At 66.1% G+C, this 56,929-nt stretch carries 49 protein-coding genes, 1 tRNA gene and 2 pseudogenes (2 of these 52 running past the window's edge); 21 read left to right on the top strand and 31 right to left on the bottom strand.

Features of this window, described 5'->3' with window-relative positions; translation table 11 throughout:
- The 5 genes and pseudogenes from DB459_RS11870 to DB459_RS11890 form a co-directional block, all read right to left on the bottom strand.
- Positions 1 to 113 carry the start of a glycerophosphodiester phosphodiesterase family protein gene (locus tag DB459_RS11870; protein ID WP_253713064.1) on the bottom strand. It extends 1,411 nt beyond the left edge of the window, so only the first 113 of its 1,524 coding nucleotides appear in the window; it begins with the start codon at positions 111 to 113; its stop codon lies off the left edge, out of view.
- Between the two features lie 20 nt (positions 114 to 133).
- A complete protein-coding gene (locus DB459_RS11875) occupies positions 134 to 1,702 on the bottom strand; it encodes a glycerophosphodiester phosphodiesterase family protein (protein WP_253713065.1) in 1,569 nt (522 codons plus the stop codon).
- A 9-nt stretch (positions 1,703 to 1,711) separates the two neighbouring features.
- The gene (locus tag DB459_RS11880) at positions 1,712 to 3,469 is read right to left on the bottom strand and encodes a hypothetical protein (RefSeq protein ID WP_256519353.1); all 1,758 of its coding nucleotides are present in this window, start codon (positions 3,467 to 3,469) and stop codon (positions 1,712 to 1,714) included.
- Between the two features lie 1,176 nt (positions 3,470 to 4,645).
- The gene (locus DB459_RS11885; RefSeq protein ID WP_253713067.1) at positions 4,646 to 5,845 is read right to left on the bottom strand and encodes an IS256 family transposase; all 1,200 of its coding nucleotides are present in this window, start codon (positions 5,843 to 5,845) and stop codon (positions 4,646 to 4,648) included.
- A gap of 228 nt (positions 5,846 to 6,073) precedes the next feature.
- Positions 6,074 to 6,341 (bottom strand): annotated as a pseudogene (locus DB459_RS11890) (recombinase family protein); the annotation flags it as partial.
- Here DB459_RS11890 and DB459_RS11895 point away from each other — a divergent pair.
- The 7 genes and pseudogenes from DB459_RS11895 to DB459_RS11925 all read left to right on the top strand — a co-directional run bounded on the left by DB459_RS11895 (position 6,264) and on the right by DB459_RS11925 (position 11,997).
- On the top strand, positions 6,264 to 6,554 hold the full coding sequence (locus DB459_RS11895; RefSeq protein ID WP_253713763.1) for a hypothetical protein: 291 nt from the start codon (positions 6,264 to 6,266) through the stop codon (positions 6,552 to 6,554). The pseudogene DB459_RS11890 and the gene DB459_RS11895 overlap by 78 nt on opposite strands.
- 485 nt (positions 6,555 to 7,039) lie before the next feature.
- Positions 7,040 to 7,285, top strand: coding sequence for a hypothetical protein (locus DB459_RS11900; protein ID WP_253713068.1), 246 nt, complete (start codon positions 7,040 to 7,042; stop codon positions 7,283 to 7,285).
- Between the two features lies 1 nt (position 7,286).
- Positions 7,287 to 7,871, top strand: a complete 585-nt coding sequence (locus DB459_RS11905; RefSeq protein WP_253713069.1) for a hypothetical protein — start codon at positions 7,287 to 7,289, stop codon at positions 7,869 to 7,871.
- Positions 7,872 to 7,873: 2 nt separating this feature from the next.
- Positions 7,874 to 8,257, top strand: coding sequence for a hypothetical protein (locus tag DB459_RS11910; protein ID WP_253713070.1), 384 nt, complete (start codon positions 7,874 to 7,876; stop codon positions 8,255 to 8,257).
- Between the two features lie 311 nt (positions 8,258 to 8,568).
- Positions 8,569 to 9,051, top strand: a complete 483-nt coding sequence (locus DB459_RS11915) for an HNH endonuclease (RefSeq protein WP_253713071.1) — start codon at positions 8,569 to 8,571, stop codon at positions 9,049 to 9,051.
- 63 nt (positions 9,052 to 9,114) lie between these two features.
- Positions 9,115 to 10,265 (top strand): IS630 family transposase gene (locus tag DB459_RS11920; protein ID WP_253713072.1). Its coding sequence is split into 2 segments (ribosomal slippage): positions 9,115 to 9,565 and positions 9,565 to 10,265, totalling 1,152 coding nucleotides; the frame shifts between segments, so codons are not numbered across the junction.
- Between the two features lie 543 nt (positions 10,266 to 10,808).
- Positions 10,809 to 11,997: pseudogene (locus DB459_RS11925) on the top strand (IS3 family transposase).
- 392 nt (positions 11,998 to 12,389) lie between these two features.
- Here DB459_RS11925 and DB459_RS11930 read toward each other — a convergent pair.
- Positions 12,390 to 12,474 (bottom strand) — tRNA-Leu (locus DB459_RS11930).
- 229 nt (positions 12,475 to 12,703) lie between these two features.
- On the opposite strand from DB459_RS11930, the gene DB459_RS11935 reads away from it, so the two are divergent.
- Complete coding sequence (locus DB459_RS11935; RefSeq protein WP_371926929.1) at positions 12,704 to 13,267, top strand: disulfide bond formation protein B; 564 nt, start codon at positions 12,704 to 12,706, stop codon at positions 13,265 to 13,267.
- A 44-nt stretch (positions 13,268 to 13,311) separates the two neighbouring features.
- Here DB459_RS11935 and DB459_RS11940 read toward each other — a convergent pair whose 3' ends face one another.
- Complete coding sequence (locus tag DB459_RS11940; RefSeq protein ID WP_253713073.1) at positions 13,312 to 14,376, bottom strand: AbrB family transcriptional regulator; 1,065 nt, start codon at positions 14,374 to 14,376, stop codon at positions 13,312 to 13,314.
- Between the two features lie 220 nt (positions 14,377 to 14,596).
- The gene (locus DB459_RS11945; RefSeq protein WP_253713074.1) at positions 14,597 to 14,917 is read right to left on the bottom strand and encodes a PsiF family protein; all 321 of its coding nucleotides are present in this window, start codon (positions 14,915 to 14,917) and stop codon (positions 14,597 to 14,599) included.
- A gap of 210 nt (positions 14,918 to 15,127) precedes the next feature.
- Between DB459_RS11945 and DB459_RS11950 the strand changes: the two genes are divergently transcribed.
- The 3 genes from DB459_RS11950 (at position 15,128) to DB459_RS11960 (ending at position 16,969) form a co-directional block, all read left to right on the top strand.
- The gene (locus tag DB459_RS11950; protein ID WP_371926930.1) at positions 15,128 to 15,619 is read left to right on the top strand and encodes a hypothetical protein; all 492 of its coding nucleotides are present in this window, start codon (positions 15,128 to 15,130) and stop codon (positions 15,617 to 15,619) included.
- 237 nt (positions 15,620 to 15,856) lie between these two features.
- Positions 15,857 to 16,234: a CidA/LrgA family protein gene (locus DB459_RS11955; protein ID WP_253713075.1), complete on the top strand. Its 378-nt coding sequence runs from the start codon at positions 15,857 to 15,859 to the stop codon at positions 16,232 to 16,234.
- A 12-nt stretch (positions 16,235 to 16,246) separates the two neighbouring features.
- Complete coding sequence (locus DB459_RS11960; RefSeq protein WP_253713076.1) at positions 16,247 to 16,969, top strand: LrgB family protein; 723 nt, start codon at positions 16,247 to 16,249, stop codon at positions 16,967 to 16,969.
- Positions 16,970 to 16,978: 9 nt separating this feature from the next.
- On the opposite strand, the gene DB459_RS11965 is transcribed toward DB459_RS11960, so the two are convergent.
- From DB459_RS11965 to DB459_RS11980, 4 genes are all read right to left on the bottom strand, one after another.
- A complete protein-coding gene (locus DB459_RS11965; RefSeq protein WP_253713077.1) occupies positions 16,979 to 17,359 on the bottom strand; it encodes a nitrile hydratase accessory protein in 381 nt (126 codons plus the stop codon).
- Entirely contained in the window at positions 17,356 to 18,057 is a 702-nt protein-coding gene (gene nthB, locus DB459_RS11970; RefSeq protein WP_253713078.1) for a nitrile hydratase subunit beta, read from the bottom strand. Before nthB ends, DB459_RS11965 begins: the two co-directional genes overlap by 4 nt.
- On the bottom strand, positions 18,057 to 18,677 hold the full coding sequence (nthA, locus tag DB459_RS11975) for a nitrile hydratase subunit alpha (RefSeq protein WP_253713079.1): 621 nt from the start codon (positions 18,675 to 18,677) through the stop codon (positions 18,057 to 18,059). The genes nthB and nthA overlap by 1 nt, the downstream gene beginning before the upstream one ends.
- A gap of 136 nt (positions 18,678 to 18,813) precedes the next feature.
- Complete coding sequence (locus DB459_RS11980) at positions 18,814 to 20,328, bottom strand: AMP-binding protein (protein WP_253713080.1); 1,515 nt, start codon at positions 20,326 to 20,328, stop codon at positions 18,814 to 18,816.
- A 260-nt stretch (positions 20,329 to 20,588) separates the two neighbouring features.
- Between DB459_RS11980 and htpG the strand changes: the two genes are divergently transcribed.
- Complete coding sequence (htpG, locus tag DB459_RS11985) at positions 20,589 to 22,484, top strand: molecular chaperone HtpG (RefSeq protein WP_253713081.1); 1,896 nt, start codon at positions 20,589 to 20,591, stop codon at positions 22,482 to 22,484.
- A 213-nt stretch (positions 22,485 to 22,697) separates the two neighbouring features.
- Here the strand turns inward: htpG and DB459_RS11990 are convergent, their stop codons facing one another.
- Genes DB459_RS11990 through DB459_RS12000 form a run of 3 tightly spaced genes read right to left on the bottom strand, consistent with a single transcriptional unit; the run spans position 22,698 to position 24,696 of the window.
- The gene (locus DB459_RS11990) at positions 22,698 to 22,916 is read right to left on the bottom strand and encodes a DUF2892 domain-containing protein (protein WP_253713082.1); all 219 of its coding nucleotides are present in this window, start codon (positions 22,914 to 22,916) and stop codon (positions 22,698 to 22,700) included.
- 56 nt (positions 22,917 to 22,972) lie between these two features.
- Complete coding sequence (locus tag DB459_RS11995; RefSeq protein WP_253713083.1) at positions 22,973 to 23,419, bottom strand: co-chaperone YbbN; 447 nt, start codon at positions 23,417 to 23,419, stop codon at positions 22,973 to 22,975.
- Entirely contained in the window at positions 23,419 to 24,696 is a 1,278-nt protein-coding gene (locus DB459_RS12000) for an NAD(P)/FAD-dependent oxidoreductase (RefSeq protein WP_253713084.1), read from the bottom strand. Before DB459_RS12000 ends, DB459_RS11995 begins: the two co-directional genes overlap by 1 nt.
- Before the next feature lie 131 nt (positions 24,697 to 24,827).
- Here DB459_RS12000 and DB459_RS12005 point away from each other — a divergent pair, with 131 nt between their 5' ends.
- From DB459_RS12005 to DB459_RS12015, 3 genes are all read left to right on the top strand, one after another.
- Positions 24,828 to 25,160 (top strand): metalloregulator ArsR/SmtB family transcription factor, encoded by a 333-nt coding sequence (locus DB459_RS12005; RefSeq protein ID WP_253713085.1) that lies wholly within the window; start codon positions 24,828 to 24,830, stop codon positions 25,158 to 25,160.
- Between the two features lie 74 nt (positions 25,161 to 25,234).
- Positions 25,235 to 26,242, top strand: coding sequence for an efflux RND transporter periplasmic adaptor subunit (locus DB459_RS12010; protein ID WP_371926932.1), 1,008 nt, complete (start codon positions 25,235 to 25,237; stop codon positions 26,240 to 26,242).
- On the top strand, positions 26,239 to 29,466 hold the full coding sequence (locus tag DB459_RS12015) for an efflux RND transporter permease subunit (protein ID WP_253713086.1): 3,228 nt from the start codon (positions 26,239 to 26,241) through the stop codon (positions 29,464 to 29,466). The genes DB459_RS12010 and DB459_RS12015 overlap by 4 nt, the downstream gene beginning before the upstream one ends.
- 20 nt (positions 29,467 to 29,486) lie before the next feature.
- Here DB459_RS12015 and adhP read toward each other — a convergent pair whose 3' ends face one another.
- Positions 29,487 to 30,521 carry an alcohol dehydrogenase AdhP gene (adhP, locus tag DB459_RS12020; protein ID WP_253713087.1) on the bottom strand — a complete coding sequence of 345 codons (1,035 nt, stop codon included), beginning with the start codon at positions 30,519 to 30,521 and terminating at the stop codon, positions 29,487 to 29,489.
- A 236-nt stretch (positions 30,522 to 30,757) separates the two neighbouring features.
- Here adhP and DB459_RS12025 point away from each other — a divergent pair, with 236 nt between their 5' ends.
- Together DB459_RS12025 and DB459_RS12030 are read left to right on the top strand one after the other, a co-directional pair.
- Positions 30,758 to 31,285: a DUF1993 family protein gene (locus DB459_RS12025; RefSeq protein WP_253713088.1), complete on the top strand. Its 528-nt coding sequence runs from the start codon at positions 30,758 to 30,760 to the stop codon at positions 31,283 to 31,285.
- Positions 31,286 to 31,390: 105 nt separating this feature from the next.
- Positions 31,391 to 32,257, top strand: coding sequence for a universal stress protein (locus DB459_RS12030; RefSeq protein WP_253713089.1), 867 nt, complete (start codon positions 31,391 to 31,393; stop codon positions 32,255 to 32,257).
- 16 nt (positions 32,258 to 32,273) lie between these two features.
- Here DB459_RS12030 and DB459_RS12035 read toward each other — a convergent pair whose 3' ends face one another.
- Both DB459_RS12035 and DB459_RS12040 read right to left on the bottom strand, forming a co-directional pair.
- On the bottom strand, positions 32,274 to 33,527 hold the full coding sequence (locus tag DB459_RS12035) for an MgtC/SapB family protein (RefSeq protein WP_253713090.1): 1,254 nt from the start codon (positions 33,525 to 33,527) through the stop codon (positions 32,274 to 32,276).
- A gap of 73 nt (positions 33,528 to 33,600) precedes the next feature.
- Positions 33,601 to 34,176 carry a cytochrome b gene (locus tag DB459_RS12040; protein ID WP_253713091.1) on the bottom strand — a complete coding sequence of 192 codons (576 nt, stop codon included), beginning with the start codon at positions 34,174 to 34,176 and terminating at the stop codon, positions 33,601 to 33,603.
- 187 nt (positions 34,177 to 34,363) lie between these two features.
- Here DB459_RS12040 and DB459_RS12045 point away from each other — a divergent pair, with 187 nt between their 5' ends.
- The 3 genes from DB459_RS12045 to DB459_RS12055 all read left to right on the top strand — a co-directional run bounded on the left by DB459_RS12045 (position 34,364) and on the right by DB459_RS12055 (position 38,803).
- Entirely contained in the window at positions 34,364 to 35,023 is a 660-nt protein-coding gene (locus DB459_RS12045) for an ABC transporter ATP-binding protein (RefSeq protein ID WP_253713538.1), read from the top strand.
- Positions 35,020 to 37,383, top strand: a complete 2,364-nt coding sequence (locus DB459_RS12050) for an ABC transporter permease (protein WP_253713092.1) — start codon at positions 35,020 to 35,022, stop codon at positions 37,381 to 37,383. The genes DB459_RS12045 and DB459_RS12050 overlap by 4 nt, the downstream gene beginning before the upstream one ends.
- Positions 37,384 to 37,609: 226 nt before the next feature.
- Positions 37,610 to 38,803: an efflux RND transporter periplasmic adaptor subunit gene (locus DB459_RS12055; protein WP_371926933.1), complete on the top strand. Its 1,194-nt coding sequence runs from the start codon at positions 37,610 to 37,612 to the stop codon at positions 38,801 to 38,803.
- Positions 38,804 to 38,812: 9 nt separating this feature from the next.
- On the opposite strand, the gene DB459_RS12060 is transcribed toward DB459_RS12055, so the two are convergent.
- Together DB459_RS12060 and DB459_RS12065 are read right to left on the bottom strand one after the other, a co-directional pair.
- Positions 38,813 to 39,871 (bottom strand): AI-2E family transporter, encoded by a 1,059-nt coding sequence (locus DB459_RS12060; RefSeq protein ID WP_253713094.1) that lies wholly within the window; start codon positions 39,869 to 39,871, stop codon positions 38,813 to 38,815.
- 56 nt (positions 39,872 to 39,927) lie between these two features.
- Complete coding sequence (locus tag DB459_RS12065) at positions 39,928 to 40,398, bottom strand: Spy/CpxP family protein refolding chaperone (RefSeq protein ID WP_253713095.1); 471 nt, start codon at positions 40,396 to 40,398, stop codon at positions 39,928 to 39,930.
- Between the two features lie 265 nt (positions 40,399 to 40,663).
- On the opposite strand from DB459_RS12065, the gene DB459_RS12070 reads away from it, so the two are divergent.
- Positions 40,664 to 43,216 (top strand): cation-translocating P-type ATPase, encoded by a 2,553-nt coding sequence (locus DB459_RS12070; protein ID WP_253713096.1) that lies wholly within the window; start codon positions 40,664 to 40,666, stop codon positions 43,214 to 43,216.
- A 388-nt stretch (positions 43,217 to 43,604) separates the two neighbouring features.
- On the opposite strand, the gene DB459_RS12075 is transcribed toward DB459_RS12070, so the two are convergent.
- The 11 genes from DB459_RS12075 to bluB all read right to left on the bottom strand — a co-directional run.
- Positions 43,605 to 44,774, bottom strand: a complete 1,170-nt coding sequence (locus DB459_RS12075; protein ID WP_253713097.1) for an acyl-CoA dehydrogenase family protein — start codon at positions 44,772 to 44,774, stop codon at positions 43,605 to 43,607.
- Between the two features lie 119 nt (positions 44,775 to 44,893).
- Complete coding sequence (locus DB459_RS12080) at positions 44,894 to 46,006, bottom strand: ABC transporter permease (protein ID WP_371926934.1); 1,113 nt, start codon at positions 46,004 to 46,006, stop codon at positions 44,894 to 44,896.
- A gap of 2 nt (positions 46,007 to 46,008) precedes the next feature.
- Positions 46,009 to 48,810 (bottom strand): ribosome-associated ATPase/putative transporter RbbA, encoded by a 2,802-nt coding sequence (rbbA, locus tag DB459_RS12085; RefSeq protein ID WP_253713099.1) that lies wholly within the window; start codon positions 48,808 to 48,810, stop codon positions 46,009 to 46,011.
- The gene (locus tag DB459_RS12090) at positions 48,807 to 49,874 is read right to left on the bottom strand and encodes an HlyD family secretion protein (protein WP_253713100.1); all 1,068 of its coding nucleotides are present in this window, start codon (positions 49,872 to 49,874) and stop codon (positions 48,807 to 48,809) included. Before DB459_RS12090 ends, rbbA begins: the two co-directional genes overlap by 4 nt.
- A gap of 488 nt (positions 49,875 to 50,362) precedes the next feature.
- Positions 50,363 to 52,066: an FAD-dependent oxidoreductase gene (locus tag DB459_RS12095; protein WP_253713101.1), complete on the bottom strand. Its 1,704-nt coding sequence runs from the start codon at positions 52,064 to 52,066 to the stop codon at positions 50,363 to 50,365.
- A gap of 130 nt (positions 52,067 to 52,196) precedes the next feature.
- Entirely contained in the window at positions 52,197 to 52,580 is a 384-nt protein-coding gene (locus DB459_RS12100; RefSeq protein WP_253713102.1) for a DUF302 domain-containing protein, read from the bottom strand.
- A gap of 196 nt (positions 52,581 to 52,776) precedes the next feature.
- On the bottom strand, positions 52,777 to 54,243 hold the full coding sequence (locus DB459_RS12105) for a cobyric acid synthase (protein WP_253713103.1): 1,467 nt from the start codon (positions 54,241 to 54,243) through the stop codon (positions 52,777 to 52,779).
- A complete protein-coding gene (gene cbiB, locus DB459_RS12110; RefSeq protein WP_253713104.1) occupies positions 54,231 to 55,193 on the bottom strand; it encodes an adenosylcobinamide-phosphate synthase CbiB in 963 nt (320 codons plus the stop codon). Before cbiB ends, DB459_RS12105 begins: the two co-directional genes overlap by 13 nt.
- A 7-nt stretch (positions 55,194 to 55,200) precedes the next feature.
- Entirely contained in the window at positions 55,201 to 55,803 is a 603-nt protein-coding gene (cobO, locus tag DB459_RS12115; protein WP_253713105.1) for a cob(I)yrinic acid a,c-diamide adenosyltransferase, read from the bottom strand.
- Complete coding sequence (cobD, locus tag DB459_RS12120; protein ID WP_253713106.1) at positions 55,800 to 56,858, bottom strand: threonine-phosphate decarboxylase CobD; 1,059 nt, start codon at positions 56,856 to 56,858, stop codon at positions 55,800 to 55,802. The genes cobO and cobD overlap by 4 nt, the downstream gene beginning before the upstream one ends.
- A 3-nt stretch (positions 56,859 to 56,861) precedes the next feature.
- On the bottom strand, positions 56,862 to 56,929 hold the end of the coding sequence (gene bluB / locus DB459_RS12125; RefSeq protein ID WP_253713107.1) for a 5,6-dimethylbenzimidazole synthase. Its footprint extends 574 nt past the window's final position; the window shows 68 of its 642 coding nt (coding positions 575-642); the start codon falls outside the window, past its right edge; the stop codon is at positions 56,862 to 56,864.

Below are 56,929 nucleotides of genomic sequence, written 5' to 3' on the forward strand. Positions count from 1 at the left end.
AGGAGATCGGCCCCCAGCGTGTAAGCCGCAAGAAACCCATCAAGGATGCCTTCGGGCACGCGGTCTGGCAGGCCGTTGCATGCCACGCGCTTGGGTAGTCTGATCGGCTGCATAGGTTTTGCCCTGCTGTTTGTCAGTCGCACCGGCGCCAAGTGGTGGCGCGGAAGTGTTGGTATGTGCTGCGGTTAGCGAACAGAGGATCGCGCTGTTCCGCCTTGGGGTAATGCTTGGATGCCAGTCTCACATATACCCGCTCATTCATTGAGGCGCATTCGACGAAGCCCACGCTTACCCATTGGGGATTCTGTTCATCCTGGTAATAGCCCGAGAAGAGATGGCCGCGCCGCTCCAGCATGAACCGGCCCCGCAAGCTGTCACCGTGGCCAACGTCGGGACAGTAAACGTTTCCGTACCACTCGATCAGCCCGTCGGGGCCGTCGTTATGCATGATTCGGAAGCCATCCCTTTCCTCGCGCTCCATGGACACATAGGGCGCCATCCCGTGTGTGTCGAAAATGGGGTTCTCCATGTGAGCCCGGGGATTGGGCACGTTACCTTCCTGATGGAAGCGGTCGAAGACAGTGATGTTGGTGACCGCAAGGACCATCATGTTAGCGGTCTGGGGGTTCTCAAAGGTGAAGTCCACCTGGAGCTGGAACGGATCGGGCACGGAGATCACGGAAACAACGCCCGCGCTGGCGTAGTGGCTTCCCCGCACGACGTCTACGAATAGTCCGTTGTTCTGGCGCACTGTCGCTTCGCTCGAGGTCCGGTTGTCGTACACGTTCTGGATGAGGTTCTGCAGGCCGGCCCCGAAGATGTTGTAACCGGCGCGCCGGGCGATTAGCGAACTCTGGAGCTCGTGGCCCGACGAAATGCCGGCAATCCACTTCTCGCGATCAATATGGTTTCCGACGAACTCGTCAGAAAAGACCTCGCAGCGGCCGCGAAGAGCGTCCGCCAGCGACAGGACGGAGCGCGCCGCCACAGCGCACGGGATCGCGGCGACGTCTTCGGGCGGGTTATCGCCGCACGCAATTATGACTTCGACTCCGCTACCGGTCGCCTTGACGGCGAGTTCCCGGGCAGCAGGTCCGTCACTCGCAAAGAGGTATCGGATAGCGTTGCCGCGGCACCACTCCAACAAATCCGGCGAGAGATTGTCGCCAGTCGCAACGAGTCCCGCCGGTGAACCCTGCTTGGCGAGAAGTCGAGTGGACTCCCGGTCACCGCTCACCAGTACGAATCTCGTCTCTCCGAAACGTTCCGCAATGGCTTGTACCTTTGCCACGGCCGTTTTCCAGGATGCGGCATCCGGCGCCGTCACTTCCACGAACCAGCCGGTCAGCCGACCGAGCCGCCTCCACAGCTCCTCTAGGGTTGCCATCCTAGCTTTGGGAATTACCCCGCCCTTGCGGTTGGTGGTTCCTGACCATGGGAGATCCCCGCCGGGCTTGAAGTGCGCTCCTACGGAAAGCCCCCGTAGTGTCGCCAGCGGATTCGCGTGCACTGGTCCGGATCCAGTCGTCGTGGCGGAGAGGTCTGGGTGACCGAACAGCACCGGCACCCCGTCCTGGCTCATCTGGACCTGGATCCATTGCCAGTCCGCGCCGGCCGTATAGGCGGCGACGCAAGCCTCCAGCGTGTGCTCAGGGACATGCGCGGAGTTGCCGCCCATGGCAACGATCGGAATTCTGTTCATGTTCGCCTTTCAATATAGAGTAGTGCACGCCGTCATCGCGGCATTGAATGCTGCGGTCCAATTGAAATGGTCGTGCAGATACCTTCCCCAGGACGCACGGACCGATTCGTCTTCGGAGCAGAGAACGGGCATCGAGACGCCGCGAATGAAGGCACAGTCCAGGTTTCGTGCTTGGCAGTGGCGGGCGACCGCGGCGTCGCTGGTCTCGATCAGCGAGCCGAGCTGGTCGAGTCCGCTCGCTGGTGTGGCCGTCATCACCAAAGACATGCCAAAGAGTCCCATGCTGATCCGACGTGGCGCGGTGATCACCGAAGGTGCAACGACGACCGTGGGGATCGGATCGGGGGGGCGGTACCCGTCGGCGGGAACACTTGGGAAACTCCCCGACGGCGCCAAGAGGGCTGGCCACGGCTTACGGATCATGCGGCCGGCGGCCTTCGCGAGCGCAGACTTCGGCGGCGTCCACGCGGAGCCGAACGAAAGCCCATTGTCCTCCTCTCCATCCAGTTCGCCCGTGAGCAGGAAGATCGCTTGGTTCGCGATCACCACCGATCCGGGGGAAAGGTCCTCCCGAGTCGCATGACCCGTCCCCACAGACAGCACAAGGCTGGGTTTGACCTCCTCGGAAATGCGCCCCAACAGCTTGGCCATTGGCGCAGCCGAGCCGTCCTGGAGCAACGACGCTCGCGCGTCATAGAGGAGGACAGTCCGGGTGCCGATACGCACACGCCGGAAGCGCCCGCAGCCGTCTCCATTTCTCTCCGTTAGCGGCAGTACGGGGTCCCGCTCTTCCTTCTGGAGCAAACGGCGGAGCGAGCGTTGCTGCGTCAGCATCGGCATGCCGCGGATATCCACGCTCCACTGGTGTGGCCATTCCGCCTCGTCTTGGATTCCTCCACCGAACACGTTTTGAATGGCGCGCCATGTGGTGGCGTCCCAGCTCAAGACCGCCACGTCCGCTGCCGGCAGCGGATCAAACGTGTCACGGGATTTGGTCCGGCTATTTGGATTACCGTACTTCCTCGCTAACGCCAGCGCCTTGCTCGGGGCCGGCGCAGGCAGTGACTCTGGGGCGGCATCCTCACCCCACTGGATGCTTACCGGAGGAGGAGGGGGTTGATTGTCTACCGGCTCGCGCGATGGTAGCGGCAGGGTGTCCACCTTGGCGTGGCTCCCGGCAAGCGCCGAGAGGCCCGCGCGCGTTTCGGCCGCCAAGAGCGCCCAGATTGCCACCGCACCGTTCATGCTGGTGTTTACGCCTACCTCATAATAGGTGCTGGTGGCGAATAAGGACTGAATGGGGCGAGCCATCTGGCCGTTGATTACCGGATCGGAGACGTTGCGCACGAAGCCGAACGGCACTCCGGCTTGGTCGCAGGCCAAGGCCACGGCCGCGTCTCCCATTTCCACCGCCGCCCCGTACTTATCGAGCTGATTAACGGTCGTTCCGAACTCGAAGAAGTCCGTGGTGAGGATCGGGAGCGACGAAATCCGCATCACGCAGTGGTCTCTGCTCGAGGGCGGCGCGGGCCGTGCGCCCCCAGCGGGCATCACGCCAACATACTGAGGCGTCGGCGCGGTGAGCGGGGCCTCGTAGAGCAGCGGCATATTCCCTGCTGTCTCCGCATTGACTTGATACCGGTCCGACGGTTTCCATGCCGACGTGTACAGGGTGTGGTTGAACGCAGCATCCTCGAACTCGTCCCCGAGGTGGAACGCTGCTGCATTTGACACCACCACGTCCCCAACTCGGTCGTCCGGCGACACCCCCCTGCCGTGCCCACCGACAAGATCAGTTGAGCATGCGATTCCGTGATGATCTGACGAACAAGGTTCAGCAGCGGCAACTGACGCCCGTCGGTGTTAAGGTGGAGCTGAGAGTGGAAAAGGAGAACTGTCAGTTCGCCAATCCGGGTGCGAATAAAATTGCCCAGCACACCCTCACCCCCATGCCCCTGGCCCGGGCGTTGAAGGTTCAACGAAGGGGCCCCGAGACTCGAGATATCCTCCTTCTGGATAAGCTGGTGAAGCCGCAATGTCGGCCAATAGCGGTACATGTCGCGGCAGTAATTGAACGACGCCTTTTGCGCGACCGTGCTCGCTGCTGCCTCCCTGTTGCGCGGGGCGAGGACTCGGGAAAGTCCATCCCATTCGTTCGCCGTCCAGGTAATGACCACGACGTCCGCTTCGGGCAGCGGCGCCGACAGGGGCCAGGTGATCACGGACTCCGGCATCGTTTGCGGACGAAGGGCGTTGGGAAAATCGAACTTGCGCGCGCCCGGCTTGGGATTCCCCTGCTGAATTACATCCGAAGCAGCGCGAAGAACTGAAGCGTCACCCTCCGGCGGGGAGGCTCGCTGCATGCCGGCTAGAGCTCTTCCCCATCCATAGGCATCTCGCCCGGGTACTCTGCCAATGTTTTTTGTCATTTGCTCGGCTGCTTTCTGTGAAGGGTCCACCGCATCTCATATGATGAGCGCGGTGCCGCCCAACCGCGCTTTGCGCCCCTGTACCGATCCCCGGCGCGGAATGAATTCTTTGTAGCTCGCCATTAAGTTGCATTTGTGCGCGCCAAGACCTTGATTCAAATCAAACCGGTTCTTGCAGGCCTTTGAGGTGCAACCCATCCGGTGTTCGCACACCAATAGGTTTGGGGAGTGTTCGAGGCGGAGCGGCCGAAGCCTGTTCCTGCTGCTAGCCGGCTCGACGGCTCCATCTGGTGTTGGCTTCCAGACACCTACAATGGGCGACGAGCCTTGGCGAAGGCGATTGGTGTATGGCCAGAATCGAACGGGGCGCAGCGATCGATCGTTCGAAACTGGCGGTCAGCCTCAGCCTACCCCAGCTTCCGGACAGAGTTGAAATCAATCGCGAAAACAACCCACCTTATAGGATCAATAACTTCCGGCAGGTCACCGCCGCTTTCCGGCGGGTCGGAAGGCATCAGCCTGCCACGGCGGGCAAGCCGACGACGGGATTATCGCTCAAGGGCGCGATGGTTTCCAGTGTCATGTAGCGGGCGCGCTGGACCGTCCATTCATCGTTCCGCTCGAGCAGGATCGCGCCGACTAGGCGAACGATGGCGTCTTCGTTGGGGAAGATGCCGACGACCTCGGTCCGCCGCTTGATCTCGCCGTTGAGGCGTTCGATCGGGTTGGTCGAGTGCAGCTTGGCGTGGTGAGGAGCCGGGAAGCTCATGTAGGCCAGCACATTGGTCTCGGCCTCGTCGAGGAAGCCTGCAAGCTTGGGCAACTTGGGGCGGAGCTGGTCGGCTACCTTCCGCCACTGCGCTCGTGCAGCCTCGGCATCGTCCTGGGCAAACGCGGTGGCGATGAAGGCGGAGACGACGCGGCGGCCGCTCTTGCCGGCGTGCGCCAGGACGTTGCGCATGAAGTGCACCCGGCAGCGCTGCCAGGAGGCGTTGAGCACTTTGGCGACGGTCGCCTTGATGCCCTCGTGGGCATCCGAGATTACCAGCTTGACGCCGCGAAGCCCGCGGCGAGCGAGCTTGCGCAGGAACGCGGTCCAGAACGTCTCGGCCTCCGAGGGACCGATGTCCATGCCGAGCACTTCACGCCGGCCGTCGCTGTTGACGCCGACCGCGATGATCACCGCGACCGAGACGATCCGGCCATTCTGGCGCACCTTCACGTAGGTGGCGTCGATCCACAGATACGGCCAGTCGCCCTCGATCGGGCGGCCGAGGAACGCCTTCACCTTGTCGTCGATCTCGCCACACAGCCGGCTCACCTGGCTCTTGGAGATGCCGGTCATGCCCATCGCCTGCACCAGATCGTCCACCGAACGGGTCGAGACGCCCTGCACGTAGGCCTCCTGCACCACGGCGGTGAGCGCCTTCTCGGCCATGCGGCGCGGCTCGAGGAAGCCAGGGAAGTAGGAGCCCTTGCGTAGCTTGGGGATGCGCAATTCGACCGCGCCGGCGCGGGTCTCCCAGGTGCGGTCACGGTAGCCGTTGCGCTGGGCAAGGCGCTCGGCGTTCTTCTCGCCGTAGGCCGCTCCGGTCAGCCCGGCGACCTCCAGCTCCATCAATCGCTGGGCGGCAAAGCCGATCATCTCGCGCAGCAGGTCGGCATCGGGGGCCTTCTCCACGAGCGCGCGAAGGTTCATCATCTCGTCGGTCATCGGTGGTTCCTCGAATCAGGTTGGTGTCAGCAACCCGACCCTACCGGCGAATCGCCGGTGACCACCGCAAGGCCGTCCGCCCGCTACGGCGCTATTTGAGGGCGCGCAGGCGGACGGCTTTGCTCTACCGAGCTACACCACCACCGGGGACACGACCGTTCGGATCCGATTCGAGTTCAGCTGCAATGCCAGAAACTATCCCGGTCAATTCCGCGTGATTCGCCGCATGGCGATTGCCCGCGGGCTGATGCCGGACGCGAAGTCGCGAAATATGCGCCGGATACCGTCGGTCTGAGCGGGGTCGATCTCCCGGTCGCCTCGGAAACGATCGCCTCGTTCATCCAGCTTCTTGATGACGCAGTAGCCGTAAGACAGCCGCCGCCGGACTTGCCGCCTCCACCCTGCCGCGCAGACCTCGATGCGTCTTCGCAGCCAGATCCTTCAGGAAGAGAGTATTCATCGTCCCCTTCAGGCCGACGTGCAACTCGGTGATCTCGTCGAAATCTCTGGCTTTGAAATCTCCGCTGGTTACATCTCGTGCGAACGGGGCTTCGTGGCGAAGTTCAAGGATCGGCCGCAATGCTCGCCGAGCTTCGTCTCGTTCCTGATCGCAAATTTCACGGTCGAAGACTTCTTCGGTCGCATCGATGCCGGCGAGACGGTCGACGCGATCGCGGAATCGAAGGGATATCTGCGCGCGCGCGTCTGAAGGCAGTCGGCCGGCGCCGACCTACCGAACACGCCGGCGCGGCCCGACGAGGATCGTCGTTCGCGGGCGTCGTCGCGACGGTCGCATTGTGACGTCATGTGGCCGCCTTCGCAAAATCGAGCTTTCGGTGCGCGAGCCGGTCAGACCCCGACATACGAGTTCGTTCGATCGGCGTTCACGGTCGGACATCATAGCGCCGCGCTTTACAGCCGCCAGCCCGTCGGACTAACTTGGAGTTGCATTGCGCTTGACCTCTGCTGGTATGATACGCTCCCGCAACTCAATTGGTCTGTCGCTATGCTCCAGTCGTTGGGTTAAGCAAGTTCTAGTTCTCAATCGGACGTCGGAGAACCAATTGTTCTTGTTCCGCCACCTCGCTGCAAGCAAGACGCCATGATCGAGGATATTGTCCAAGACGACGGGCTTGGGACTTTCGCCGGGTATAGACGCCTGGTCGGAGACTTGCTGGAGGCGACGGCCATCTCATGAAGGGACGAAGCGGAATCAAAAAGGCTGATGCGGAAAAAGCTATCCGCGCTCTGGTCACGCAATGGGTGAACGAAACCGGTTTCGATCATCGTACGGGTGAAATGCCGAGCTTCTCGGCGTTCAAATCGTGGCTCCGCGCGAACAGATATGACGGCTATCTGAACTTCCGGTCTGCGATGGGTCCGGACGCAGACGCCGAATTTTGGTTTGACCAAGAACTCAAGCAGACATGGAGAAATTGAGATGACGGGTCTTTTTGCGGAAGATCCCTGTACTGTCGTGGCGCCAGACGGCAGTCTGAGAGTTACGCGAAAGGCCCTTTTTGCCGGCCGTGATCTGATCGTTGTCGCCGCCACCCCGGATGCCATGATCTTGCCCGGTGACGAAATCCGTCGCGAATTGCCGAACGGTACCGAAGAAGTTTTCGAGGTGATCGATCCTGTCTTTTACAAGACCGGTTTGACCGGGAAGGGTCCGCACTATCAGGTCAAGGTGAGACGGAAGGGCGCGTACGCGGCCCACACCGGCGGGAACTACACGATTCATGTCAGCGGCTCGAACCCTAGGGTAAACATTCATTCTCAGGATCATTCGGTAAACGTTGCGGCGGACTCGGTGTTCGGCGATGTCGCCTCCGCGCTGAAGGACGGGGTCGGTGATCCTCGAAAGCTGGAAGAGATCCTGGCGTCGGTCGAGTCCATGAAGCGGGAGCGTGGCGGAGCCGGATACATCAAAGCGTACCAGCATTTCGTTTCGGTCTGCGCCGATCATATAGGCCTAGTGACTCCGTTCCTGCCCGCTCTCACTAGCATGTTAGGCGGAGGCTAACCGTGGACCTCAAGACGTTCGTATCGCAAAGCCTCACTCAGATTCTCGATGGAATTCGGGACGCGCAGAAGCGGCCTGGCGGAGAGAACGTGGCAGCCGAGGGATATATCGGCAGCGAAGGAAATCTCATGTCGGGCGGCACGAGTGGATTTTTCACCCGTGTCGACTTCGACGTCCTGGTTCTCGCCGAGACGAAGGATGGCAAGCCCAGCGTAACGGTCGGTGATACCCACATCGTCGAGAATGCCTCGAGCACCGATCAAAAGGCCAGCCGGGTCAGGTTTGCCGTCCACGTGCGTCTCCCCCAAGGAGGTGATGCGATAAATCGGTCAACTGGCATATACAGAGCCGAAGCCGAGTACGACCCCTACAACGACGAGGTCTGAACCGGCGGAGGCCTATCGTCCTGAGACGTGCGGCCAAGTCTCAAGACGACAGGACGACCGCACGTGCTTCTCGATGCATGTCGACAGAATGGCCGCATGGCGAAACGTCGAATAACGGGCGGACGTCGTTTGACGGGCGCGGATTCTGTCATTAGGCCAAGGTGAAAAATCGAGTTGAGAAAATGGGCATTCGTGGAGCGAACTCTCCCGCAGTCGGGGCGTCAAGATACGTCAAATTCAGCTGGGCTGGGGCATCCCACGTTCCCGCTGTAGGCCAGCTGGATTATGTGCCAAAGAGCGGAGCGTTCCGAATGTATCGGGAAGGCACCTTCAGCAAGGAGCACACGATTGCTTTCCCCGCGCAGAAGAAAAAAGTGCGCCTGAAACCTCTCGGATGCTGCGCCTATTGCGGTCGCAGCCAAGATGAACATGGGAAGCCGCTCGTACTTACTAGCGAGCACATCATTGCCGAAGCGCTCGGCTGCGGCATCGAAGTTCCAGAAGCCAGCTGCTCGGATTGTCAACGCGTGACGTCCGAGTTCGAGAGCTCGGTCACGGAGGAGATGTTCGCCCCTGTGCGGCGGAGTTTCTCTCTTAAGGGTAAGAGCGGCATTCTGCAGAAGCAGAATTTTCCTTTGGATGTCGGGACGACGGTTACGAACTTGGTGATGCTCGCCGAACAGCATCACCCGACGCTCTTGACCTTACCCCAACTCTATCCGGCGGCCCGATATAGCGTCCGGCCAATGTACACAAATGGACTTTTCAACATTCTAGTCGCTCGCTTCAAATAATTTGAAAGGATGGAGAATTTGTGATTCGATTCGATCGTCTCGACGCGAGCGCCGGAGAGGATCATGGCTGCGACGGAAATTTCGGTAAAGAAGTATGTTGTGCGGCTGAGCGGCGAGGAACGCGAACAGCTTGAAACGCTGATACGGAAGGGCAAGAGCGCAGCTCAAAAGCTGCTGAAGGCGCGAATATTGTTGAAGGCCGATGTCTCGGAAGCCGGCGAAGGTTGGAGTGACAGCCGGATCATTAAGGCGTTCGATACAAGCGTTTCCATGGTTTACCGAGTGCGGAAGCAACTGGTGGAAGAAGGCTTCGAGGCGGTATTGAGCCGTAAGCAGCGCGCAACACCGGGGGTTGCGCGGATTTTTGACGGTGAGAAGGAAGCCAAACTGATTGCCCTGGCTTGTTCCGAACCTCCCAAGGGACGCGCACGCTGGACCCTGCGGCTACTGGAGCAAAAAGTCGTAGAACTCCATATTGTTGATCGTGCCAGCGACTCGACGATCGGGCGGGCACTAAAAAAAACACTCTCCAGCCCCATCGCCGACAGTGCTGGGTCATCCCGCCGAAAGCCAATAGTGCGTTCGTAGCCGCCATGGAGGACGTGCTGGCCGTCTACACCCGGCCACGCGATCCCGACTACCCGCTGGTTTGCCTGGACGAGAGCTCAAAGCAACTCCTCGCCGAGACGCGCATGCCGATTCCGATGAAGCGTGGGCGCCCGGCTCGTTGCGATTACGAGTACAAACGCAACGGCACCGCCAATCTCTTCATGATGTTTGCTCCGCTCGAAGGCTGGCGCCATGTCAAAGTCACCGATCGCCATACCGCCGTGGATTATGCTCACGTCCTGAAGGACTTGGCCGATGTCCACTTCGCCGGCGCCAAGACCATCGTTCTGATCCAGGACAATCTCAACATCCACAGCAAGGCGTCACTCTATGAAGCCTTTCCGGCCCCTGAGGCCAGGCGGCTGGTCGAGCGCTTTGAATGGCATTACACACCAAAGCACGGCAGTTGGCTTGATCTCGCCGAGTCCGAACTCGGCGTCCTATCGTCCCAATGCCTCGATCGACGGATTCCCGACAAACAGACCCTCGCCGAGGAAATCGCCGCCTGGGAGAAAGACCGCAATGCCAACCACACCAAGGCAAACTGGCACTTCACAACTCCCGATGCTCGCATCAAACTCAAGCACCTTTACCCTTCAATCTGAATGAATCGGGCGACTAGCTTACAACGTCAATTGCCGAAAGAACGATCTCGACAAATATGGCATCGACGTATTCGCGACCCAGACAATCGACACGGCCCGCTTGTGTCAGATGGTGGCGAAAATTGCCCACGTCGCCTGCCTGAGCGTTCATGGATATGGTTCGTTCAAGCCGCTTGTAGCTGGTTTTGTTCGCGGTCCACTGCCTCCCAAGACACCGTCGACAAAGCATTACAATTTTGTCGGTCGAATATGGCAGCCATCCGATGGAACAAGTCCTAACCTTCACGAGGTCGACGTCGGGAAGATAAGCTGGGCCGGAGAAACCCTCATTGGCGCACGGGTCAGGCTGTTCGCTTCGTACGGAATGCCAAGCTACCATGTCGCGGTCGGCATATAGCCGGATCTACGACGTTTTGGCGGACTAGCATTCGCAGGGGTCTATGGGCTCGGCGGATCCGGCATCTTCGATGATGCCCTTCTTGACCTTGCCCCCGGGGCTTAATCCAGTTTTGAGTTCGTTCTGGCCCAAACGAGGACCAGAGCATGAAGCGCAGCCGTTTTTCTGAAGAGCAGATCATCGGGATCTTGAAGGAGCACGAGGCCGGCGTGCCGGTCGCCGATCTATGCCGCAAGCATGGCGTCAGTGATGCCAGCATCTACAAGTGGAAGGCGAAGTTCGGCGGGATGGAGGTATCGGAGGCCAAGCGGCTGAAGACGCTGGAGGACGAGAACGCCCGGCTGAAGCGGCTCCTGCGGACGTCATGCTGGATAATGTGGCGCTCAAGGATCTCCTGGGAAAGAAGTGGTGACGCCCGCGCGGACGCGGAAAGCTGTCGCCCACCTCGTGGACGCCTACGGGATGAGCGAACGGCGGGCGTGTAAAAGCCATCGGCTGCTGCCGCATGACCGTGAGATACTAGGCGACCGGGGCGGACCACGCCGCCTTGCGCCAACGCATGAGGGCGATCGCCCAGGAGCGCCGCCGGTTCGGCTATCGGCGGCTGCATGTTCTGCTCAAGCGGGAGGGCATGTGATCAACCACAAGAAGCTGGTCCGGCTCTACCGGGAAGAGAAGCTGGCGGTGCGTCGCCGTGGCGGCCGCAAGCGGGCGATCGGGACCCGGGCGCCGATGATGGTGCCGATGGCTCCCAACCATCGGTGGTCGCTCGACTTCGTGTCCGATCAGCTCACCGACGGCCGCCGCTTCCGAATCCTGACAGTGGTCGACGACTGCACCCGCGAATGCCTGGCGCTGGTGGCCGAAACCTCGCTCTCGGGTGTCCGGGTGGCCCCGCAATTGGATCGGCTGATGCTCGAGCGCGGTAGACCCAGGATGATCGTCAGCGACAACGGCACCGAACTGACCAGCAACGCCATCCTGACACGGGCTGATCAGAGCGGGGTCGCCTGGCACTACATCGCTCCGGGCCAGCCGATCCAGAACGGCTCCATCGAGAGCTTCAACGGCCAGCTCCGGGATGAACTGCTCAACGAGACGCAGTTCACCTCGCTGGCCCAGGCCCGGGTCGCTCTCGGCTGCTGGCGCGCCGACTACAACCGCATACGGCCCCGCTCGCAACTCGGATGGAAGACCCCGTACGAGTTCGCCTCGACCCGTGATCCGCGTCGGGATCCGGCGCTGCGCTATGCCGAAGGCTCCGCGCCAACTCCCGCCGCTCGCACCGCCCAACAGGGCAATCTCAACAGCTGGAACGAACTCAGGACTGGATAAAAGTTGGGGGCAAGGTCAACGCGCGTCCACCAGCGAGACGATCGGATAGGGGCCGATGGCGAGCAGCTTCTGCTTGCCGTCGTAGCGATAGCGAAGCGCCATAGCTTCGATCCGGTCGTGGTGATGAGCATGAACAGCCCGCCATCAACGGAGCGTTTGTAGTCCATTTCGGCAGGCTTCAGGTGCCGGAAATAGGTGTCGGTCATGGTCGGCATAGGTTCGATTCCACCCCAAAGTCGCGATACCAGCACCCCAGCAAGCTACCGGCGAGGATACCAACTGACGGGGCGGATACCAGCAAATCGGGACGTACAGCCGCGGCGCACAATCGGCGGCTTTGCCTTGATTTTAAGGGAGAAACGGACGTCGGCGAATAAAGGCGAACGCTTGAATGGTGCCCCTGGCCGGAATCGAACCAGCACTCCTTGCGGAACTCGATTTTGAGTCGAGCGCGTCTACCAGTTCCGCCACAGGGGCCCCCGCTGCCCCAGGCCGCTGGCGCGGCCGGGTGCGAAGCGGCCGGGACTATAGCGGCCCGCCGGGACGGGTCAACTGCAGCGGTGGCAATTGCCCGGGATGACCGGTGGCCATGACCGCGCCCATGCGCCCTTGAGGGAAAGCCCCGCCCACCGCTTCGTGAAGGCGCTGCGTCTCGACAGGCCGTCTTCGGCGGGGTAGGGACGCCGGCAGTCTCGAGGACCTTGCCGTGAGCGTCGACAGCACCGCCAAATCCCGCGTCTCGCCCCCTCCGGCCGCCATCGCCGCCGCCGGCCCTGGCGCCGCATCGGCGGCGTGGGGTGTCGCCGCCGTCGGCGCCGCGACCATCGCCGGCGCCTGGTTCTTTCAGCTCGTGCTCGACATCCTGCCCTGTCCGCTCTGCCTCGAGCAGCGCTACGCCTATTATCTTGCCATTCCGCTCGCAGTGGTGACCGCCATCGCCGCCCGGCGCGGCGCGCCCCGCCCCTGGATCGCCATGGGGCTGGCCGTGGTGGCGCTCGCCATGCTCGCCAACACCGTGCTCGGCTCCTACCACGCCGGGGTCGAATGGGGCTTCTGGCCGGGGCCGACCGAATGTACCGGTCCGATCAACGACCTCGGCACCGCCGGCAGCATGCTCGAGCGCCTCGACAGCGTGAAGGTGATCCGCTGCGACGAGGTGCAGTGGCGTTTTCTCGGCCTCTCGCTCGCCGGCTACAACGTGCTGATCTCGCTCGCCATGGCGGCTTTGGCCGGCCTCGGCCTGCGCGGCCTTGCGCGCGCGGCGGCCTGATCTGATCGGCCGCGCCGGACCGCGCGCAGCCCGGCCAAGCCTTCCTAATCGTCGATCTCCTCGTCGGTGCGTCCGAACAGATGGACGATGCCGGGCGTGGCGATGGAGACGAACAGGAAGCGCGAAAGGTGGTGGGCACTGACGAAGATCGGGTCGATGTGCAGCGTGAGCGCCAGCGCCAGCATGGCATCCATGGCGCCGGGCGAGAACGACACGATGACGTCGCTCAAGCGCGCGTGGGTCACCAGCACCACCACGCCGACGAATACGGCCGAGATCGTGATCGCCACGGCGAAGGAGCCGAACGCCGCCGCGATATGGCTCAGCAGCGTCCGGCCGGAGATTCGCGCGAACCGCGTGCCGATCAGGGTGCCGATACCGATCAGGGCGGCGAAATAGGCCGGCAGCGGCAGGCCGCCCTCGATCATGCCGGCACCGTGCAGCAGGCCCGAGCCGAGCATGCCGCCGAACATCCAGGCGGCCGGGAATTTCAGCTTGTGCAGGCTGACGGCGGCGAGCAGCGCCGCAGCGGCGAGTTCTGCCAGTTCGAGCGGCGACGCGGCGGGGCCGCGGCCGGAAAAGCCGGCATGGGGCGCCAACCCGATCAGGCTCAGCAGCATCGGCAGTGCCGCGGTGAGGATGATCACCCGCATCGTCTGCACCACGGCGATGCCGGCAACGTCGGCCTTGCACTCGGTGGCGAGGGAGATGATCTGCGATAGCGCGCCAGGGGTGCCGGCGAGGAAGGCCGACATGCGGTCCCAACCGTGGAAGCGCCGCAGGTAGTAGCTGCTGGCGAAGGTCGCGCCGAAGGTCGAGATCGCGAGGATGCCGATGCTGAAAGGGTAATGCACCAGATTGTGCAGCATCTGCGGCGAAATCATCGAGCCCAGCGAGATGCCAAGGGTCATCAGGATGACGTGGGCCAGCGGTAGCGGCAGCCCGAGCGGCCGTCCCAGCGTGCCCATGGCGCCGACGGCGATCATGGCGCCGGAAATCAGTCCGCCCGGCAGGTTGGCCCACCAGAAGACGAGGCCGCCGGCGATGCCGATGGCGAGCGTTTCGATCAGGGTGAGCGTCGTGGCGCGGCTGGGCAGGCGGATCGGCAAGAACAACTGTCCGAAGGGCGGGACGAAGGAGATCGGGATCGGGAAAGCGCGGCCGGTTATGACAATGACCAGGCAGCGGCGCAATCGCAGACCGCCGCATGGCCGGCAGCGCGTCCCTCATGGCTGCAGGTCCGCGGTTCAAGGCGACGAAAAAGGGACGGCCGCACGGGCCGTCCCTATCGCACTGCAAAACCAGTGTACCGCTTCGGGCGAGCGCCGCTTACTTCTTCGTGCCGTCGCTCTTCGTGGCGTCGCCCTTCTTGGCGTCGCGCTTGCACTTGGCGCGGAATTTCTGGCGCTCCTTGCCGTGCAGGCCTTTGGCATCGGCCTCGGTCGAGCATTCCTTGGATTCGGCCGACATTTCCGGCTTGGCTTTCGCCGTCTTCGCCGCGGGCGCGGTTTTGGCGGCCGCGGGTGGGGGGGCGGGGGTCGTCGTCGGCGCCGGAGCCGGGGTCTGGGCGAAAGCCGTCCCGGTCAGCAACAGCGCGGCGAGCGTGGCGACGGCGGCATGGGACGTGATCGTCCTGAAGGCAAAGGTCATGGGCAGAACCTCATGGTTCAGCCGACGTGGTGTCGGCGGGATGCAAACAGTTGGCCCGCCCGCATGAACTGAAGATGAATGAACCGGCAGGGAGTGCCGGGCGACGCCGATGATTTTGTTTCATGGCGGCGCGTCGCCGCCTCCACATTTGCGCAAATCGGGTTAGGATGGCCGCCGATCTGGTGGGTCGATTTCGCTATGGAGGATTTCATGACCGTCTATCTCAGGTTGTCGAAGGCGCAGTTGTCCGGCGTGCTGCTGGCCGGCCTTGTCTGCGGCGTCGCCCTGCCGGCGCAGGCGCTGACGATGCAGGAATGCAGTGCCAAGTATAAGGCCGCCAAGGACGCCGGCACGCTCGGCGACCAGAAATGGAATGATTTCCGCAAGAGCCAGTGCGGTGGCGACGCTCAGCCGGCCGCGGCCACCACGGCCCCGAAGGCCGACGCGGCGGCGAAGAGCGATGCACCGAAGGAAGACAAGGCTGCGAAGTCGGCTGCGGCGCCCGCCGCGCCCGCCGGACCGGCGGTCTTCCCGACCGCGGTGTCGCCGAAATATTCCAGCGAGACCGCGGGCAGGGCTCGCCTGCACACCTGCCTCGATCAGTACAAGGCCAACAAGGACAAGAACGAGAATGGCGGGCTGAAGTGGATCCAGAAGGGCGGCGGCTATTACAGCGAATGCAGCAAGCGCCTGAAGGGCTGAGGGCGGCTCGGGCTCGGACTCGTCTCGGCCGGGCGACCCAGTACGCCGTGACACCTGCCGTCTTTGAAAGGCGTCTATCGCCGTGCATCACTTCGGCGACACGGAATACTGGATCCCCCGCTTGAAGCGGGGGACGACAGTCTTTGGCGGGGCACGGGCGGCTTGGCGGGCGCGCCGGCGCATGGCATGGCATGGCGGACGCCTGAACAACGCGATCTTCGCCGTAAGGAGCCCACCATGATCGCCAGCCTTGGCCTGATCCTGATCTGCCAGCTTGTCGGCGAGGTCTGCGTCCGTGGTGCCGGTGTGCCGATCCCCGGGCCGGTGGTCGGTTTCGTGCTGTTGATGCTGCTGCTCATGGCGCGTGACCAGATTCCCCTGGTCGCCCGCGGCCCCTTGACCGGCGGCGCGGTCGAGACCACAGCGAAAGGTCTGCTGCGGCATCTGTCGCTGATGTTCGTGCCGGCCGGCGTCGGTGTCGTGCAGAAGCTCGATCTGATCGCGAGCCACGGCTTCGCCGTTTTCGCCGCGCTGGCGCTGTCGGTGATCATCACCATGGTGGTGACGGTGGCGAGCTTCGTCGTCGCTGGCCGCTGGCTGGCGCCCCGCGGCTGATCCGGACGCGCCATGACCGCCAATCCCTTCGCCCTCTGGGTCTATCTCTCGCAGACGCCGCTGCTCTGGCTGTCGGTGACGCTCGCCGTCTATGCGGTGGCCGACGCGGTCTCGCTCGCCACCCGGCGGCATCCCCTGGCCAATCCGGTCCTGCATTCGATCTGGGTGATCGGCGGTTTTCTCGTCGTCACCGCGACGCCCTATGCGGTCTATTTCAGCGGTGCCCAGTTCGTGCATTTCCTGCTCGGCCCGGCGACCGTGGCGCTGGCGGTGCCGCTCTACGAGAATCGTGCCGTGGTGTTCCGTGCGCTGCTGCCGATGCTGGTTGCGCTCCTGGCGGGTTCGATCACCGCGGTGGCCTCGGTGGTCATCCTTGCGCAAGCCTTCGGCCTGCCGCGCGAGATCCTGCTGTCGCTGGCGCCGAAATCGGTCACCGCGGGCGTTGCCATGGGCATCAGCGAACAGCTCGGCGCCGATCCCGCGCTGACCGCGGTGGCCGTCATCCTCACCGGGATCATGGGGGCGATCGTGGTGACGCCATTGATGAATCGCATGGGCATCACCGATTTCCGCGCCCGCGGTTTCGCCGCCGGCCTCGCCTCCCACGGCATCGGCACCGCGCGGGCGTTCCAGGTGGACGAGGTCGCCGGCGTGTTCGCCGGCATCGCCATGAGTCTCAACGCGCTGGTGACATCGCTGCTGGTGCCGGTCGCGATCACGCTGCTGCTGAAGTAAGGCGGCGTTTCAAGCGAAATCCTGCGGCTGCAGCACGATCGGCCGGCCATGCGGCGTGCGCTCGCAGGCGCGGTCCCAGGCCTGCACCGTGCGCTCCAGGGTCTCGGCACTGGCGACGCCCTTCTCGGCGACCAGGGTCTCCAGCGTCGCGAGCCAGTGGTGGTAATAGGTGTCGCCGCTGTCGGGATCGCCTTCGGCCTGGGCAAGCCTGATCCGCCGCGCCAGCGCCGCCGCCCATTCCGGCCAGGTGAACAGGCCGCGCTCGTGCAGCGCCAGCGCCATGGCGAACGCCTGCGCCTCCCAGGGCTCGCGAAACACCGGTCCGTCGGCGTCGCGCGGCAGGCCGGGCAGGGCGTTGGCAGCGGCGGTCGCCGGGGCGGTGCGGGTCATGCCATTGCCTCCAGATAGCTCTCCCAGGCGTCGACCGAGACGATGCTGTTCGGCGCAGCGTTGTCGCCAAACAACTCGCTGCCGGCGAAGCGCACGGTGTAGAGCCATTGCGGCGCCTCGCCGTGGCCTGCGGCATTGCTGTCGGGAAAGACGTGGCAGCCATGGATGCGTTCGATGACGCCGACATGGCCGCGGGCATAGGCCGGCAGGCGGGTGTGGACCACCGGCATCTCGCCGCGGGTGCGCACCCGATCGCCGATGGAAAAGCGCGCCGGTGCTGATGCCGGGCGCTCGCTCGGTCCGCCCTGACGCAGCATGGCGTCGACGCCGTCTGCCGCCAGCACAGGCCGTTGCAGCGGCGGCGTCACCGCATGACCGGCGGCGAGATCGCCCGCCGTGATGAGCCCGCGCTCGTCCATCAGGCGCTCCAGCCCGGCGAGCCAGATCTCGTAATAGCTCAGGCTCAGATACTCGGCGTCGGGCCGGTTCTCGCGCGCCGAGCGCGACATGTCGATATTCCAGCCGCCGGGCCGCGCCATGGCGAGGGTGAGAGCGAAGGCGCGCCGCTCCCAGTCGGCGTGAAACAGCGGCTCGTTCGCTTCCGGGATCACCGGGCCGTCGAACGTGCCGGCCAGCTTCTTGCTGGCCAGATTCTTGCCGACCAGATTCTTGCCTCCCATGTCGTGGGCGCCGTCCATCATGCCGCTCCCGGTTGCGGCGGCAGGCCGGTGCCGATCATGCTGTCGCGGGTGACGAGCTCCGCAAGGGCTTCCTCGCTCAGGCCCTCGGTGCCGGCGGGCCGTTGCGGCAGCACCAGATAACGGATCTCGGCGGTGGAATCCCACACCCGGATGGTGACGTCGTCCGCCAGGGTCACGCCGAAGTCGCGCAGTACGCCGCGCGGATCGGACACCGCCCGCGAGCGATAGGGCGCCGACTTGTACCAGACCGGCGGCAGGCCGAGCACCGGCCACGGGTAGCAGGAGCACAGGGTGCAGACCACCATGTTGTGAACCTGCGGGGTGTTCTCGACCACGACGAGATGTTCGCCCTGGCGCCCGGCATAACCGAGCTCGCCGATTGCGGTGGTGCCGTTTTCCAGCAGCCGGGCCTTGTAGGCCGGATCGCTCCAGGCCCGCGCCACCACGCGTGCGCCGTTGCGTGGTCCGACCTTGATCTCATAGGTCTCGATCAGGCGGTCGAGCGCGGCGGGATCGACATAGCCCTTTTCGGTGAGGATGGTCTCGAGGGCGCGCACCCGCAACTCGGTGTCCGAGAGGTGCGAATGGTCGTGGTCGTGTTCGTGGGACGTGCTCATAGGCCAAGCATAGGCGAGCGGGTGGCGGGGAGTCGAGAGTCGGACCTGCCGGGGTGTTGGTTCCCTTGGCTTGACGTTCCTCGTGCGGTGGATCTGACGCTCGCTGCGAAGAGATACGAACGTTAGAACCGGGACACTACTCCACCGTCGCCGGCCGCGGCCGCAGCTGGAAGGCGCGGCCCTCGGCGATCCAGCGCTTGCGTTCGTCGCGCAGCAGCGTGCGGCGGGTCTTGCCGGCGTCGTCGCGCAGGCTCACCGGCGTGATCTCGTAGCTCTCCGGATGCTTGTTGCGGCTGAGCAGGTCCGACAGCACCGCGGCCATGCCGTCGACCACCTCCTCCGCGTCGGCCCCCTCGTTGATCTCGATGATGGCATGGATGCGATTGCCGAGTTCGGCGTCGGGCAGGCCGACGACGATCGCCGAGCGCACGTCGGGATGGGCCATGACCGCGGCTTCGACTTCGGCGGGATAGATGTTGGCGCCGCCCCGCAGGATCATGTCGCTGAGGCGGTCGCCGAGATAGAGATAGCCGTCGGCGTCGAGGCGGCCGATATCGCCGATGGATTCCCAGCCGTCGGGCCGCCGCTTCGGTTCGGCGCCGAGATAATGATAGCTGGTGCCGGCGCCGTCGGCGGGCAGGAAATAGACCTCGCCGGTTTCGCCGGGCGCGACCTCCTTGCCGTCCTCACCGATGATCCGCAAGGCGCAGGCGGCGGGATCGGGCTTGCCGACCGAGCCGCGATGGGCGAGCCATTCGCTGCCGCTGATCACGGTGCGGCCCTGGCGCTCGGTGCCGCCATAGAGTTCCCAGACCGTTTCCGGCCCGAGCCAGTCGATCCATTTCTCCTTGAGCCAGGCCGGCATCGGCGCCGCCATGTGGAACACGGTCTTGAGGCTGGAGACGTCGTAGCGGTTGCGCACTTCCTCGGGCAGCGACCAGATCCGGTGCATCATGGTCGGCACGAAATTCACCCATTCGAGGCGATGGGCGTCGATCAGGCGCAAGGTCTCCTCGGCGTCGAACTTCGTCATGCCGGTGACGCTGCCGCCGGCGAACAGGGCGAAATGCGACACGATGAACGGCGCGTTGTGATAGAGCGGCCCGGGATTGAGCAGCCTGACGCCGGGCTGCATGCTCAGCGGCGGCGCGGCGGCGGTGTCGGTGACCGCGGGCTGGTGATCGAGAATGATCTTCGGCCGCCCGGTCGAGCCGCCGCTGGTCATGGCCTTCCAGTAGCGCGCCAGCGGCCGGTCCAGCGGCTCGTCCGACACCCCCTCGGGAACGAAATTCTGCGGAACGGATTTCGGCGCGTTCCAGTCCGCCTCGCCGCCGACCACCAGCGCCGGCTTGAGGATTTCGAGGATGGCGGCAACCTCGCCGCGCGGCAGTCGGTGCGACAGCGAGGTTGGCGTCGCCCCGAGTTTCCACACCGCGAAACTCGTCTCATAGAAGGCGTTGCTGTTGGGCAGGCCGATGGCGACGAAATCGCCCGCCTTGACGCCGAGGTCGGCGAAGGCGCGGGCGCGGCGATTGGCGGCGCGTTCCAGTTCCTCCCAGGTGAGGCTGGCGGCGCCGTGGCGGACCGCGACGGTGTCCCTCGGCTTGCGCTCGGCATACCAGCGCGGCACCTCGGCCAATGGAATCAGCATGCATTTCCCCAGTATGATTGCTCGGCCGCTTGCTGCGGCGCGTTCCTTTTCTTTTGAACCAGGCGGGCCGATCCGTCCACCACTGCCGGCGCCGCATCCGCATGCGAGGCAGGAGCGGGTCGTCAACTTGGCCGTTGACGGACGGTATGCCGCTCGGCGAAAAACAGGACCGTCACCAACACGCCATCACCGATGCTCAAAGATCGTTGCGCCGCGGCCGCTGGTCGGCCGTCGTCGATTTGTCCGAGGATGAAACAAGCATGACCACCGCCACCGCCCCCGAGAGCCGCGCCTTCGAGGCCGATGTCGCCAAACTGCTGCGCCTGCTGGTGCACTCGGTCTATTCCGATCGCGACGTCTTCCTGCGCGAACTGATTTCCAACGCCGCCGATGCCTGCGAGAAGTTGCGCTACGAGGCGATCGCCGATCCGTCGCTGCTCGGCGACGATCCGCAGCCGCGCATCACCGTGCGCATCGACGCCGAGGCCGGCCGCCTCACCATCGAGGACAACGGCTTCGGCATGGATCACGACGATCTCGTCGCCTCGCTCGGCACCATCGCCAATTCCGGCACCAAGGCCTTCATGGAGCGGATCGAGGCCGCCAAGGGTGAGGGTCCCGAGGCGGCGAGCGCCCAACTCATCGGCCAGTTCGGTGTCGGGTTCTATTCCGCCTTCATGGTCGCCGACCTCGTCGACGTCGTCAGCCGCCGCGCCGGCACCGATCAGGCCTGGCTATGGTCGTCGGACGGCCAGGGCGGCTATACGGTGGCGCCGGCGGAAGGGGACGACGCGCCGCTGCGCGGCACCCGCGTGATCCTGCATCTCATCGAGGACGCCAAGACCTATCTCGACCGTTTGACGCTCGAGCGCATCATCAAGACCCGTTCCGGGCACGTGCCGGTGCCGATCGCGATCGTGGAGAAGCCGGGTGCCGAGGCGGCCGAGGTCGGCAGTGGCGCCGCGCTGTGGACGCGATCCAGGTCGGAGATCACGGCGCAGGAATATACCGATTTCTATCACTCGTTTGCCGGGCAGTTCGACGAGCCGGCCCTGACCATCCATGCCCGTGCCGAGGGCCGACACGAATACACCATGCTGCTGTTCGTGCCCGGCATGAAGCCGTTCGACCTGTTCGATCCGGATCGCAAGGGGCGCATCAAGCTTTACGTCAAACGGGTCTTCGTCACCGACGACGCCGAGATCGCGCCCCGCTATCTGCGCTTCGTGCGTGGCCTCGTCGATTCCGCCGACCTGCCGCTCAACGTCTCGCGCGAGATGATCCAGGGGTCGCCGATCCTGACCGCGATCAAGAAGGGCGTCTCCAGCCGCATCCTCTCCGAGCTGGAGAAGCTGGCGAAGTCGGACGTCGCCGCCTACGACAAGATCTGGTCGACCTTCGGCGCGGTGATCAAGGAAGGGCTCTACGAGGATTTCGAGCGGCGGCCGCAGCTGCTCGACCTCGCCCGCTTCACCACCACCACGTCGGGCGACGGTTGGCGGACGCTGAAGGACTATGTCGGTTCGCTCAAGCCGAACCAGACCGCGATCTATTACATCGCCGGCGATGACGCGGCGCGGCTCGCCGCCTCGCCGCATCTCGAAGGCTTCCGTGCCCGTGGCATCGAGGTGCTGCTGCTCAGCGACCAGGTCGACAGCTTCTGGGTGTCGGCGGGGCTCGATTACGAAGGCAAGCCGTTCAAGTCGGTGACCCAGGGCGCCGCAGAACTCGATCTGATCCCGCTGCCCGAGGCGGCCCCGCCACAGGACGCCGAGACCAGCGAGCGCATCGCGGGTTTCGTCGCCTTCGTCAAGGAGACCCTGGGCGAGGCGATTTCAGATGCCCGCGCGTCCGAGCGGCTGACCAGCAGCGCGGTATGCCTCGTCGCCCCCGACAGCGGCATGGACCGCCAGCTCGAGAAGATCCTCGCCGGCGCGGGGCGGATCGGCGCCGGCGCCAAGCCGGTGCTGGAAATCAATCCGCGCCACGACCTCGTCGTGGCCCTCGCGGCGGGCGGCACCGACGACAAAGAGGCGCGCGAAGACGCGGTGCGGCTGCTGTTCGACGAGGCGAAGATCCTCGACGGCGAGCCGATCGCCGATGCCCAGGCCTTCGCCGAGCGGCTCGGCCGGGTGATCCGGCGTGGGTTGGGGTGAACGGCGCGGGGCCGAAACACATTCTGCTGTCGCCGCCCGCGAAAGCGGGCGGCCCAGTAATCCGTGCCGGCGAGAACAGGCACGGCGACTGACGCCTGCGATGTCCCGGCGTACCGTTTTCAGCCTCTGACGAAATCTACGAGCCGGCTGCGGATCAGATGTGTGCATCTCGTAGGGGCAAGCCGGGCGATGACGGCGGAGAGTGGGCCGCGCTCAGCCCGCCTTCGACGCCTCGAAGGCGCAGCCGGACTTGAATCCGAGCTTGCCGAAGATCATCGCCGCCGGGCAGAAGCCGGTGAAGGCGGCCTGGAGCATGTTGGCGCCGATGAAGGCGGTGAACCACAGCCAATAGGGGCTGACGTAGACGGTGAGCGCGAGGCTGAGCAGGATCATCACGCCGGCGAAGGCGAGAACGGCGCGGTCGACATTCATGGTGGTCTCCTTGTTGTGCATGCGTGTGAATTGGAAGTTTGTGAACTGGAAGCCGGTCACGCCGCCTGGCCGAGCTCGCGGCGCGTCCAGGCGATGATGTTGCGGGCGTCCATGGCGCCGGCGTTGCGGGCGATCAGCTCGCCGTGCTGGAACAGCAGCAGCGCCGGAATGCCGGAGACCCCGAGCGCCGCGCTCGTCGGTTGGTGATCGTCGGCATTGAGTTTGAGCAGCCGGACCGACGGCTCGAGCTGGGTGGCGGCGGCGTCGAACATCGGCGCCATGGCGCGGCATGGACCGCACCACGGCGCCCAGACATCCACCAGCACCGGGATGTCGTTGGCGCGGCGGTGCTTGTCGAGTGCGGCGCCGTCCACCGCGGCGGGATGGCCGGAGAACAGCGGCCGGTGGCAGGCGCCGCATCGTGCGGCGCCTGCCGGCTTGTCCTGCGGCAGGCGGTTGGTGGCGGTGCAATGGGGGCAGACGATGTTGACCGTGGTGCTCATCAGCTTGCCTGTTTGATCTTTCGGATCCCCAGTTTCTCGAGAACGAAGCGCTCGTAGAACGGCTCGCTTTCGCCGAGCCGGATCTTGCGCAGGAAGAATTTCTCGAAAGCGACCTTGGCGTAATGCACCCAGGCGCCCTTCGACGACCAGTTGACGTTGCGCGGCGGTATTTCCGGCTGGGCGACGAAGGCGATGCCGCTGTCGCCGAAGTCGGCGAGACAGACCGCGTTCCAGGTGGCCTGGGCCGTCGCCGTCTCGCCGCGCAGCAGGGCGACGATGTTGATCGCGGTGGCGGTCACCATCGATTCGATCATGAAGCCGGTCTTGGGCACGCCGGTGGGGACCGGCGTCACCGTCACCGGCGGGATTGCGACGCCGACGCCGACAGCGAAGATATTGGGGAAGGCGGGGTTGCGCTGGGTCTTGTCGGTGAGGATGAAGCCGCGTGGATTGGTCAGGCCCTCGATGCCGCGCACCGCCGTGACGCCGCGGAAGGCCGGCAGCATCATGGAATAGGCGAACGGCAGTTCATGGGTGCGGACCACCGCGCCGTCGTCGCCGACTTCCTCGACCGTCATCTTGCCGGCCTCGACCGTCTTCACCTTGGCATTGGTGATCCATTTGATGTGGCGGTCGCGCATCTCGCTTTCGAGCAGGCCCTTGGTGTCGCCGACGCCGTCGAGGCCGAGGTGGCCGACATAGGGTTCGGACGTGACGAAGGTCATCGGCACGCGGTCGCGGATCCGGCGCTTGCGCAGCTCGGTATCGAGGATGAAGGCGAATTCATAGGCCGGTCCGAAGCATGAAGCGCCCTGTGCCGCGCCGACGATGATCGGGCCGGGGTTTTCGACGAAGCGTTCGAAGGCGGCCCTGGCCTTGAGCGCATGATCGACGTGGCAGACCGACTGGGTGTGGCCGTCGGGGCCAAGCCCCGGCACCTCGTCGAAGGCGAGCTCGGGGCCGGTGGCGATGACGAGGTAGTCGTAATCGATGCTGCTGCCGTCCTCGAGCTCGATGCGGTTTTCGGCGGGATGAGCCCGCCGCGCACCCTGGGTGAAATGACGGATGCCCTTGCGGCGCATGACCTCGTCGAGATCGATCTCGATGTCGGACTTCTCGCGCCAGCCGACCGCGACCCAGGGATTGGACGGAACAAAGTGATAGCGGCTGCCCTGGCCGATGACGCTCAGGCGGTCGCCCTTGCGTAGCTTGGGTGCGAGTTCATATGCCATCAGGGTGCCGCTCAGCCCGGCGCCGAGAACCACGATTTCCGCCATGACGTTCTCCCGTTGTTGGGCGTCGGCCGCTCCGCGGTTTGCCGCGGATCTCGCGCCGTCGCCGTGATTATCGGTTGACTATATATTCGAACATTCGTATATACGCAAGTATGAAAATAGATCCGTCCGAGATGAACTCAGCCGCCGGGGCGGCCAGCGATCTGCTCAAGGCCATGGCCAACCCCCATCGCCTGATGATCCTGTGCCAGCTCGTCGACGACGAGCATTCGGTCGGCGACCTCGCCGCCTTTCTCGGCATCCGCGATTCCACCGTGTCGCAGCATCTGGCGATCCTTCGCCGCGACGGCCTCGTCGACGCGCGGCGCGACGGTCAGACCGTCTGGTATTCAATTGCCAGCGCGCCGGCCCGGGAACTCGTCGAGGTGCTCTATCGCAGCTATTGCGCGCCAAAGAACGCCTGCCGGCCGACTTCAGCATCGCGCAGCAGCAAGGCGAGGCGTTGAGAGAGATCAAGGTCGCGCCATCGCGCGCGGCTCATGCGTAACCGACCACGGTCCTGCCATCCGGGAACTTGCCAATGTTCATTCGCCCCCACGTCATCGTCGCCGTGACCACGATCGTCGCCGCGCTCGCAGCAGTGCAGCCGGTGGGCGCCGCGGATACGATGACCGTCCAGGCCGCGCCGCTGCGCGATGAAAAGGCGGTGTTCGCCACCATCGAAACCCGCCGCAGCGTTCCGGCGCGCACCCGCATCGGTGGCACCATCGCGGCGCTGGCGGTGAAGGAGGGTGATCACGTCGACCTCGGCCAGGTCATCGCCACCGTCGGTGACGACAAGCTGGCGCTGCAGATGAAGTCGCTGGATGCCCAGATCGCCGGGCTGGACGCGCAGCTGTCCCAGGCTCAGATCGATCTCACCCGCAACGAGGAACTGTTCGCCAAGAACATCGTGGCGCGCACCAGCCTCGATTCGGCCAAGACCGCCTTCAATGTCGCCAGCAATGCGCTGCGCTCCCGCACCGCCGAGCGCAGCGTCATCGCCCAGCAGCTCACCGAGGGCAATGTGCTGGCGCCTGCCGCCGGCCGGGTGCTGAAAGTGCCCTTCACCGTCGGCACCGTGGTGATGGCCGGCGATGTGGTCGGCCAGATCGCCGAGCAGAATTTCGTGCTGCGGCTGCGCATTCCCGAAAGCCAGGCGCGCGGCCTCAAGGCGGGGGAGCGGATTCGCATCGACGCCGCCGAGCTCGGCGGCGAGGGGCCGCGCTTCGGCACCGTCACCCTGGTCTATCCGCAGATCGAGGAGGGCCGCGTCGTCGCCGACGCCAAGGTAGACGGCCTCGGCGACTATTTCGTCAGCGAGCGCATCCGGGTGTGGATCGCCGCCGGCGAACGCACCGCCTTCGTGATTCCGGCGCGCGCCATCGAAACCCGCTTCGGCATCGATTACGTGCGGCTGCGCGCCAACGGCAACGACATCGAGGTGCCGGTCCAGCGCGGCCGTCCGGCACCCCGGCCGGACCTTCCCGACGGCATTGAAATCCTTTCCGGCCTCAAGGGCGGCGACGTTCTGGTGGTGCGGCAATGAATCTCGGTTTTTCCGGTCGCCTGACCAAGGCGACCATCCGCTCGCCGCTCACGCCGCTGTTCCTGCTGGCGGCGCTCGCCGCCGGACTGGTGGCGCTGATGACGATCCCGCGCGAGGAAGAGCCGCAGATCAGCGTGCCGATGGTCGACATCAGCGTGCGCGCCGACGGCCTGAAGGCGCCCGACGCGGTCGAACTGGTGACGAAGCCGCTCGAGGCCGTGGTCAAGGCCATCGACGGCGTCGAGCATGTCTACAGCCAGACCCAGGACGACCAGGTCATGGTCACGGCGCGCTTCCTGGTCGGCACCAAGGCCGACGACGCGATCCTGCGCGTGCATGAGAAGATTCGCGCCAACATCAACCGCATCCCCGTCGGGATTCCCGACCCGACGATCGTCGGCCGCGGCATCAACGACGTCGCCATCCTGGTGGTGACGCTGACGCCGCAGCCGCAGGCCGCGGCGCGCTATACCGACAAGGACCTCTATGAGCTCGCCGAGAAACTCCGCTCCGAGCTGATCAAGGAGGACGATGTCGGTCTCACTTATCTTTCCGGCGGCGATGCCCAGCAGATCCGGGTCGAGCCCGATCCGGAGAAGCTGTCGCTCTACGGCGTCACGCTGCAGCAGCTTCTCGCCAAGGTGCGCGACGCCAACCGCTCGTTCCAGTCCGGCCGGGTGCGCGACGCCGGTATCACCCGCGGCGTCGTCGCCGGCCAGACCCTGACCGGCGTGCCGGATATCGGCCTGTTGCTGGTGACGACCCGGGACAACCGTCCGGTCTATGTCCGCGATGTCGCCAAGGTGGTGCTCGGCCCGAGTCCGCTCGAGCACCGGGTGTGGAACCTGACACGCCAGGACGGCGCCGAGGGCGCGCCGACCCCGGCGGTGAGCGTCGCCGTCGCCAAGCGCGCCGGCGCCAATGCTGTCGTCGTCGCGCACGCCCTGCGCAGCCGCCTCGCGAAGATGCAGGGGCGCCTCATTCCCGCCGACGTCACCGCCACGGTCACCCGCGATTATGGCGAGACCGCCAACGACAAGGCCGATGAACTCCTGTTCCATCTCGGGCTCGCCACCGTCTCCATCGTCGTGCTGATCGCCCTCGCCATCGGCTGGCGCGAGGCGGTGGTGACGCTGGTGGTCATTCCGACCACCATCCTGCTGACCATGTTCGCCGCCCGGGTGATGGGCTACACGATCAACCGCGTCAGCCTGTTCGCGCTGATCTTCTCCATCGGCATCCTGGTCGACGATGCCATCGTCGTGGTCGAAAATATCGCCCGGCACTGGAGCAAACGCGACGGCCGCGACGGCAAACAGGCGGCCATCGAGGCGGTGGCCGAAGTCGGCAATCCGACCGTCGTGGCGACCTTGACGGTGGTTGCGGCGCTGCTGCCGATGCTCTTCGTATCGGGACTGATGGGTCCCTACATGGCGCCGATTCCGGCCAATGCGTCGGCGGCCATGGTGTTCTCCTTCTTCGTCGCCATGGTGATTGCGCCATGGCTGATGCTCAAGCTGCAGCCGCGCCAGCCGGCGACCGTGGTCGCCGGCGGCCACGATCATCACGGCGAGGGACGCCTCGGCGCGATCTATCGCAAGGTGGCGGCGCCGGTGATCGCCACCAGGCGTTCTGCATGGATCTTCCTGATCTGCGTCGGAGTGGCGACGCTGCTGGTGATGGTGCTGTTCTACACTCGCAGCGTCACCGTCAAATTGCTGCCCTTCGACAACAAGTCGGAGATCGCCGTCACTGTCGACCTGCCCGAGGGCGCCAGCCTGGAGGATACCGAGCGCGTGCTGTTCGCCGCCGCGAATGTGGCGCGTGCCATGCCGGAGGTGACCTCGGTCCAGGCCTATGCCGGCACCGCCGCACCGTTCAACTTCAACGGCCTGGTGCGGCACTCCTATGTGCGCGAACAGCCGGAAATGGGCGAATTGCAGGTCAACCTGACGCCGCGCGGCGAGCGCAAGCGCGCCAGCCATCGCATCGCCCTCGAATTGCGCGAGAAGCTGAAAGCCGTGGCGATGCCGCCGGGCACCTCGCTCAAGGTGGTCGAGGTGCCGCCGGGGCCGCCGGTGATGGCGACGCTGCTCGCCGAAATCTACGGCCCGGACTCCAAGACGCGCCGTGCGGTGATGAATGAGGTGAAGTCGATCTTCACCAAGGTGCCCTATATCGTCGACATCGATGACTCGGTCGGCCAGCCGCGGCCCCGGCTGCGCCTGTCGATCGACCAGGACAAGCTCGAATATTTCGGGGTCGAGCAGAGCGACGTCTACGACACCATCCAGATGCTGTTCGGCGGATTGACGGTCGGCTACTCCCATCGCGGCGAGGACCGCAATCCGATCGCCATCACGGTGCGGTTGCCCAAGAGCGGGCTCGCCTGGTCCGAGGCGCTGGCCTCGACCCCGGTGCCGGCCAACGCGCTGCCGGGGGCCAAGACGGTGGTCGAGCTCGGCCAGGTCGTGCGCGCCACCACCGAGACGGGCTCGCCGTTGATTTACCGTCGCGACGGCCGCTTCGCCGACATGGTGACGGCCGAACTCGCCGGCGCCTTCGAGGCCCCGGTCTACGGCATGCTCGATGTGGCGAAGCTGATCGATGCCCATGACTGGCGCGATCTGCCCAAGCCGGCGATCGGCTTCCATGGCCAGCCTGCCGACGAATCCAGGCCGACGCTGCTCTGGGACGGGGAGTGGGAGATCACTTACGTGACCTTCCGCGACATGGGCGCCGCTTTTGCGGTGGCGATCATCGGCATCTATATCCTGGTGGTGGCCCAGTTCGGCAGCTTCCTGCTGCCGCTGGTGATCCTGACGCCGATCCCCTTGACCCTGATCGGCATCCTGATCGGTCACTGGCTGTTCGGGGCGCCGTTCACCGCCACCTCGATGATCGGCTTCATCGCGCTTGCCGGCATCATCGTCCGCAACTCCATCCTGCTGGTCGACTTCATCCGGCATTCGGGCAGCGCGGGCAGTCTGCGCGCGCGGCTTCTGGAAGCCGGCGCGGTTCGCTTCAAGCCGATCCTCTTGACGGCGCTGGCCGCGATGATCGGCGCGGCGACCATTCTGGTCGATCCGATCTTCCAGGGGCTGGCGATTTCGCTGCTGTTCGGCCTCGCCTCATCGACGCTGCTCACTGTGCTGGTGATCCCGGCGATCTATGTGGCGCTGCGCGACGACGGTGTGCCGCTCGGCAAGCAGGGCCTCCCGTAAACCGCCGGCTGCGGCCGAGTTTACGCTGTGAAGTCGAGGGCGACGCGGCCCTCGATCTTGCCGGCCTTGAGCCTCGCGAAGATGTCGTTGATGTCCTTGAGCGGGGCTTTGGCGACGGTTGCGTGGACCTTGCCGTCGGCGGCGAAGGCGAGCGCCTCGTCGAGGTCGCGGCGCGTGCCGACGATCGAGCCGCGCACCGTGATGCGCTTGAGCACGACGTCGAAGATCGGCGTCTGGAAGCTGCCCGGCGGCAGGCCGACCAGGCTGACGGTGCCGCGACGGCGCACCACCTGCAGCGCCTGGGAAAAGGCCGGCGGCGAAACGGCGGTGACCAGGACGCCATGGGCGCCGCCGCCGGTCGCAGCCACAACCTGGGCCACGGCATCGTCGGCGCGGGCATCGACTGCGAGATCCGCGCCCGCCGATCTGGCCAGCGCCAGCTTGTCGGCAGCAACGTCGAGCGCGACGACATGCAGGCCCATGGCCTTGGCATATTGGACGGCGACATGGCCGAGGCCGCCGATCCCGGAGATCGCCACCCATTCGCCCGGCCGGGCTTCGGTCTCCTTCAAGCCCTTGTAGGTCGTGACGCCGGCGCAAAGAATCGGGGCGGCGAGGGCGAAGTCGAGGCTGGCCGGCAGGCGCGCGGTAAAGGCGGCCGAGGCGATGACATATTCGGCGAAGCCGCCGTTGCAGCTGTAGCCGGTGTTGTGCTGGTGCTCGCACAACGTTTCCCATCCGGTCTCGCAATATTCGCAGCGCAGACAGGCGTCGTGGAGCCAGGCGACGCCCACCCGGTCGCCCGGCTTGAAGCCGGTGACGCCGGGTCCGAGGTCGGCCACCACGCCGGCGACCTCGTGACCGGGAATGAACGGCAACGCCGGCTTGACCGGCCAATCGCCGTCGGCGGCGTGCAGGTCGGTGTGGCAGACGCCGCAGGCCATGACCTTGACCAGAATTTCACCCGGTCCGGGGACCGGACGCTCCACGTCTTCAATCGCCAGTGGTTTGCCGAACTGGTGTACTACCGCAGCCTTCATCATTGCTCGCGCCATGCCACTTCTCCCTGTATTCCGGGCGCATCCTACGATTGCAGGCCTGCGTGGGCTTGATGCGGATCAACGGGGCGTGCGACATTCGACATGTCGCTGGTTTGAATGCTGGTCGCGACCCTTTCAATTTGCCCGTGAATTGCTGCTTCCATGACAATGCGCTGCTCGTTTCGGGCAGCGAAGCTCGGAAGAGTGACGCGGCGGACGACCGGCAACGATTCGCTGATGGGGAATCCAAAATGACGATCGCGCCTATTGCGCGTACTCTCGAGATATTCTCGTCTCGGTTGCAGACGCTCTGTCGCCTCCTCACGCTGGCCGAGACCCAGTGGCGGGAAAAGGGCTGGCACGTCGAAATGCTGCGCGGCGTGCGGCTCGCCGACATGTATCCGCTCACCCATCAGGTCGTCTTCACCTGCAACCAGCCCAATGAATTCGTCAGCTGGTGCGTCGGCGGCGAAGCGCCGAAGGTCGATCCGGCGGCACTGGCCTTCACCGAAGCCAAGCCCTATGTGCAGGCGACGCTCGGCCGTCTCGAGGAAGCGGCCCCCGGGATGAACGATGGCCTGCTCGACCGCGACAAGCGCATCGATCTGACCAACGGCATGTTCGTGGTGCTGTCAGGCCGCGACTACGTGGACGATTGGCTGCTGCCGAACTTCTATTTTCATCTCGTGACAGCCTACAACCTGTTGAGGGGCGAGGGCGTCGTCATGGGCAAGGCCGACTATATGTCGCATCTGCAGGATCGTGTGCAGCGCGCCTGAACGGCGGTTTCTCGGCCGCCAAGGGATCCGGCCGCCTTGCGTTGTGTCAATCCGCTGGGGGCTGAGCGGCGACAGACTTTGTCGCGCAGCGATCCGGAGGGAACCATGGCCGCCAGCAGAAGCGCGACCGCGAGCAAGCCCCGTCTTGCCAGCCTGATGGTCTATGTGGAAGCGGACGGCGTGCCGGAACAGCGCGTCGGGATCGCCGCGGCAATCGCCCAGCGGTTCGGCGCGGTGCTGACCGGTTTCGCCGCCCGGGCGCTGCCGCCGCCGTTCGTCGCAGAGGGCGTGATCATTGAGGATGCCGGGCCGGCGGAGCGCGAAGCGCTGCGCCATCGCCTTGCAGCCAGGGAGAGCTGGTTCCGGGGCGCCGTCGGGCCTGCAGTCGGAGCGGTGAGCTGGCAATCGGCGCTGGCGCCGCCGACCGAAGCCCTGGTCGAGGCGGCGCGCGGCGCTGATCTGGTGCTGCTCGGGGTCCAGGATTCCCGCGCCGCACTGGGCGCCGATCCCTACACCCTGCTCGACGTCGGCGAGGTCTTGCTGCGGCTCGGCCGGCCGGCGCTGCTGGTGCCGCCGGACGTCGGGCCGTGGCACGGCGATCATGCGGTGGTCGCCTGGAAGGATGCGCGGGAAGCCCGGCGTGCGGTCGCCGACAGCCTGCCGCTGCTCGCCCAGTCACGCCGGGTCTCGGTCGTGGAGATCGCCGCGGCGGGAGAGGAGAGCCATGCGCGGCGCCGGGTCGAGGATGTCGCTCGCTATCTGGCCCGCCACACCATTGCCGCCGATCCCAAGGTGATCGTCCATCGCGGCCAGTCCGATGTGGAGCACCTGGTCGATTACGCGGTCAATGCGGGAGGCGACCTCATCGTCGCGGGGGCCTATGGTCACAGCCGGCTCGGAGAATGGATCTTCGGCGGCATGACGCGCCATCTCGTGGCCGCCAGCCCGCTGTGCTGCCTGCTGTCGCATTGATTGGAAGCGCCTGTCGTCACGGCATGAGCCGGGAGCCATAGGCGCCGGCCCAGGCCGCGAGGATCACCAGCACCAGCCCGGGAATGACCCGCAGCGCGAAGCTGCGCCCCCCGGCCGCAGCGGCGACGGCGATCTTGCTCAGCGTGTTGCTCGACAACGCGGCGAGGATCGGGGCAACGGCGTCCGCTGCGGTCATCTTCTGCGCGGCGGCAAGCGAAGCGACGGAGGCTGCGGTGGCATGGGTGTCGGCGAAACCGGCCAGCAATGCGCCGACGAGGATGCCGGCGGCGCCGAAGGTTTCGCGCAGGGCTGCCGAGGCGAGCAGCACCGCCGTGAGGACGGCGGCGAAGGCCAGGGCTGCCGTCAGACTGAATGCCGCCTCCGTGGACCGCTCCTCCGGGGCCGGGCTGCGGATCGCCCTCCAGGTGAAGGCCAATCCGTAGAGCGTCGCGGTGATGCCGGCGGCCATCAGCGCCGGCGCAAGGTCGCTCAGCACCGGACGGCTCACCGCCGCCAATACGGCCGCCATCTGGATGACCGTGGCGACGGTCGAAAGCACCGCGCCGGCGACCGCGGCGCCGTGCTGCTTGGGATCACGCGCGGCCCGCCCGGCCATGGCGCCGATGGTGGCGATGCTGGAGACGAAGCCCGAGGCGAAGCCGGCAAGGGGGAGGCCGAAACGTGCGCCAAGCAGGCGGGTGGCGATGTGGCCGAGAGCGCTGATGGCCATCACCAGCACGACGATCGTCCACACCCCATGCGGGTTGACGGCGCCATAGGGCCCGGTCGCCCGGTCGGGCAGCAGCGGCAGGACCACCAGCGCCGCGGCGGCGAAGATGATGAGGTCATTGAGTTCGCGCGCCGTCATGACGCGGCGGACGAAATGGTGCAGCGGCGCGCGGGCGGCCAGGAGGCCGGCGAGGATGACGCCGAGCCCGGCCGCGAGCGTCGGATTCTGCAGCGCGAGGCCGCCGAGCAGGACCGTGAGCACCAGCGCCATCTCGCTGGTCAATCCCGGGTCGTCGTCGCGGAAGCGCAGATAGGCGGCGGCGGCGAACACGACCACGCCGGCGGTGGTCACCGCCAGCAGCTGCACGCCGCCGGCGGCGACGCTGATGCCGCCCGCCAGTGCGGTGATGGCATAGGTTCGCAGCCCCGCCGCGGCGCGCTGCGGGCCTTCGCCCTTGCGGCGTTCGCGCTCGAGCCCGATCAGGAGGCCGATGCCGAGCGCTACCGCGAGCTTGACGATCACGCTGTCGGCGACGTCCATCACCTACTCGAATGGCGCTTCTTCACCGCGCCGCATCCGATGCGGCGACGGCATCATAGCTCTTTCGCGGCGGTCAGGAAGCGTTGCCTGCGCCAGGCAGCATCTTCACCAGCGTGCGATCCTTGAAGACGATGTGGTGAACCAGCGCCGCCGCGGCATGCAGCCCGGCCAGGGCCAGCAAGCTGTGGGCGAGCAGTTCGTGCACTTCCTTGACATTGTGGGCAAAGGTCCGGTCGGGCGCCCACGGCGAGGCGATCTCGGCGAGGCCGAACAGCGGCAGGCTGCCGCCCCGGGCGAACTGAACGACGATGCCGACGACCGGCACCGCGATCAGCAGCGCGTAGAGTCCGAGGTGGGCCAGTTTGGCGCCGAGCCCGACGATGCCGGCGAAGGACCAGTCGCCGAACAGGGTCGATTCCGCAGGCGGCGAGGGGTCGACGGCGCGCCAGGCGAGGCGGATCACCGTCAGCACCAGCACCAGCGAGCCGGCCGTCAGATGGACGAACAGCCCGGCGTCGCGAGGCGCGCCCTTCGGCAGGATGTCGCCGCCGATACCCAGGACCCAGGCGAGAACCACCAGCAGCACCGTCATCCAGTGCAATGACTGGACGATGACGCCGTATCTGTTCGCGGAATTGAAGATTTGCATGATCTGACCCAAACAAACAAACTGCTGGTGCTGCGTTGATCTAGCTCAATTCGGCCGGGCATCTGCGCGGCTTGAACACGATCGCAACCTCGCGATTCGTCATTTTGGTTCAGGTGAGGCTCAGGTGCAACCGCAACCCGCCACGACCAAGGTCTTCGAAGCCCGCGGCCTGAGCAAGAGCTACCTCATGGGTAAGCTGGAGGTCTGGGCGCTGCGTGATCTCGATCTCGACATCTTCGAGGGTGAGTTCGTGGTGCTGCTCGGTCCCTCGGGATCGGGGAAGTCGACCTTGCTCAACATCCTCGGTGGGCTCGATGCGCCGACCGGCGGCCTCGCGAGGTTTCGCGACCATGATCTCACCGGCGCCAGCGAGGCCGAACTCACCCGCTACCGGCGCGAGCATGTCGGATTCGTCTTCCAGTTCTACAACCTGATCCCGAGTCTCACGGTGCTGGAAAACGTCGCGCTGATCGGCGAGATCGCCGACAATCCGTTCGATCCGCGGGAAGCGCTGGCATTGGTCGACATGTCGGACCGGCTCGATCATTTTCCTTCCCAGATCTCCGGCGGGGAGCAGCAACGGGTGGCGGTGGCCCGTGCCATCGCCAAGCGGCCCGATGTCCTGCTCTGCGACGAACCTACCGGCGCCCTCGATTACGAGACCGGCAAACTGGTGCTCGGCGCGATCGCCCGTGCCAACCGTGAGCTTGGTACCACCGCCGTGGTGATTACCCACAACGCCGCCATTGCCGGCATGGCCGACCGTGTGCTGCGGCTGCGGAGCGGCCGCATCACCGATGTCGAGCGCAACGCGCGGCGGCTTGCTCCCGAGGAGCTGAGCTGGTGAGTCTGCTACACCGCAAGCTGCTTCGCGACCTCGTGGCCATGCGGGGCCAGGTCTTCACCATTGCCCTGCTCGTCGCGGCCGGGCTCGCGGTCTTCGTGTCGTCGCTGTCGACCTATGACAGCCTGCTGGCCGCACGGTCGGATTATTACCAGCGCGGTCGCTTTCCCCAGGTGTTTGCCACGGTCAAGCGCGCCCCGCTCACTCTGGCGCCGCGTATTGCCGAAATCACTGGGGTCGCAACCGTTCTGCCCCGAATCGTCCACGACGTCATCGTCGATCTTCCCGAGGCCGATGTGCCTGTGTCGGCGCGGATGGTGTCGCTCACCAATGGCGGTGACGAACTGCTCAGTCGGCTGCACCTGCGGTCCGGCGTCGCGCCGCAGACCGGCGAAACCCGCCTCGTGGCGGTCAATGAGGCCTTCGCCGAGGCCACCGGCATCGGTGCCGGGCGCGAGCTGCGCATCCTCCTCAACGGCCGGGTTCAGAGCTTCGGTGTCAGCGGCGTCGCGCTTTCGCCGGAATTCGTCTACGCCGTCAAGACCGGACTCCTGATTCCGGATGATCGCCATTTCGCCGTGGTGTGGGTCGATCGCCGGGCGGCGGAGGCCGCCTTCGCCATGGAGGGAGCGTTCAACGACGTCGTGCTGTCGCTGGCGCCCGGGGCCGACGAGAACGAGGTGATCGCGGCGCTCGACCGCCTGCTCGCGCCCTATGGCGGCACCGGCGCGGTGGCGCGACGGGACCAGTCCTCGCACCGCTTCCTCGAGGACGAACTGCGCCAGCAGAAAGTGATGGCACTGACCATTCCCCTGGTGTTTTTCGGCGTCGCCGCCTTCCTTCTCAATGTGGTGCTCGGCCGGCTGGTCGCGGTCCAGCGCGAACAGATCGCTGCGCTCAAGGCCCTCGGATTTCCGACCGCGCCGATCGCCATCCATTATCTGCTGTTCGCCGGCCTCCTGGTCGCCTTCGGTTCCGTGCTCGGCCTGTTCGCCGGCGATGGCTTCGGCCGTGCCATGGTTTACAGCTATCAGGGCTTCTTTCGCTTCCCGAGCCTCGCCTTCACCATGGATTGGCGCGCCGCGGCGCTTGGTGTTCTTCTGAGCATGGCGGCCGCGGCAAGCGGAACCATGGCTGCGGTCCGTAGCGTGGTCACGCTGGCGCCCGCCGTCGCCATGCGCACCGCGGTGCCGCTGCGTTTTCGCCGCAGCTTCCTGGAGGCGTGGCTGCCGACGGCGCAGATCGCGCCATCGCGCCTGATGGTGCTGCGCAATCTGTTCGGCAGACCGCTGCGCGCAGCGGCGACGACGTCGGGGGTCGCCCTTGCGGTGCCGATGGTGGTGCTCGGGCTGTTCTGGCGCGACGCCATCGATCACATGACCATGGTGCAGTTCGGTCTTGTCGAGCGCGGCAACGCGACGCTCAGTTTTACCCAGGCGGTCGACGATCGGGTGATCGGCAATCTCGCCCGCGAACCCGGCGTTCTCGCCGTTGAAGGGCAGCGGGATGTCCCGGTTCGGCTGCGGGCCGGACCACGCTCCTATCTCACGGCGGTGATCGGGCTCGCGCCCGATGCCGAACTGCGGCGCCCGCGGAACGTTGCCTTGCAGCCGATCAATGTGATGCCCGAGGGGCTGACGTTGGCGAGGCCGCTCGCCGAACGCCTTGCCGTTCGCGTCGGCGATCTCGTCACCGTCGAGACGCTCGAGGGGCGCCGCCGCTGGCGCGACGTCGAGGTCGCGGCGCTGACCGAGGAGATGCTCGGCATGAATGCCTACATGGACCTCGCGGCGCTCGACTACCTCACCGCCGAGGACCGCACGGTCTCGGCGGCCTCGCTGCTGATCGAGGGGGGAGCGGTCGCCGAATTCGGCCGACGACTCAAGACGCTGCCGGTCGTCGCTGCGGTCGCGATGAAAGCCGGCACCATCGCGTCCTTTCTCGACAAGATCGCGGGGATCGTGCTGGTCAGCGCTGCGGTGCTCACGGGTTTCGCTGTGATCATCGCTTTCGGCGTCGTCTATAACGGTGTGCGGATCGGGCTGCAGGAACGGGCCTGGCAGCTGGCCAGCCTGCGCGTCCTGGGCTTCACCCGCGGCGAGGTGTCGAGCTTGCTGTTTTCGGAAACCGTCGTGGAAGTCGTCATCGGCTTGCCGCTGGGGCTTTGGCTGTCGGGCGTGATCGTCAGGCTGATCGCGCGGCTGCATTCCGGCGAGACCTTTCAGATTCCTCCGGTCATCAGTCCGCAGACCCTCGCCGTGGCGGCGATGGTGGTTGCCGCGGCGGCAGGCGTCAGCGTGTTACTCGTACGAAGGCGGATCGACCAGCTGGATCTGGTCGCCGTCCTCAAGAGCAGGGACTAGTGTGGCGTCTCGCAATTGCCTACCGCCTTTGCGGCCAGTCTGTCCTAGGCAATTGCGAGACATAAGCCACACTAGCACTTTGATTTTGCTAGTGTCCTGATGTCTCCGAATTACCGTGCGAGAGTGAGGCAAATGAAGCGGTAATTCGGAGACAGGACACTAGTTTGGTAAAGCAGCCTGCTGCAAAGGAATACGAACGTTGGAAACGGGACACTTGGCGATGCGCATGTCGTGGACCGGCGTCGTCGGAGTGGGCATCGCCATCGCCGCCGTCGCGGCCGTGATCTGGGCCCTGCGCCCCCAGCCGGTTAAGGTGGAGACCGCGCGGGCGACCAGGGGACGCTTCATCGCCACGGTCAACGAGGACGGCAAGACGCGGGTGCGCGAGCGCTACGTGGTGGCGGCGCCGCTGGCGGGGGGCATGGCTCGGATCGGCCTCAAGGTCGGAGACCGGCTTCGGGATGGCGACAGGGTGACGACGATCACCCCTTCGCCGGTTCCGCTGCTCGATGCGAGGAGCCGTCGCGAAGCCGATGAGCGCCTCGGCGCCGCCGAGGCGACGCGGGAGCGCACCCAGGCGGCGGTGCAGAGGGCCGACGCCCAACTCGCCCAGGCGCGGACCGATCTCGATCGGACACGGGATCTCGCTGCGCGGGGCGTGGCGACGACGCAGGCGCTCGAGCGTGCCGAACTCGCTCTGAGGGTTGCTGATCGCGACGCACGTGCCGCCCAGTTTCAGGATCACGCCGCCGAGCACGAGGTCAGCCAGGCGCGGGCGCTGCTCGGCCGCTACGACCGGGGCGGCGATGCTGCGGCGGGACGATGGGACGTCACCGCTCCGGTCGCCGGGGCGGTCCTCAAGGTCTTCCAGGAAAGCGAGACCATCGTCTCCCCCGGCACGCCGCTTCTGGAGATCGGCGATCCCTCCGACCTCGAGATCGTGATCGACGTCCTCAGCAGCGAGGCGGTCGAGATCAGTCCCGGTGCGCAGGTGACGATCGAGGCCTGGGGTGGGCCGCAGCCGCTCGCGGGGCGCGTTCGCCGCATCGAACCGGCCGGTTTCACCAAGATCTCGACCCTCGGCGTCGAGGAGCAGCGTGTCAATGTCATCATCGACGTGACGTCGTCCGCGGAGGCGCGCGGCGGGCTCGGTGACGGCTATCGGGTCGAGGCGCGGATCACGGTGTTCGAAAAGGACGATGCGCTGATCGTGCCGGTGGGTGCGCTGTTCCGAACAGGGCCGCAGTGGCAGGTCTATCTGGTTCAGGGCGGCCGTGTCGAATTGCGCAATGTCGAACTCGTCCGCCGTTCCGGCCGGTTCGCGGCGATCGCGGCGGGCCTCGACGAGGGTGACGAGGTGGTGGTCTATCCCGGCGATCGGGTGCGGCCTGGCAGCGCGGTGGCGCGCCTGCGGGATTGACCGCGAGGATCAGCCGGCCGGGGATCGGCCGGCGACGGCTGCTCGCCGCCCTTGAATGTCGAGCAGGGTCAGTGACAGCGCGACGATCAGCGGGCCGAGCACCGCGCCGGTGGCGCCGAGCAGGATCACACCGCCGACGACGGCGGTGAAGGACAGCACGGTGTGCATCATCAGTCGGTTGCCGACCAGCACCGGATAGACGATGTTGTCCACCAGTCCGACCACCAGCATGCCCCAGGCGGTCAGCACGGCCGCGCTCCAGTAGTTTCCGCTCAGCGCCATGAAGGCAGCGGTGGGAACCCAGACCACGAAGGCGCCGAGGAATGGCACAACCGCCAGCAGTCCCATGAGGACGCCCCAGAACACCGGTGCCGGCAGGCCGAGCCACCAGAACATCAGGCCGCCGAGGCCGCCTTGCAGCGTCGCCATCGCGACGGTGCCGAAGGCGGTGGCGAAGATCGTATCGACGGTGCGGCCGCGCAGCTGGTCGAGTTCCGCCGTGGACAGCGGCAGGATCGCCGCCGCCGAGGCGATCATCCGTTCGCCGTCCCGCAGGAAATAGAACAGGAAGTAGAACGTCAGCAGCAGATTGAGCACGCCCGAAAACGATGCGCGTACGATCGAGCCGCTCCAGGCCGTCAGTGTCGAGCTCAGCCCCCGCACGAGATCGGGCAGATCGACGCGCTCCTGCAGCCACTGCAGGGCGGGCGCGAGGCGCGAATGGCTGTTCAGGGCACGACGCCATGCATCGGCGTCGATCATCGGCCCGATCACGCCGGCGCCGCGCACCGCCTCGTTGAGCAGCGTACCGGTCACGGCGATCGCCGGCACGACGACGATGCCGGCGATGATCAGCACGGTCGCAGCGGCGGAGGCGGTCGGCCACCTCAAGCGCCGGCGCAGCATCCGCTCGAAACCGGTGAACAGGACGGCCAGCGTTCCCGCCCAGACAAGCGCAGGCAGGAAGGGGGTGGCGAGCAGATAACACAGAATGGCGCCGGCGGCGATCGCGGCGGCAAAGACCAGATCCTGCAAGCGCCAGCTTGCGGCGGTGAATGCTGTCGTCAATCAAACATCCCCGCTTCGGCCTCGGTGCTCACGTGATCCACATTCGGCCGCTGCGATCACCAGCGCCAGCCGCGACGTGCCGGGCCGAGACCATCGAGGCGGGCGCGCTGTGTCGGCGCCAGCGCGTCGTAGAATGCTTCGTAACTCGGCCGGATGACGCGCAGCGCTTCGGTCAGTGCGACAACTCGCCGCTCCATCACGGCAAGCTGATCCGTGGTGGTGGCGATGTCGCCGTTGCGGCAGGCATCGGCGATGATGTGGCGTGCCTCGGCCGAGCGCCCGGCGAGATCGCGCAGCAGTGCCGCCTGGGCATCGGTCGGTTTGATCTGGCGCGTCAGCCAATCGATTCGCCAATCGTAGAGCCCGATCGCCAGCGGCGAGCAGAGCCGGTCGGTGCCGGTCGGGCCGGCGCTGCCGATCCCCCTGAGCGAACCGGGGATGAGGACGGTCTGTGCCAGGGACGGGGTCGCCGCCATCAGGACGGCGGCGGTCAGGGCGACGCCGAATGCGCGAAGCAGTGTTGACATTGCAGGAACCTCCCGTCGGCGCAAAGACCCTGTCGCCGAAATTCGTCGAGCCGGTCGTCCACCCTCTCGACCCGAATTTCGGCGACGAACGAGCACTGCTGTCACGGCCGAGAGCAGCCACCATTGACGCATGTCAAGTTGCGGCATCTTCCGAAGTTTGGTGAGTGCTCGCCGGCTTTGCCGTTCGCGATTAGACTGGCGACGCCCGTCGCGGGGCCAAGCGGACGCCCCGCGACAGGACGGGAAATTTCTGCGGGAATGCTTCATGACTGCCGTGGCCCATCGCGACCATCCCGGACTGAGCGTGGCCGAGGCCGCGGCGCGGCTCGCCGCCGAGGGCGCCAATGAATTGCCGAGTCCCGATCGCCGCACCCCGCTGCGGATCGCGATCGAGGTGCTCCGGGAGCCGATGCTCGCATTGCTGCTCTGCGGCGGTGTCATCTACATGGCGCTGGGCGATATCCAGGAGGCGATCATCCTGCTCGTCTTCGCCATGCTGTCGATCGGCATCACCATCGTGCAGGAGACCCGCACCGAACGCGTGCTCGAGGCGCTGCGGGACCTGTCGAGCCCGCGCGCCCTGGTGATCCGCGACGGGCAGCGGCGGCGGATCGCCGGCCGGGAGGTGGTGCGCGGCGACGCCGTCGTTCTCGCCGAGGGAGATCGCGTCCCCGCCGATGCCATTCTCCGACGCGGTTCCGACCTGCAATGCGATGAATCCCTCCTGACCGGGGAATCGGTTCCGGTCCGCAAGCTCGCGGCCGTCGGCCCAGAGGCGAGCGCCGGCCGTCCCGGCGGCGACGACCTGCCCGGCGTCTTCGCGGGCTCGCTGGTGGTGCGCGGCAGCGGGGTCGCGGAGGTGACGGCGACCGGCCCGCGCAGCGAGATCGGCAAGATCGGCCAGTCGCTGCGCAGCATCGATACCGAACCGCCGCGGCTGCGGAAGCAGACGCGGGACGTGGTGCGGATCGCCGCGATCGGCGGCGCGCTGGTGAGCGTGATCGCCATGGTCCTCTACGGCTTGCTCCGCGGCGGCTGGCTTCAGGCGCTGCTCAACGGCATCACCATCGGCATGTCGATGCTGCCGGAGGAGATTCCGGTGGTGCTGACGGTTTTCATGGCGATGGGCGCCTGGCGTATCTCGCGCGCCCGGGTGCTGACGCGACGGGCGTCGGCCATCGAGTCGCTCGGTTCGGCGACCGTGCTGTGCACCGACAAGACCGGAACCTTGACCGAGAACCGCATGACCATCGCCGAGCTGCGCGTCGGCGGCCGCAGGCTGCGCGCCGGAGACGAGGACGGCTGGGACGGCGATTTCGCCGAACTCCTCACCCACGGGCGGTTGGCAAGCGCGCCGCGTCCGTTCGATCCCATGGACGTGGCTTTCCATGCCTTTGTCCCCGCGGCTGAAGAGGCTGGCAGCGAGCCGCTCGGCGTCCTGGTTCGCGCCTATGGCCTGCGGCCCGACCTTCTCGCCGTCACCAATGTCTGGGGAGCGGATGAGGGCGCGCCGGAGGATGCCGACGAACTGACCGTCGCCGCCAAGGGGGCGCCGGAGGCGATCTTCACCCTGTGCGGATTGGCCGCCGCCGAGGTCGCAGGTCTGCGCGCTCAGGTCGACGAGATGGCCGCCGCGGGATTGCGCGTGCTGGGTGTTGCCAAGGCGGCGGCGGGCGGCGCGCCGCTGCCCGATTCCCAGCGGGACTTCTCGTTCTTCTTTCTTGGTCTCGTCGGGCTTGCCGACCCGCTGCGCGCCGGCGTCACCGCGGCGGTTCGGGAATGTCGTTCGGCGGGCATCCGGGTGGTGATGATCACCGGCGACTATCCGGCCACTGCCGAGGCGATCGCACAGCAGGCAGGCGTTCAGGTCGGTGCGACGATGACGGGAGACGAACTGGCGAATCTCGACGATGCCGGCCTTCGTGCCGCGGTGCGCGAGATCTCGGTCTTCGCCCGCATCATGCCCGAGCAGAAGCTGCGGATCGTCAACGCGCTGAAGGCGAACGGCGAGATCGTCGCCATGACCGGCGACGGCGTCAACGATGCGCCATCGCTCAAGGCCGCACATATCGGCATCGCCATGGGCGGCCGCGGCACCGATGTCGCGCGCGAGGCCTCAGCGATCGTGCTGCTCGACGACGATTTCACCTCGATCGTGGCCGCGGTGCGGCTCGGCCGTCGAATCTACGACAATATCCGCAAGGCGATGGGCTTCATCATCGCCGTGCATGTGCCGATCGCCGGTCTCGCCCTGCTGCCGCTGGTGCTCGGGCTGCCGATCATCTTCTCGCCCATTCACATCGCCTTTCTCGAAATGGTCATCGATCCGGTCTGCTCGATCGCCTTCGAGGCCGAACGCGAGGAGCGCGACCTGATGATGCGGTTGCCGCGTTCGCCGGAGGCCTCGGTCCTCAACCGGGCGCTGCTCGCCTGGAGCCTGCTGCAGGGCGTGCTGGCTTTCGCCCTGGTGGGTGGCATCTTCGTTCTCGCGACCTGGCGCGGCATGGCAGAGCCCGACGTCCGCGCGCTGGCCTTCAGTGCTCTCGTTCTCGTCATTTTCGGCCTGATTCTCGTCAACCGCACCTACAGCGCCTCGCTGCGCTCCGCCGTCACGCGGCGCAACGGCGTGCTTGGCCTGATCAGCGCCATCGTGTTCGGCGTGCTCGCGGCAAGCCTCGCGGTGCCGGCGGCGCGCACGCTGTTCAAGTTCGGGCCGTTGCATCCGTCCGATCTGGCGATCGTGCTGGCGACTGGCGCCGTCTTCGTCCTGGTGCTGGAATTGCTCAAGCCGATCTGGCGATCGTTGTCGGCGACGTGATCGGCCGGCCAGGCGCGGCATGGAACGGTGCGTGGCCACTGCGACGAAACGTCACATGCGCTCGGCAGGGCGGCAAGCCCGGCGGGCCGGGACTGATCGCCTGTCGCTCAACGGCAATCAGCCCCGGCCTTTGTCGTCGGCCGCGCCAAAGCCACCCGGAATAGCGCTTTTGCTCGACATCAACGGTCGAGGGCCGATGAGCAAGGGCATGCTTAATCGCGCGGTCCTAACAAAGGATTTCAATTTGAAGGCGAGTTAAATCGAGCGCGCCTCTTGCAATGGAACCCGATGGAACCGGAAGAATGCCGGTTCGAGGTTGCGGCTCGTCGGAATGGCGACAAGGCGTGCCGTGCGAGGCCGACCGCGGCGGCGGCGTGCGATCGCCGCGTCAGATCGTCCGCGCAATCAGCAGCTTCATGATCTCGTTGGTGCCGCCGTAGATCCGCGACACCCGCGCATCCTTGTACATGCGCGCGATCTCGTACTCGTCCATATAGCCATAGCCGCCGTGGAGCTGCAGGCAGCGGTCGACGATGTCACCCTGCAGGTCGGTGAGCCAGTATTTCGCCATCGAGGCCGTGGCGGCGTCGAGCTTGCCTTCGAGGTGCTGGCCGATGCAGTGATCGACGAAGACGCGGGCGACCGTCGCCTTGGTCTTGCATTCGGCGAGCGTGAACTGGACCGTCTGGTTGTCGAAGACGGCACGGCCGAAGGCCTTGCGCTGCTTGACGTAGTCGATGGTCACCTCGAGCGCCCGTTCGATCATGGCGATGGCCTGGACCGCGATGATCAGGCGCTCCTGCGGCAGTTTCTCCATGAGCTGATAGAAGCCGCGCCCTTCCTCGGCGCCGATCAGGTTGGAGGTCGGCACCCGGACGTCGTTGAAGAACAGCTCCGAGGTGTCCGCGGCCTCGAGCCCGACCTTGTCGAGGTTGCGGCCGCGCTCGAAGCCGTCGGCCTCTTCGGTCTCGACCACGATCAGCGACGTGCCCTTGGCGCCCTGCCTGGGGTCGGTCTTGGTCACGACCACGACGAAATTGGCGGTCTGGCCGTTGGTGATGAAGGTCTTGGAGCCGTTGATGGTGTATTGGTTGCCCGACCGCGTGGCCGTGGTCCGCACGCCCTGCAGGTCCGAGCCGGCGCCCGGCTCTGTCATGGCGATGGCGGCGACATATTCGCCGCTGGAAAGCTTGGGCAGCCACTTCTTCTTCTGCTCTTCGGAGCAGTAGCTCTCGATATAGGGCATGACGATGCCGTTGTGCAGCGAAACGCCCCAGGCATCGAGCCCGCGCTTGGTGGTCTCCTCGATCAGCACCGCTTCATGGCGGAAGTCGCCGCCGACACCGCCGTAATCAGCCGACGTCGATAGCCCGAGCAGCCCGGCTTCGCCCGCCTTGCGCCACAACTCGCGCTCGACGATGCCGTCGCGCCGCCACTGGTCGAGCTTGGCGCGCGGCGCATGCCTGTCGAGAAACTGTCGCACCGACTGGGCGAACATGCCGAATTCCTCGTCGGCAAGATACGAGGGGGCAGGGACGTTCAGAGCGGGGCTTCGCATGCGCTTCTCTCCGGGCTGATCGAATTCCGTGACGCGGTTTTTTCGCGCTTCGTCGCATGAATCTGCATCAGCCGCGGTCAAACGCCAAGCGCATCTTGTTGCCTGGACGATCTGCGATCTCAGGTCAGGAATGCCCGGAAGCGGCGCAGCGCGATGACGAAGAAGACCGATCCGATCACGGTCAGCGCCAGCATCTGCGGCCAGACCACGTCGAGGCCCGCGCCGCGAAACAGGATGGCCTGCGCCATGATGACGAAATGAGTGTTCGGCGCGGCGAGCATGATGTCCTGGATGAACTGCGGCATGCTCTCGCGCGGCGTCATCGCCCCGGACAGCGCCTGCAGCGGCAGCAGGATCATCACCAGCAGCATCCCGAATTGCGGCATCGATCCGGCCGATGTGGCCATCAGGATGCCCATGCTGGTGGTGGCGAAGAGCTGCAGGGCGGCGCCCAGCATGAACAGCATCACCGATCCGTCGATCCTCACGGCGAGGAGTCCCTGGACCACCAGCACGATCGACACCGCCGATGCGACCAGCACCACGAGACCCATCGACCACACCTTGCTCACCATGATCTCGAGCGGCGTCACCGGCATGACCAGCAGGTGCTCGACCGTCCCATGCTCGCGCTCGCGGATCAGCGCGGCGCCGGTCAGGATGATCGACAGCATGGTGATCGCGGTGATGACGTTGTTGATCGCCCCGAACCAGGTCTTGTCGAGCTCGGGATTGAACCGGGCGCGCAGGACGAGATCGACCGGCAGGGTCTGGACCGCGCGGTGGCGGGCCAGGAACTCGGTGATCTCGCTGGTCACGATCGACTGGACATAGCCGCCGCCGGTGAAGGCCTGGGACACCCGGGTGGCGTCGATGTTGAGCTGGATCGCCGGCGATCGCCCCGCCAGCAGATCGCGCTGAAAATCCGGCGGAATGTCGAGGGCAAAGGTGTCGAGCCCGGCATCCATGCGCCGGTCCATCTCCGACTGGGTGATCATGCGCGGCGGCGAAAAATATGGCTTGGCGAAGGCCATGTCGATTCGTGTCGAGATCTGGGACTGATCCTCGTCGACGATGGCGATGGCGGCCCGGTTCAGCGTCTCGGGCAGGGCGCGCGATTCGGTATAGACCGACAGCGTGAAGGCGTAGACGATGAGTGCGAGCAGCATCGTATCGCGCCTGAGCCCGCGCAATTCCTTGATGCCGAGCTGCAGCAGGTTGGTCCCGCGCATGATCATTTCGCCTGTTTCTTCAGGAGCAGGACGCCCATGGCCAGCAGCACCGGAATGCTGACGGCGAGCGGCAGGAGCGAACTCTGCAGCGCCACGAAGTCGAGGCCCTTGGAGAAGGTGCCGCGCGAGATCGTGACGAAATAGGTGGTCGGATAGATCGTGCCGATGAAGGCGCCTGCCCCCTGAAGCGAGGATACCGGATCGATCAGTCCGGAATACTGGATCGCGGGGATCAGGGTGATCAGCGTCGTCCCGAACAGTGCCGCGATCTGGCTCCTCATGAAGGAGGAGATCACCAGCCCCATGCAGGTGGTGGTCGAGACGTAGAGCAGCGCACCGACAAGGAACGTGGGGAAGCTGCCGGTGAAGGGCACCCGGAAGACGACCAGCGCGAAGGCGAGGAGGAGAAGAAAATTCATCATCGCCAGAACGATGTAGGGAAGCTGCTTGCCCAGCAGGAATTCGAGGCGGGTGACGGGGGTGACGTAGAAATTGACGATCGACCCGAGTTCCTTTTCGCGCACGACGCTGAGCGCCGCGAGCATCGCCGGAATCATCAGGAGCAGGATCGGAATGACCGCCGGCGCCATGGCGACGACGCTCTTGACGTTCGGATTGTAGCGATACCGGAGCTGAAGCTGGAAGGAGCCGGCAACCGCCGCGTCACCATAGAGTTCGCGCGCCTTCTGCGTCAGCCATTGGCTGTGCATGGCCTGGACGTAGCCCTTGATCGTTTCCGCCCGGATCGGCAGGGCGCCGTCGATCCATGCGCCGACTTCGACATGCCGGCCGCGGCTGACGTCGCGGCCGAAACCCGGGGGAATTTCGACGGCGAGGCTGATGTCGCCGCTGCGCATGCGCCGGTCGAGGTCGGCATAATCCGTGATCGGCGGCTTCTCCTTGAAGTAGCGAGAGCCGGCGATCTGCAGGACGTAGTCCCGGCTAATGGTGGTATCGTCGCGATCGAGCGCGGCGAATGTCAGGTCCTCGACGTCGAGACTGATGCCGTAGCCGAGCACGAACAGCAGAAGGACGCTGCCGAGCACGGCGAGGGTGGCGCGGATCGGGTCGCGGCGCAGTTCGAGCGCCTCTCGCCAGCAATAGGCGAGCAGGCGTCGAGGGGAGAAATACGACAGAGAGGAATCGGCTGCGCGTGCGGTCTGTGGCGGCCGCGGCGGCGGGGCGACCGCCCCCGGCTCGGGGTCGGCTGGCCGCGTTTGCCGGCTGCCGTCCCCCGCGCCCTCGATGGCGTCTTCGAGACAGGCGATGAAGGCCGCCTCCAGCGTCTCGACCTTGCGCCCGGCGACAATCGCGGCGGGGGCGTCGCTGATCAGGACCTTGCCGGCATGCATCAGCGAAATGCGGTCGCAGCGCTCCGCCTCATTCATGAAGTGGGTGGAGACGAAGATCGTGACGTTGTCCCGGCGCGAGAGTTCGGCGAGGATCTGCCAGAAGCGATCGCGCGCGACCGGATCGACGCCGGATGTCGGCTCGTCGAGAATGAGAATGTCCGGCGAATGGATCATCGCGACGGCGAGAGACAGTCGCTGTCGCAGGCCGAGCGGAAGATCGTCCGGATAGGCGTCGATCACGTCGCCGAGATCGAAGCGCTGCGTCATCTCCCTGATCCGCGGCGCGATGGTGTCGGCAGGCAGATCGAACAGCCGGGCATGAAGATCGAGGTTCTGGCCGACCGTCAGCTCGGAATAGAGCGAGAATCCCTGGGACATGTAGCCGATGCGGCGGCGGACGGCGATGTCGCCGGGATCGATTTCGCTGCCGAACAGCCGGGCTGTGCCGGAGCTCGACGGCAGCAGTCCGGTCAGCATCTTCATCGTCGTGGTCTTGCCGCAGCCGTTCGAACCGAGAAAGCCGAAGATCTCGCCGCGTTCGATGCGAAAGCTGACGTCATCGACGGCAGTGAAGTGATCGAAGCGCTTGGTCAGGTGCTCCGCCTCGATGGCGATGGTGTCTGCGCCGGCTGCGCCGCGCGGCGGGATCACCACCTCGACATGGTCCTTGCGCTCGTCTTCGGGGAGCAGTGCGATGAAAGCCGCATCGAGCGTCGCGGTGCCGGTGCGATGCAGGAGCTCCGCGGGTGTTCCGGTGGCGAGCACGCGGCCGGCGTCCATGGCGACCAGCCAGTCGAACCGCGCCGCTTCCTCCATATAGGCGGTCGAGACCAGAACGCTCATGCCGGCGCGCCGGGCGCGGATATCGTCGATCAATTCCCAGAACTGGCGCCGTGACAGCGGATCGACGCCGGTCGTCGGCTCGTCCAGGATCAGGAGCTCGGGATCGTGAATCAGCGCGCAGCACAGGCTCGCCTTCTGCTTCATGCCGCCGGAGAGCTGTCCCGCCGGACGATCGGCGAAAGGCGCAAGCCCGGTATCGCGCAGCAGCTCGGCGATCCGCCGCTTGCGTTCGGCCTTGTCATGTCCGAACAGCCGGCCGAAGAAGTCGATGTTCTCGAACACGGAGAGCGTCGGGTACAGGTTCTTGCCGAGGCCCTGCGGCATATAGGCGATCTGCGGGCAGGCGCGGCGGCGGTGGGCGGCATCGCCGATGTCGCCGCCCAATACCGTGATCCGGCCATCCTGAATGATGCGCGCGCCGGCGACCAGGGCGAGCAGGCTGGACTTGCCGACGCCGTCCGGCCCGATCAGGCCGACCATGCAGCCGGCCGGCAGATCGAGGGTGACGGCATCGAGGGCGCGGGTTGCGCCATAGGTCAGGCCGACCCCCTCGAGCCGCGCCACGACGGCTGCGGCTGAGCTGGCGGCCGAGGGGGCCGCGTTGCTCATCGCGTCAGCTTTTCCTGGAGATTGGCCGGCCACGGCGCGTTGGGATCGAGCCGGACATAGGCCATGCCGGGCAGCCCGGTCTTGACCTCTTCGATGTGCTGGTGGAGCAGCTCCGGCGGGATATGCGCCTTGACCCTGAACATCAGCTTCTGGCGCTCTTCCTCGGTCTCCACGGTCTTGGGCGTGAACTGCGCGACATCGGCGACAAAGGTCGCCTTGGCCGGGATGACGTATTGCGGCGCTGCGTCGAGCACCAGATGCACCTCGGCGCCGATGGCGACGCGACCGGCCTCTGCCGTCGGCAGGAAGAACGTCATGTAGACATCGCCGAGATCGACCATATTGAGAACGCGGCCACCGGCAGCAAGGACTTCGCCCGGCTGCGCGACCCGATACTGCACGCGGCCGTCGCGCGGTGCCTTGAGGGTGCTGTCGTTGATGTCGGCGGTGATGCTTTCGATCGCGGCGCGCGCCGCATCGATGGCTGCGCCGGCGTCGACCACCATGGCGCGGGCGGAACTGATCGCCGCCTCGGAAGCTGCGACCTGGGCCTGGGCTGCGGCGACCGCCGCCTTGGCCGTCGCCGCGGCCGAGCGGTCGTCGTCGAGCACCTGCTGCGACACTGCATTGGTCCTGATCAGCTGCTCGGAGCGCGTGAGCTTGCGGTTGGCTGAATCGAGCTGAGCCATGCGCTGGGCGACCACGGCGTCCGCCGCGGTCTTTTCCGCCATGCGCTGGGTGACGAGACTCTTGGTCGTATCGACGTTGATGGTGGCGCGCTGCAGTTGCGCCTCCGCCTGGCGGCGCTGGGCCTGGAGCTGCTCGGTGTCCATCCGCGCAAGGACCTGCCCGGCGGTGATGAAGTCGCCTTCATTGACCAGGATCTCGCGGATTCGGCCCGGAACCTTGGTGGCGATGTCGATCTCGATCGCCTCGATTCGCCCGTTGCCGCGGGCAAAGCCCGCTGGGAGAGCGTTGGCGTCGTGGTAACGCCAGTAATAGTAGCCGCCGGCACCGGCCAGCGCGACGACAGCGACAAGGAGCCAGCCCGATTTGATCTTCATCGATATCCCGTTGTTCCGTCCGACCGATGCAGCCGAGGGGCGGCTTTCATCTCGCAACGACAGCCGCAGTTCTCGTTGAAATTGATGACGACCTTAACGCAAGCCGCGTGACAGTTGTGATCGATACGATGGGTGCAAGAGTTTGAGCTTGATTCAGATCAGCACGCAGCAGTTGTGATTCTGCGCCATCAAGCGCGATGGGCGTGACCGGGTGATCAAGATTTCAGCAGGAGATGTCCGCGCCAGGCATAGCCGGGAATTGAAGCCGTGAGCACTGCTCGTCTTTTAGCCGGCTGTCGGGGGGCTGTGTCGCGGAAGACACATGATGGCCTGCGGGCGAGGATGGTGCAGCCTTCACCCAGGCTGCGGGCTGGTCGCCCCGACGAGCTGATCGCGGGCGTCACGCCAAGGCGGCGCCACTTCCGCTCCGATTCGATCGGAGCGGAAGTGGCGCCATGCGAGTTCGATCGATCGCTCCAGTCGCATCGTCACGGCGCCCGGGATCCGAGCAGCATCGCGCGTGCCAGCATGCCGCCGGAAAGGACCCGCGCCCTGAAGCCGTGCCTCGCCAGGATCCGGCCGGCGTAATAGGCGCGCTGGCCGGAGCGGCAGATGACAAGGATCTCCCGATTGCGCGGCAGCTCGCTCAGCCGCGTGCGGAGCTCGGCGAGCGGAATATTGATTGAACCGCCGACCGCCCCCGCGGCGACTTCGTCGGGCCGCCGCACGTCGAGCAGGAAGGCATCCAGCGTCTCCTGCCAATGAAAGATGGGCATGTCGCCGCGCAGGACATCGGCGGCCACCATGCCGGCGAAGTTGACCGGATCCTTGGCGCTGCCGAACTGCGGCGCGTAGCACAGCTCGGCCTCTTCCAGGTCGTAAACCGTGGCTTCCATCTGCAGGGCGACGGCGAGGGCGCTGATCCGCTTGTCGACCGCCGGGCCGTCCTCGCCGATCGCCTGGGCGCCGAGCAGCCGCCCGTCGGATTTCCGGAACAGGACCTTGAGCACCATCGTTTTGGCGTCCGGATAATAGCCGGCATGCGAATGCGGGAAGATGTAGACCTTCTCGACGTCGCCGTAGCCCTGGCGCTGCAGCGTCTTCTCGCTGGCGCCGGTCCACGCTGCGGCGCCGCCGAACAGGCCGATGATCGCGGTGCCCTGCGTGCCGCGATAGCGGGACTTGCGCCCGGCGATGGCGTCGGCCGCGATCCGTCCCTGGCGGTTGGCGGGTCCCGCCAATGCGACGAGGCTCCACTGCCCGGTGACGCAATCCCTGACCTCGACGGCGTCGCCGACGGCGAAGATGTTCGGATCGCTCGTCCGCATCTGGTCGTCGACGCGAATGCCGCCCCGCGCCCCGATCTCGAGCCTCGCCGAGCGGGCCAGCTGGACGTCGGGACGCACCCCGAGCGCGAGAATGACCAGATCGGCCTCGTAATCCTTGCCGGACTTGGTGCGAACTTCGAGTCCGCCGCCCTCGCGAGCGCTGAACGAGGCGACGCCGTCACCGAGAACCAGCCGGGCGCCGTGGCGCTTCAGATGCCCCTCGACGAGGCGGGCGAGCTCGCGATCGAGCGGTGCCAGTACCTGATCGAGCATTTCGATCAGCGTGACCTCGAAATCCAGATGCAGGAGATTCTCGACCATCTCCAGGCCGATGAAGCCGCCGCCGATGACCACCGCGCGGCGCGTCGGCTTGACGAAGCGCAGTCCGGTATCCTCGGCGGTTTCGGCGAGGACGTTCCTGCCTTGGGCGATCCATTCGCGGATGGCGCGGGCGTCGGGCACTGTCCTGACCTGGAAGATGCCGGGCAGGTCGATGCCGGCAATGGGCGGACGCAACGATGAGGCGCCCGGCGCCAGCACCAGCCGGTCGTAAGTCTCCGCCGTCGTCGCGCCGGTCGTCAGATCGCGGACCTGGACGGTCTTGTCCTTCGCGGACACCGCGATGACCTCGCAATTCGTCCGCACGTCGATGGCGAAATTGTCGAGGAAGCTCTGCTCGGTCGCGACCAGAAGGCTGGCCTCCTTCTCGATCACCCCCGCGACGTGATAGGGCAACCCGCAATTCGCATAGGACACATACGGGCCGCGCTCGAAGATGACGATCTCGGCCTTTTCGTCGAGCCTGCGCAGGCGCGCGGCGCAGGATGCGCCGCCGGCGACGCCGCCCACAATGATGACCTTCACCCGAATGCTCCTGCCGGTGCTGACATGGTTCCGGGCGATGCGCTCTCGCCCGTTCGGCGCCCTGGAACATAGGGGTAGAAGCGCGGCGCGCCTTGACCCAGATCAGTTGGGCCTGGATCAGCCGACCCGCTCAGAGGGCGGCGATGGCCGCGCTCAACTGCTCGCGCACTTCGGCGGCGAGGGCGGCGAGCGTCGGATTGTCGATCGCCTGCATCGAGGCAACCGGATCCACCGCTGCCACCTCGGTGCGGCCTTCGACCTGCTGCACGATCACGTTGCAGGGGAGCATGGTGCCGATCTTGTCCTCGGCCTGAAGCGCCCGGAACGCCATCTTCGGATTGCAGGCGCCGAGGATGATATAGGGGTGGAAATCGGCGCCGATCTTTTCCTTCAGGACCGCTTGAACGTCGATTCTGGTGAGGACGCCGAAGCCGTGGGACTTGAGGGCCGCGACCGTTTTCTCCACCGCCTGATCGAGCGGCACATCCAGGAATTTCGAAACGTAATAGGACATCGGCGGCTCCCCTGAGTTTCGTCTGTGCGGTCAGTTGACGTCAGGCCGGCGGCTGCCTCTCCAACTGTCCGGGAGCCGCCTGGAGCGCCCAATGCCAGCGGACAAACGTGTCCGCAGTGGGGCGTTCGCCGTCACATGGTTCGGACGATGCGTCCGCCATTCAAGGCCGGTCTGCGAGATAGCGTTCCATTTCTGGTCACGTTGCGGTCAGTCCGGCGGTTCGCGCCAGCGCGGCGACGTCGAGCGATCGCTCGAGCACATCGGCGATCTCGTCGAGCGCATCATCGACCACCCGGCCATGGTCTGTACCGGTCGACGGCGCGCCGAGCCTGCGCAGCATCGCGGCGCGCAGGTCGCCGGTTTCGAACAGGCCGTGGACATAGCAGCCCATGACACGGCCGCTGGCCGAGACGGCGCCATGCGGGCCTTCGCCATCGACCGTGAGAAACGGCCGCGCCAGGCCCTCCCCGGTGGTTTGGCCGAGATGCATCTCGTAGCCGCGGAAATCCTCGCCGCCCGGTCCTTGTCCACGCACCGGGCGCAGCACCTTGTCGTCCTCCAGAACGGTCTCGACGTCGAGAAGGCCGAGCCCCGCCGCTTCACCGGGAGGTCCTTCGATGCCGGTCGGGTCGGCGATGCGCCGGCCGAGCATCTGATAGCCGCCGCAGATGCCGAGCACGTAGCCGCCGCGCCGCATATGGGCCATCAGGTCGATGTCCCAGCCCTGGGCGCGCAGGAAAGCAAGATCGGCGAGGGTCGCCTTCGAGCCGGGCAGGGCGATGAGGTCGGCGTCGAGCGGCAAGGGCGTGCCCGGTGGAATGAAGCGCAGCTCGACCTCCGGCTCCTGTCGCAGGGGATCGAAATCGTCGAAATTGGCGATGCGCGGCAATCTCGGCACGGCGATCCTGATGCGGGCGTCCGGGCGCCGCGCCGCACTCTTCTGCAGCGCGACGGCGTCCTCCGCCGGCAGGCGCGCGGCGGCGGCCAGCCAGGGCACCAGGCCGAAATCGCGCCAGCCGGTTCGCTCGGCAATGATCCTGCGGCCGGCGTCGAACAGCGTGGGATCGCCGCGGAACTTGTTGATGATGAAGCCCTTCACCATTGCCGCGTCGTCGGCCTCGAGCACGGTCCTGGCGCCGACCACCGCGGCGATGACGTGGCCGCGATCGATGTCGCCGGTCAGCACCACCGGGACATTCGCCGCGCGGGCGAAGCCCATATTGGCGATATCGCCGGGGCGCAGGTTGAGTTCGGCCGGGCTGCCGGCGCCTTCCACCAGCACGAGATCGGCCTGGGCTCGAAGGGTGCGAAAGCTCTCGAGCACGATGTCGAGCAGCTCGGCCTTGCGCGCCTGATGTTCGCGGGCGTCGCGCGAACCGATGACGCGGCCGCGCACCACCAGCTGGGCGCCGCGCTCGCTCTGGGGCTTGAGCAGGACCGGATTCATGTCGACGGTCGGCGGCGTGCGGCAGGCCAGTGCCTGCAGCGCCTGGGCGCGGCCGATCTCGCCGCCCTCGGCGGTGACGGCGGCGTTGTTCGACATGTTCTGCGGCTTGAAGGGCCGCACGGTGAGGCCGCGATTGGCGAACAGTCGGCAAAGCCCGGCGACCAGCACCGACTTGCCGACATCGGAACCGCAGCCCTGCAGCATCAGCGCGGCCATGCCAGCCCTCCCGCCAGCAGCGCCGCCCACATCAGGCCGCAGGCCGCAAGGTAAAGCCGCAACCCGCGACGCAAGTCGGCGGTGCCGGGCGCGTGGCCGGAGCCGAAACGCGGGCGCTCGCAGGTGACGCCGTCATAGGCGGCCGGGCCGCCGAGCTGACAGGCCAGCGCGCCGGCCATGGCCGCTTCCGGCCAGCCGGCATTGGGCGAGGCATGGGCCGGCGCGTCGCGCAGCATCGTGCCGAAGCCGCGCCGGCCGACCGCGACGATCAGGAGCCCGGCGAGGCGCGCCGGCACGATGTTCATCAGATCGTCGGTGCGCGCGGCGGCCCAGCCGAAGGCGCGCCAGCGCGGCTCGAGATGGCCGATCAGGCTGTCGGCGGTGTTGACGGCCTTGTAGATGAAGAGGCCCGGCAGGCCGCCCAGCAACAGCCAGAAGGCCGGCGCGACGATGCCGTCGTTGAAGCTCTCGGCGAGGCTCTCCAGCGCCGCGCGCGCGACGTCCCCGCCCTGCATCGGTGCCGTGTCACGGCCGACAATCCGGCCGACCGCATTTCGTGCCGCGGCCAGATCGTCGGCCTGCAGGGCATTTGCGACATCGTCGACGTGGTCGAACAGGCTGCGCTGGGCGAGCCCGACAGAGGCGATCGCGGTGAAGAGGATCAGGCCGAGCGGATTGTGCGGCAATGCGCTCTGAAGCGCCAAGCCGGCGAGCGCCGCGGCACCGGCGACGACGACCACGGTCAGCGCGCCGAGAAGACGACGCATCGGGTCGGGCCATGCCGGCCGGTTGAGCAGGCGCTCGAGACGATCGATGGCGATCCCCAGCCAAGTCACCGGATGCGGCAGGCGCGCATGCAGCGCCGCCGGATAGCCGATCGCGGCCTCGACGGCGAGCGCCGCCAGCGTGAGGCCGGGCGGGGTCCAGAGCTGCGGCAGCAGGTCCATCATGGCGAGTCTAGAAGTCGATGCCGCGCTGGGCCTTGAAGCCCTGCTCGAAGGGATGCTTGACGAGGCCCATCTCGGTGACGCAATCGGCGATCGCGATCAGCTCGGGAGGCGCATCGCGTCCGGTGACGCAGACATGCTTGTCGGCGGGCCGTGCCTTGAGGCCGTCGAGCACCTTGTCGAGATCGAGATAAGCGTAGCGCAGCGCGATGTTCAGTTCGTCGAGAACGACCAGGGCGAGGCTTTGGTCGGCGATCATCTCCAGCGATGCCGCCCAAGCCGCCTCGGCGGCGGCGATGTCGCGGGTGCGGTCCTGGGTGTCCCAGGTGAAGCCTTCGCCCATCACCTTGTAGACCACCTGGTCGGGAAAGCGCGTGAAGAAGCGCCGCTCGCCGGTGATCCATTTGCCCTTGATGAACTGCACGACGCCGACGCGCTGGCCCCAGCCCAGCGCCCGCGCCACCATGCCGAACGCGGCGGTGGTCTTGCCCTTGCCGCTGCCGGTATTGACGATCAGAAGGCCGGCGCCGTCGCGCTTCTGCGTCATCATGGCATCGCGTTCGGCCTTCTGCGCCTTCTTCGCCGCCGCGTGCTGGGCATCGCTATCGGTCATCGGGGATCTCCAGGCAGGGCATCTTCCAGGCGCGCCCAGTCGCCGGCGGTGCCGGGCAGGCCGAACCTGACGAGATGCGGATCGTCGAACGGCCGGCAGAGGATGCCGGCGCGGGCGAGCCGCAGAAACACCGCATCGGCGTTCCCGGCGCGGGCGAGGCGGAAGAGATCGGTGCCGCCGATGATCTCGAGGCCGGCCGCGGCGAGCAGCTTGTCGAGCCGCCGCGCATTCGAGGCGAGGCGACGCCGCATCCGTCCGGTCCACGCCTGGTCGGCATAGGCGGCGAGGCCGGCCTTGAGCGTCGGCGTGGTGAGCGGCCATTCGCCGAACGCGTCGCGCACCCGCATGGCGAGATCGGGCGCGGCGACGACGAATCCGAGGCGCAGCGCCGGCAGGCCGTAGAACTTGCCGAACGAACGCAACACGATCAGCCGCCCGCCCGCCTGCGCCGCGATGCTGGCCTGCGGCGTCGCGTCGATAAAGGCTTCATCGACGATCATCCAGCCGTGCTGCGCGGCGGTCATCAGGTCCTGCGGCGCGATGAGGCGGCCGTCGGGATTGTTGGGATTGACGACGACCTGGGCCTCGGCGGCGGTGTCGCCGGTCACGATGCGCGCGCCGATCGTGGTCCAGGCGTCGCGGTGCCCGCCATAGCTCGGTTCGCGCAGGCGAACGGATCTGGCGCCGAGCAGGCGCGGCAACTGCCGCAGCGCCGCCTCGGTGCCGGGGGTCGCGGCGACCTTTGCCGGATCGGCGCCGAAGGCCGCCGCGGCAGCCCGTTCCAGCGCGGCGACGTCCTCGGGGTCCGGCAGGCGCGCCAGCTCCGCGCGTCCGATGCGCGGCGCCGGATAGGAATGCGGATTGATGCCGGTCGACAGATCGAGCCATGGCCGCGGCGCATCGGGAAACAGCGCTGCGGCCGCGGCGACGCGGCCGCCATGGCGACGGAAGATCGACAGATCGGGCGCGGCGGCGACGACGTGACGAGAGTCGCTGTCGTCGCGCCAGGCCGCATCGGGGGGGCGTTGCAGGCGGGCGCCGTTGGAGCGGGTCATCTATCAGCGCCTCATCACTGCGGCTTCGCTGCGGTGGCGGTCCTGCCAGCCGGCGCGCTCGAGCTCGGGCG

The sequence above is a fragment of the Bradyrhizobium sp. WD16 genome, from assembly GCF_024181725.1.
Lineage (GTDB): Bacteria > Pseudomonadota > Alphaproteobacteria > Rhizobiales > Xanthobacteraceae > Bradyrhizobium_A.

Bases quoted from the DNA above. Each gene is read 5' to 3' on its own strand.
- DB459_RS11875 (WP_253713065.1), bottom strand. From the start codon at position 1,702: ATGAACAGAATTCCGATCGTTGCCATGGGCGGCAACTCCGCGCATGTC.
- DB459_RS11885 (WP_253713067.1), bottom strand. From the start codon at position 5,845: ATGACCGACGAGATGATGAACCTTCGCGCGCTCGTGGAGAAGGCCCCC.
- DB459_RS11895 (WP_253713763.1), top strand. From the start codon at position 6,264: ATGCGTCTTCGCAGCCAGATCCTTCAGGAAGAGAGTATTCATCGTCCC.
- DB459_RS11900 (WP_253713068.1), top strand. From the start codon at position 7,040: ATGAAGGGACGAAGCGGAATCAAAAAGGCTGATGCGGAAAAAGCTATC.
- DB459_RS11905 (WP_253713069.1), top strand. From the start codon at position 7,287: ATGACGGGTCTTTTTGCGGAAGATCCCTGTACTGTCGTGGCGCCAGAC.
- DB459_RS11915 (WP_253713071.1), top strand. From the start codon at position 8,569: ATGTATCGGGAAGGCACCTTCAGCAAGGAGCACACGATTGCTTTCCCC.
- DB459_RS11945 (WP_253713074.1), bottom strand. From the start codon at position 14,917: ATGACCTTTGCCTTCAGGACGATCACGTCCCATGCCGCCGTCGCCACG.
- DB459_RS11950 (WP_371926930.1), top strand. From the start codon at position 15,128: ATGACCGTCTATCTCAGGTTGTCGAAGGCGCAGTTGTCCGGCGTGCTG.
- DB459_RS11955 (WP_253713075.1), top strand. From the start codon at position 15,857: ATGATCGCCAGCCTTGGCCTGATCCTGATCTGCCAGCTTGTCGGCGAG.
- DB459_RS11960 (WP_253713076.1), top strand. From the start codon at position 16,247: ATGACCGCCAATCCCTTCGCCCTCTGGGTCTATCTCTCGCAGACGCCG.
- DB459_RS11965 (WP_253713077.1), bottom strand. From the start codon at position 17,359: ATGACCCGCACCGCCCCGGCGACCGCCGCTGCCAACGCCCTGCCCGGC.
- nthB (WP_253713078.1), bottom strand. From the start codon at position 18,057: ATGGACGGCGCCCACGACATGGGAGGCAAGAATCTGGTCGGCAAGAAT.
- nthA (WP_253713079.1), bottom strand. From the start codon at position 18,677: ATGAGCACGTCCCACGAACACGACCACGACCATTCGCACCTCTCGGAC.
- DB459_RS11980 (WP_253713080.1), bottom strand. From the start codon at position 20,328: ATGCTGATTCCATTGGCCGAGGTGCCGCGCTGGTATGCCGAGCGCAAG.
- htpG (WP_253713081.1), top strand. From the start codon at position 20,589: ATGACCACCGCCACCGCCCCCGAGAGCCGCGCCTTCGAGGCCGATGTC.
- DB459_RS11990 (WP_253713082.1), bottom strand. From the start codon at position 22,916: ATGAATGTCGACCGCGCCGTTCTCGCCTTCGCCGGCGTGATGATCCTG.
- DB459_RS11995 (WP_253713083.1), bottom strand. From the start codon at position 23,419: ATGAGCACCACGGTCAACATCGTCTGCCCCCATTGCACCGCCACCAAC.
- DB459_RS12000 (WP_253713084.1), bottom strand. From the start codon at position 24,696: ATGGCGGAAATCGTGGTTCTCGGCGCCGGGCTGAGCGGCACCCTGATG.
- DB459_RS12005 (WP_253713085.1), top strand. From the start codon at position 24,828: ATGAACTCAGCCGCCGGGGCGGCCAGCGATCTGCTCAAGGCCATGGCC.
- DB459_RS12010 (WP_371926932.1), top strand. From the start codon at position 25,235: ATGTTCATTCGCCCCCACGTCATCGTCGCCGTGACCACGATCGTCGCC.
- DB459_RS12015 (WP_253713086.1), top strand. From the start codon at position 26,239: ATGAATCTCGGTTTTTCCGGTCGCCTGACCAAGGCGACCATCCGCTCG.
- adhP (WP_253713087.1), bottom strand. From the start codon at position 30,521: ATGGCGCGAGCAATGATGAAGGCTGCGGTAGTACACCAGTTCGGCAAA.
- DB459_RS12025 (WP_253713088.1), top strand. From the start codon at position 30,758: ATGACGATCGCGCCTATTGCGCGTACTCTCGAGATATTCTCGTCTCGG.
- DB459_RS12030 (WP_253713089.1), top strand. From the start codon at position 31,391: ATGGCCGCCAGCAGAAGCGCGACCGCGAGCAAGCCCCGTCTTGCCAGC.
- DB459_RS12035 (WP_253713090.1), bottom strand. From the start codon at position 33,527: ATGGACGTCGCCGACAGCGTGATCGTCAAGCTCGCGGTAGCGCTCGGC.
- DB459_RS12040 (WP_253713091.1), bottom strand. From the start codon at position 34,176: ATGCAAATCTTCAATTCCGCGAACAGATACGGCGTCATCGTCCAGTCA.
- DB459_RS12045 (WP_253713538.1), top strand. From the start codon at position 34,364: ATGGGTAAGCTGGAGGTCTGGGCGCTGCGTGATCTCGATCTCGACATC.
- DB459_RS12055 (WP_371926933.1), top strand. From the start codon at position 37,610: ATGTCGTGGACCGGCGTCGTCGGAGTGGGCATCGCCATCGCCGCCGTC.
- DB459_RS12065 (WP_253713095.1), bottom strand. From the start codon at position 40,398: ATGTCAACACTGCTTCGCGCATTCGGCGTCGCCCTGACCGCCGCCGTC.
- DB459_RS12070 (WP_253713096.1), top strand. From the start codon at position 40,664: ATGACTGCCGTGGCCCATCGCGACCATCCCGGACTGAGCGTGGCCGAG.
- DB459_RS12075 (WP_253713097.1), bottom strand. From the start codon at position 44,774: ATGCGAAGCCCCGCTCTGAACGTCCCTGCCCCCTCGTATCTTGCCGAC.
- DB459_RS12080 (WP_371926934.1), bottom strand. From the start codon at position 46,006: ATGCGCGGGACCAACCTGCTGCAGCTCGGCATCAAGGAATTGCGCGGG.
- rbbA (WP_253713099.1), bottom strand. From the start codon at position 48,810: ATGAGCAACGCGGCCCCCTCGGCCGCCAGCTCAGCCGCAGCCGTCGTG.
- DB459_RS12090 (WP_253713100.1), bottom strand. From the start codon at position 49,874: ATGAAGATCAAATCGGGCTGGCTCCTTGTCGCTGTCGTCGCGCTGGCC.
- DB459_RS12100 (WP_253713102.1), bottom strand. From the start codon at position 52,580: ATGTCCTATTACGTTTCGAAATTCCTGGATGTGCCGCTCGATCAGGCG.
- DB459_RS12105 (WP_253713103.1), bottom strand. From the start codon at position 54,243: ATGGCCGCGCTGATGCTGCAGGGCTGCGGTTCCGATGTCGGCAAGTCG.
- cbiB (WP_253713104.1), bottom strand. From the start codon at position 55,193: ATGATGGACCTGCTGCCGCAGCTCTGGACCCCGCCCGGCCTCACGCTG.
- cobO (WP_253713105.1), bottom strand. From the start codon at position 55,803: ATGACCGATAGCGATGCCCAGCACGCGGCGGCGAAGAAGGCGCAGAAG.
- cobD (WP_253713106.1), bottom strand. From the start codon at position 56,858: ATGACCCGCTCCAACGGCGCCCGCCTGCAACGCCCCCCCGATGCGGCC.